The organism is Candidatus Defluviibacterium haderslevense, from assembly GCA_016712225.1.
GTDB lineage: Bacteria > Bacteroidota > Bacteroidia > Chitinophagales > Saprospiraceae > Vicinibacter > Vicinibacter haderslevensis.
This window is the reverse complement of record JADJRL010000003.1, coordinates 2,184,900-2,242,570: the sequence shown is the minus strand read 5'-3', so window position 1 is coordinate 2,242,570 and position 57,671 is coordinate 2,184,900. Positions and strand designations below refer to the sequence as shown.

Annotated in this window: 19 protein-coding genes (2 of these 19 cut by a window edge); 4 read left to right on the top strand and 15 right to left on the bottom strand. The window is 35.8% G+C overall.

Annotated elements, in window-relative coordinates; all coding sequences use genetic code 11:
- Nucleotides 1-758, bottom strand: the 5' portion of a protein-coding gene (locus IPK88_08810) for a T9SS type A sorting domain-containing protein (GenBank protein MBK8243514.1). The gene continues 97 nt to the left of window position 1, outside the view; 758 of the gene's 855 nt are visible here — the first part of the coding sequence; its start codon is at nucleotides 756-758; the stop codon falls past the left edge of the window.
- Nucleotides 759-905: 147 nt separating this feature from the next.
- On the opposite strand from IPK88_08810, the gene IPK88_08805 reads away from it, so the two are divergent.
- Nucleotides 906-2,327, top strand: a complete 1,422-nt coding sequence (locus tag IPK88_08805) for a hypothetical protein (GenBank protein ID MBK8243513.1) — start codon at nucleotides 906-908, stop codon at nucleotides 2,325-2,327.
- 155 nt (nucleotides 2,328-2,482) lie between these two features.
- Here the strand turns inward: IPK88_08805 and IPK88_08800 are convergent, their stop codons facing one another.
- Nucleotides 2,483-3,487: an NAD-dependent epimerase/dehydratase family protein gene (locus IPK88_08800; protein ID MBK8243512.1), complete on the bottom strand. Its 1,005-nt coding sequence runs from the start codon at nucleotides 3,485-3,487 to the stop codon at nucleotides 2,483-2,485.
- A 45-nt stretch (nucleotides 3,488-3,532) separates the two neighbouring features.
- On the bottom strand, nucleotides 3,533-4,294 hold the full coding sequence (locus IPK88_08795; protein MBK8243511.1) for a DUF1295 domain-containing protein: 762 nt from the start codon (nucleotides 4,292-4,294) through the stop codon (nucleotides 3,533-3,535).
- A 638-nt stretch (nucleotides 4,295-4,932) separates the two neighbouring features.
- Here IPK88_08795 and IPK88_08790 point away from each other — a divergent pair.
- Nucleotides 4,933-9,273, top strand: coding sequence for a hypothetical protein (locus tag IPK88_08790; GenBank protein MBK8243510.1), 4,341 nt, complete (start codon nucleotides 4,933-4,935; stop codon nucleotides 9,271-9,273).
- Nucleotides 9,274-9,692: 419 nt separating this feature from the next.
- Here IPK88_08790 and IPK88_08785 read toward each other — a convergent pair whose 3' ends face one another.
- The 9 genes from IPK88_08785 to IPK88_08745 form a co-directional block, all read right to left on the bottom strand.
- On the bottom strand, nucleotides 9,693-11,093 hold the full coding sequence (locus tag IPK88_08785; protein MBK8243509.1) for a T9SS type A sorting domain-containing protein: 1,401 nt from the start codon (nucleotides 11,091-11,093) through the stop codon (nucleotides 9,693-9,695).
- Between the two features lie 510 nt (nucleotides 11,094-11,603).
- Nucleotides 11,604-12,884: a hypothetical protein gene (locus IPK88_08780; protein ID MBK8243508.1), complete on the bottom strand. Its 1,281-nt coding sequence runs from the start codon at nucleotides 12,882-12,884 to the stop codon at nucleotides 11,604-11,606.
- Between the two features lie 62 nt (nucleotides 12,885-12,946).
- Nucleotides 12,947-14,023, bottom strand: coding sequence for a hypothetical protein (locus tag IPK88_08775; protein MBK8243507.1), 1,077 nt, complete (start codon nucleotides 14,021-14,023; stop codon nucleotides 12,947-12,949).
- Between the two features lie 149 nt (nucleotides 14,024-14,172).
- Nucleotides 14,173-17,043: a histidine kinase gene (locus tag IPK88_08770; protein MBK8243506.1), complete on the bottom strand. Its 2,871-nt coding sequence runs from the start codon at nucleotides 17,041-17,043 to the stop codon at nucleotides 14,173-14,175.
- Between the two features lie 5 nt (nucleotides 17,044-17,048).
- Nucleotides 17,049-17,816, bottom strand: a complete 768-nt coding sequence (locus IPK88_08765; protein MBK8243505.1) for a response regulator — start codon at nucleotides 17,814-17,816, stop codon at nucleotides 17,049-17,051.
- Between the two features lie 108 nt (nucleotides 17,817-17,924).
- The gene (locus IPK88_08760) at nucleotides 17,925-19,682 is read right to left on the bottom strand and encodes a DUF885 domain-containing protein (GenBank protein MBK8243504.1); all 1,758 of its coding nucleotides are present in this window, start codon (nucleotides 19,680-19,682) and stop codon (nucleotides 17,925-17,927) included.
- A 128-nt stretch (nucleotides 19,683-19,810) separates the two neighbouring features.
- Entirely contained in the window at nucleotides 19,811-21,253 is a 1,443-nt protein-coding gene (locus tag IPK88_08755) for an SET domain-containing protein-lysine N-methyltransferase (protein ID MBK8243503.1), read from the bottom strand.
- Nucleotides 21,250-22,338 (bottom strand): hypothetical protein, encoded by a 1,089-nt coding sequence (locus IPK88_08750; GenBank protein ID MBK8243502.1) that lies wholly within the window; start codon nucleotides 22,336-22,338, stop codon nucleotides 21,250-21,252. The genes IPK88_08755 and IPK88_08750 overlap by 4 nt, the downstream gene beginning before the upstream one ends.
- On the bottom strand, nucleotides 22,328-22,825 hold the full coding sequence (locus IPK88_08745) for an SET domain-containing protein (GenBank protein MBK8243501.1): 498 nt from the start codon (nucleotides 22,823-22,825) through the stop codon (nucleotides 22,328-22,330). The genes IPK88_08750 and IPK88_08745 overlap by 11 nt, the downstream gene beginning before the upstream one ends.
- A gap of 947 nt (nucleotides 22,826-23,772) precedes the next feature.
- Here IPK88_08745 and mfd point away from each other — a divergent pair.
- Nucleotides 23,773-27,087 carry a transcription-repair coupling factor gene (gene mfd, locus IPK88_08740; protein MBK8243500.1) on the top strand — a complete coding sequence of 1,105 codons (3,315 nt, stop codon included), beginning with the start codon at nucleotides 23,773-23,775 and terminating at the stop codon, nucleotides 27,085-27,087.
- Between the two features lie 84 nt (nucleotides 27,088-27,171).
- Complete coding sequence (locus IPK88_08735) at nucleotides 27,172-27,786, top strand: NifU family protein (protein ID MBK8243499.1); 615 nt, start codon at nucleotides 27,172-27,174, stop codon at nucleotides 27,784-27,786.
- 286 nt (nucleotides 27,787-28,072) lie between these two features.
- Here the strand turns inward: IPK88_08735 and IPK88_08730 are convergent, their stop codons facing one another.
- From IPK88_08730 to IPK88_08720, 3 genes are all read right to left on the bottom strand, one after another.
- Nucleotides 28,073-50,941 carry a T9SS type A sorting domain-containing protein gene (locus IPK88_08730; GenBank protein MBK8243498.1) on the bottom strand — a complete coding sequence of 7,623 codons (22,869 nt, stop codon included), beginning with the start codon at nucleotides 50,939-50,941 and terminating at the stop codon, nucleotides 28,073-28,075.
- A gap of 523 nt (nucleotides 50,942-51,464) precedes the next feature.
- Entirely contained in the window at nucleotides 51,465-54,275 is a 2,811-nt protein-coding gene (locus IPK88_08725; GenBank protein ID MBK8243497.1) for a VCBS repeat-containing protein, read from the bottom strand.
- A 325-nt stretch (nucleotides 54,276-54,600) separates the two neighbouring features.
- On the bottom strand, nucleotides 54,601-57,671 hold the final stretch of the coding sequence (locus IPK88_08720) for a T9SS type A sorting domain-containing protein (protein MBK8243496.1). It continues 3,916 nt past the right edge of the window; only the last 3,071 of its 6,987 coding nucleotides appear in the window; its start codon lies off the right edge, out of view; its stop codon occupies nucleotides 54,601-54,603.

Here is a 57,671-nt window from a genome sequence, read left to right as displayed (position 1 = left end):
AGCTGAACGGATGTGAAATGTTGACCCTTATCTAATGTATTAGACCAAATGATGTGACCCAAAACATCATATAGGTATAAGTTTGTTTTAGTATTCACACTGGGTATCTCAATATTCAATACATCACGAGCCGGATTGGGAAAAACTTTGAAATTGTGATTTCCCCCAATTGAACTTGTTTGATCTAAATGTTGTGATAATAATACAGCATCCATCGATGAAACCGACTTATCCTTATCATTACTTCCATCTGCAATGAGGTGCTGATCCGGATCTGCGTTTTTAATTTGTGAGCCAACATTTGATGTCATTGCATTTAAAGTACCACATCCTTCTAACGTTGCGGTTAGGATAGAATCGCCGGGATGGCCTTTAATTTGACGTAGCATCAATGTTACCTTACTATTTCCATCTAACTCTATGTCAATATGTTTTCCACTTTTTAAAAATACTTCACGATTATACCCGGGAAGAATATCGTCCTCAATAATTCCAAATTGTGTAGGTACTGACATGTCTTCCTCGCCAATATTGGTTATCCGAAATGTTGCTATTCCATCATTACACTTAGCCTTCAATTGAAGACTTGCTCCTATATAGTCATCTGCATCAACATTCAATACTTTCATTGGATTGGAAGTCTTTGCCTGATTGCTCACCCATTTGTGATTTAATGTAGCATCCAAACCTTGAGCAGAAACTCCAAAAATAGTGACTAAATTCACCAGAATTCCTAATATTAAATTTTGATTTATCATTGTTTGTGCTTTATTTCTATGGCAAAGATATTGCAAGTTATTTTTCTCAAGTGTGATAAATATTGTAAATTGTAGCATCATAATTAATAATATTTATTATAATTTATTGTTTATCAAATAATTATAAAATTTTTTGTAGGACACATTATGAAAAATTCTCAGTTTATTGAGCTATATTTAATATTAAATCAACGCCAAAGGAAGGATTTTAGAAATTATTTAGCCTCTCCTCTATTCAATACCAACTCCAAATTAGTGATTTATCAGGAAAAAATTGACCAATTTTTGGATTTAGGTATTGATCAATTGAAATCCCGCTTGTTTAAATACCTTTATCCCAATGAGATCTATAAAGATGTTAAACTTCGACTCCTGTTCTCTGAATTACTCAAACACCTAAAGAATTATATCTATATCGAAGAAAAACAAAACCAAGATCAGGACAGAGAACTGTCATTTATTCGATTCTTAAGAAAGGGCCAAAAAATTAATTTATTCGAAAAACAAGCCAACGCCTTTCGCAAAGAAATATTAAGCAAAAAAAATAATTGGAATCCAGATCATTTCGAATTGAGATATCAGGTGGATTTGGAATTACTATCTTATGAATCTACTAAAAACCGATTTAGCTATTACGATTTCGCTGAAAGTTCAGAGACCATTGAAGTATCATCCATGCTCAAACGTCTCCGAATTTATTTAGAACAACTATCCCATGAATCTATTGGTGCCACAAGTATGGAATATCCCTTTATTCAGCCGTGGGTCGATTACGCAGAAAGCAAAAATTGGTCTAAATATCCAGAAGTCCATATATATTTATTAGCTCTAAAAATGTACAGAGAACCCGAGGAAGAATCACACTTCAATGAATATTTACTGCTCATTCGAAAATATGAAAATGATTTTGACTTCGAACGCGGCCGCGAAATATTCTTGACCGCACTCAACTATTGTATTCGAAAAATAAATAAAAACAATACCCAGTTTTTTAAACAAACGATGGACTTATTTCAACATTGTGTTCGAACTGGTTGGCTTCTAGACTATGGTGTCATGAGTTCGTTAACCTATAAAAATATCATTGCACTGTGCATCAGAATGAAAGACCTTGAATTGGCTATCAAATTATTAAATGAATATAAAAATCTCGTCAACCCAATCGGCAGAACAACCATTTACAATTTCAATCTCGCCAAAATCTATAAAGAACAAGGCAACTTCAATCAAGCGCTTTATTTATTGAATACCAGCGTATTTAAAGATCCACTTATAGAACTTAATGCACGGGTCGAAATGATTAAAATATACTTTGAAATCAAGGAAGAGCGATTAATGCATAATCAGATAATTGCCACCCAAAATTTAATCAAACGATCCAAAAAACTGGGTTACCACAAAGAATATTACAATAACTTCCTGAATGCAGCTCATCGTCTGTATCTAACAAAAAAATTAACTCCTCTGGATAAAGAGGCCTGGTTACAGTCCATTAAAGGCAACAATCATTTAATCGAAAAAGGCTGGTTGTATAGCATGGTAGATAAAATTAAAAGTTCAAAAGAATGAATACTACCGATTCAAAATTCTTTTATAACAAATTAAATTCCCAGACTAAATAATAAGTTGTCAAGGTCAATAGACTCGGCCATAATAGTTAAAATTTATTTTAGCAAATTGCAATGCTTTACATTTTCCCCAGCGCAAGACCTTTTGCAGATATATTATATCATTTCATTTTCCTTATACCACTGATAACAATCTTGCAACGTCTCATTTAATGATCGTGGATGATAATCAAGCTCCAATAAAGCTTTTTGATGCGAAAAATGAACTTCATGATCCAATAAAGTACTTATAGATTCCAGCGTATAAATGGGCGCAGAACCAGAAATTTTAGCCCACATTTTTATGAATGGCAATCCAAATTTAGCCAATGATTTAGAAAATACCAGTCTTGGTTTTCTCTTAATAGAAATCTTACTGCATCGTGTAGCAATGTCAGCTAATGTTGCAAAATGTCCAGACAAAATATACCTCCGACTTAAAATGTTCGTAGTTTTATTTTCATCTAGCTTAAGGATATGCCCAGTAGCTATACATATATCTCTGACATCCACCCAATCAAATCCACCATTTAATAAAGCTGGTAATGTACCAGAAAATAATTTTTTTAGAAAAATTCCACTTAGCGCATTAAAATAATCATGCGGGCCTATGACCCCTGTAGGATGTAAGATGTATGCATCCAAACCATTCCTTATAGCTTCAATAACAAAAGCTTCTCCCGCTGCTTTAGAATGATCATATGCCATACAGGTATTATCAGCAGACGGCATACTTTCATCCATTACACCCCCAATTTGAATATTCAATTTAAATGCATGAATGGAGCTAAAGTGGATGAGCCTTTTAACTTTTTGAAATTTGCATGCATTCACCACATTCATCACTCCTATGGTATTCGTCCTGTGAACCATTCCATCCGGATCACCCGCTATGGATATTATACCGGCCAGGTGAATGACTGCATCTGTATTATGCAATGCTTCTTTAACAAAATCTGCATCAAGGATATCACCTATGTAGTGCTCCAAAGTTAATGAATCAAAGATCCATGATTTATCACTATTTCTATATACAGCGCGAACTTCAAAACCATCCTGCACCAAATGTCTGATCATATTATTTCCAATATGTCCGGTCGCTCCTGTTAATGTAATATGCATTTGGTAAAAAATATTTTATACTAAAAAATTCAAAATAAATTAAACTCACAACAATCCTGGAAATATTGCCTTCCGCTTTTCAGGATAATCACTAAAAGTTTTTCTATACCATTTGTGATGACTCCAAGCCCTTGGGACTAAATTAGCAACAGTCCATACAGCGAATCCCAATGCAGGTAAATTCCAACACATAATGGCAAAACCTATCCATTCTAATATTTCACCAAAATGATTGGGACATGATATATATTCGAAGATCCCTCCCCTTGGAATTAGATATATATTGGGATTGCCATTTCGAAGATGTATTAAATAATTATCTGCAAAAAAATTAATTAGCATTCCCGTAATGAATAATATAATGCCAATAATAAATCTCAAATCAAAAAACCAATCATTCGTATAGGTCTCCAAATATCCCAAATAATATCCATTGGTCCCAGCATTAATAAGATTAAAAAATATAGCAGAAGCAACTATTCCAATGGGAATAAATTTATCTTTAGTTCGGGTCCTGAATGGGAAAATAAAACTTCTATTCACATAATGTAATGCCCACAATCCATAGGCAACCCATGCAAAAATTGATTTCTCTCCCGGAGCGCCAAGAAACAAAATACTCAATCCAATAATGGAAACCGCCTCCATGATAACCCATCCCCAACGATTAGACATGCTCTTACCCCAGGCAGTATTGTAATGCCTCCCATAAGGTGCCGTGATAAAAAATTGAATGGGTAGTATGACTATTGCCAATCCGATCCACGCATACATGAAGGTGTTAAGTTGAACTAAAGAAATATCCATGGATTCAGTATTTGAGGATTAGTGAAAGAATTCTTAAATAAATCAAAACTCAAATGTATAGAAAATATAATAAAATTTCATAAAGAAATAGTAGTTAATATATATATAATTCACAAACTATATTATGTAAACAAAAAGTTATATCTAAATATAATATAGAGTGGGCACTTTATCGATTTAATAATTGAAGTAAGTAAAAATAAATATACCATAAATTCCAATTATTTCATAACAAATAAAATATCTATTAGAAACTTTTATCTCAAATACTCCATTGAAATTAGAATAGTAAAACAAACTCTGTAAATGAGAAATATTATGCAATTAGAATGATAGATTCAAATCATTAAGCACATCTAAAAACAAATTATTAAATTGATTTGATTAATCTAAGAAATTCTAACTATCTATCACAAGAATCCAATGTTTAATGAATACTTGGTTTCTAAAAATTAATCTTTAAAATAATAGTATTCAAAAATATTTGTGTATTTTTGCAATAAACTATTCCAATAAATGAAAACTTTAGTATATCCAAATTCAACAGAATGGAGAATTTAGATATAATTTTAAATAGTTATTTAATCGAAGAGTTCTATTTATATATTCAATTTAGTAAAACAATAAATCGACTAATTATGAAAAAAATATGGGTACATTTTAAATTGCTTTTGGTTCTTTTATTCCTAAGTAGTTTTAGTAAATTAGGATCTCAAATTTGTTTACCAGGAAATACAATATTTGATTCACAAGAAAAAATAGACAATTTTTTAAATTCTAATCCTAATTGTACGATTATTGATGGGGATGTCACAATTGGCCATCCTTACCAAGCAGGATCAACGGTAAATAATCTAAATGGGTTAAAGAATATCATTAAAATCAATGGAGATCTTATTATTCGAGCAAATTATTATTTAACAAATTTGGCAGGCTTAAATAATTTAATGGAAGTTGGCGGTGATTTTAAAATAGAGGGTAACAATACATTATCAAGTATTTCTGAATTTAACCAATTAAAACTAATAAAAGGGAAATATTCAATTAATGACAATCTAGCATTAAATGAAATATCTGGGTTTAATAAACTTGTTACAATTGAAGGGAAATTCAGCATTCATTCAATGTCTAAATTATCGACTATAAGCGGTTTTAATGAACTTCTATCTGTAGAGGGATTGGAGCTATATTCATTAAATAATGTTGTTGAATTAAGTAAAATCGCATCATTGAAAATATCAGATACTTCTAGTGTATTTATAAATTATTGTCCAAAATTGAAGACGTTCATTAACTTAGAAAGTTCTACAAAACGTATGAAATCATTAACAATTACTGATTGTGATAATTTCGAGAATTTAAATTCGATTTCATCAATTCAAGTTGTTAGTGAAAATATAACTTTAGAAAGACTTCCTTTATTTGTAAACTTATCAGGATTAAAAGAAATTATAAGTTGCGGAAATTTAAGGATAGCCAATATTAATAAATTGAAAGATTTAAGCGATTTAAAAAATTTGAAACAAGTGAACGGATTTATAGAAATTATAGGACTTCCTTTGATTTCAAGTTTAGATGGGCTTGAAAATATTAATAAGAATAAGTTACAGGTAAATTCATCCGGATTAAAATTTATTCTTAGAAATAATCCAAAATTGTCTGATTGCACACAAAATTGTGATTTAATATCGTTGCCTGAATCTGAAAAATTGATTGAATTTAATGCTCCAGGTTGTGCAACAAATAGGCAAGCATGGGTTAATTGTAACTTGCACAAATGCAGTTACTCATCCCTAAATTTTAAAACCCAATCGCAAATTGATAGCTTTTTAATTCAAAATAAATTTTGTGAATACTTATTTGGAGACATTTGCATTGGCGCATGTGATTCAGACTATGTAAAAGGTAAAATTCTTAATCTAAAAGGACTTAATAATCTTGATACAATAATTGGTAGTATAACAATAAAGAATATCTCAAATCTAAATCTTGCCGATTTAGGAGGATTACGAGTAGTCAATGGAAATTTTAAAAGTGAGGATAATCAAAATCTGAGTTTCGATAATTTCTTTAGCGGTATTGGAGGAAGTTTTGTAATAAAAAACAGTTCCATTTTGGGTTGGCCATCAACTTTTAAAAACCAAATTGGTATAGGAGGAGATTTCGTAATTGATGGCGTATCCGGGACAATTAATTGGAAAGACTTTGAAAAATTAGAATATATAAATGGTGATTTTATAATTGCAAATAATAATAATCTTGTTGCCAGTCCGAGTTTCTTAAAGCCTGTAAGAGTTTTGGGTTCTTTGATTTTTGAAAATAATTTAAAATTATCAGGAATAAATTATAATATTACCCCAATCAATTATATTGGTATTGATTTTAAGTTTTCAAATAATCCAATAGCTCCATGGATTTATCTAAAAGTTGATTCAATTCATGGAAAATTTGAAATTGATCAAATTGCAAATGGAAGTCAAAATGGATTTTCCTTTCTAAAATATATTGGAGGTGACTTAATTATTAAGAATTATGCTCATAACTTTTCGCAAAACTTCAATTCATTAAGTCAAGTCAATGGAAAACTACATATATCTGGTTGTAGTGGAATTCTCAATTTCGTAGGATTTAATTATTTGGATAAAATAAATGGATCTTTAGAGATTATTGCTAATAGTAATTTAACAAGTCTAGAGGGCCTACATATGATAGAACCCAAATCAATAAAATCTAGAATTTTAGGTGAAAAAGATTTAAACATATCTGACAATCCTAAACTTAATAATTGCGATCTGGAAAATTTATGCAACATAATTCATTCAATAGGGAAAAATATTTATATATCAAATAATAATGGACGATGTAATTCTGTGGATGATTTAAAGACAGATTGTGATACTATTGAATGCCCATTGAACTTAAACATTTTTTCACAATCTGAAATTGACAACTTTGATCGAAAATATTATAATTGCGATTATGTAGAAAAGGATATATCAATACAACAGAATATTACAAATTTATACGGATTAAAAACTATTAAAAGTATTGGAGGTAATTTAAACATAAGTGGGACGTCATGTTTGGATCTAGTTGGTTTAGACAATTTAGAATTTATTGGAGGAAACCTAAGTATTTCTTCAAATGAAAAACTTACGTCACTATTCGGGTTAAAAAGCATTAATAGGCTTAAGAACGTTACATTTATTGATAACAAATCTCTGTTACATTTAAAGGGTATGGATAATCTTAAATTTATTGAACGTATTAATTTTTTAAATGTCTATCTTAATTCGTTTCAAGGGCTAGAAAAAATTGATACAATCTTAAATTTTTCTGCAGCATATAGTAAAAATCTTTATAGTCTTCAAGGCCTCGAGGGTTTGAAGTATTTTAATAATATGGACTTTAATTCTAATGATAATCTAAGTAATATAACAAGTCTTGATAATATTCCATTACAAAATGACACTAGGAAAGTATATATTTCTGGTAACAAAAAACTTAGTATCTGCAATACAAATTTTATTTGCAGAACATTAAGACACCCCATGATAAGTTTAAATATTATAAACAATGGTCCTAATTGCAAATCTGTAAGTGATATAGACTGCAAGAAAAAAACAACTTATATTGAAGTATTTTTAGATGAAAATAGAAATCAAGTACAAGACTTCGGAGAAAAAGGTATTTCAAACGTTCTTTTAAATGTCGAAGGCGACCCTGCTAACTATCTTTCAAACTTAGACGGCAACATAGAAATAATTTGCGAGGAAGATAGGTTTTATAAAATTAAACTACAACAGGATCAGTTGACTTGGAAATTAAGTACGTCTAATCAAGAATATAATTTTCAATTTATATCTGCAAATAGTAGTGATACAATATTTAAATTTGGGCTTTATCCTAATTCCGATTTTCATAAATTAAGTATTCAAGCTCTAGATGAGAGAAACCGTTGTAATGAATTAGGAACCTTTGAAATAATATATAAAAATGAGGGTACATATGAGGAATCAGGAGAAATAAAAATAAAATATGACCCATCATTTAAATATATTGAAAGTTATCCTTTACCTGTTAAAATAGATGAAGTATTTCAGGAAATTTATTATAATTATAATGGAATTTTGGCTCAAGACTACTCCAAAATTAAAATAAAATTCCTAATGCCAGGTCAGAATTCTGTGGCAACTCCTAAAAACTTAGTATCTACAATAAATAATAAGTTAAGTTCAAGTAACCCTATAAGTGCAGTTCACAAATTGGAAACTATTATCCGATGTGCATATGATCCCAACGATAAAGTTGTGAATCCAGTTGGAAATACAGAAAAAAATCTTACTAAAATTGGCTCATTATTAGAATATACAATTCGATTCCAAAATACAGGAAACGATTTTGCTCGAGAGGTTGCAATTCTTGACACATTAAGTCAATATTTAGATGTTTCTACTTTTCGAATTCTCAATTCAAGTCACCATGTTTCGGTTTCATTAAAAGGAAATATTGTTACATTTTATTTTAAAGACATTATATTGCCTGATAGCAATACAAGTAAGATAGAAAGTCAGGGTTTTGTTACTTTCGCTATTAATCACATAAATGGAATATTGGAAGGAAGTGAGGTATTAAACAGTAGTTCAATATATTTTGATCAGAATATTCCTGTTTTGACAAATACGGTTGTAAGTAAATTAATCAAGGAAATAGTCAACAGTGATCAAGAAATTAATAAAAATAAATTTATTATTTATCCAAATCCTAATAATGGAATTTTAAAAATTGAACACCCAACACAAAATATAAAGAACGTAGAGTTATACAATTTATATGGCGTTAAAATTGAAGCAAATATAAAAATAAATAATAATTTTACTGAAATAACTATAATTCCAGGTGCCAATAACACATTTATAGCTAAGGTAATTGATGAAAAAAATAATCAAAATTATTTTAAATTGATTATTCAAAAATAAAAATTAAAGATTTGTCTAATTCCACTACCAGGATATTTAATTTTTGACACCTAACTAAAACAGGTGGGTAAATTTTTTAAGTTTTTAACTGCTTTAAAGAAATTTTGGATTAGCTTTGATATAAAATTATACCATTGTGATTTATACTTTAGTTCAATATATTTAGGTGTAATGCAGACGCTCCCTTGGGAGGTCATCATGCAGATCAAAGCATCCGCATGCAGACGCTTCTTTGGGAGGTCATCATGCAGAACAAAGCATCTGCATGCCGAATGAAAAATAATTTATCTATTAACTTTGGACTAATTTGTTTTTCACTTCGGTATTAATAGTCTCTTATCAACATATTTTACAATTGAAATTATTATGGCTAAATTATTCTAAATTTGAGTAATTTCGATTTTAATAACACTTTTGTTTTATAATTTGACAAACTTAAGATAGGTACTTTTAGTATTAGCAAGCTCTAACTTTAAAAAGTAAATCCCAGTTTGCAGCATTTCTGTATTGATTTTCTTGGATTGACAATTACCTTTAATTACTAACTTCATGTCCTGAGAATAAATGGAGAAGTACGCACAATCAGTATCATCATGAAATTCTAAATATAGTTCAGCATTAACCGGTTGAGGGTATAAATTTATCCCATAGTTGTATTTTGGCTGATTTGTTTGTACAAGATCATCTGGAAGGCAATTTATTTTAGTAGGTCTAGATACGTTTATGTAAGTATTATTTCCTACGGATCCCTCTAAATTGTAACCCCATGCCCATAGGGATAAATCTCTTTTTAATGCCAAAGTATGAATATGCCCTGCTTCTATAAAAATCCAATTGGTGTCAGTTCCTATTTTTGTAGGTACATAAAGAGGGGAAGTAGTGCCATTACCCAATTGACCAAAATCATTTGAACCCCATGCCCATAAAGATCCATCCATTTTTAAAGAAATGCTATGATATACACAAGGTTGAATAAAATTCCAATCTTTTTCATTTCCGATTGGAATTAATGATGATTGATAATTTGTATTTCCATTCCCAAGTTTCGCATTATTATTTGATCCTGCTCCCCATAAATTATTATCAGTATCTATACAAAAAATATGAGTGTATCCTGAAATAATATATTTCCAAATTTTACCATCATTCATTAATGTTGGCTTGGGATAATTTAGGTTACTTTTGTTGCCAAGATAAGATCCTGCACCCCACCCCCATCTTGAGCCATCTGCTTTTAATGCTTGACTATAGTGCCAACCTGCTGAAATACTTTTCCAATTACTATTGGAATCAATAAGAATAGGAAAATTAAAATCTCCAATAATGCCATTTCCAACTTGTCCAAAGAAATTCCCATTTTCCATATTACTTCCCCAGGCCCAAAGCGTGCCATCTTCGCTTATAGCCAAGGTATGATAACCACCTCCAGAAATTTCTTTCCATTTATGATTTTTACCAATTTGAACTGGCCTAGTTTTGTCAGTAAAACTACTATCACCTAACTGACCAAATTTGCTACTTCCCCATGTCCAAAGACTTCCATCAGTCTTTATAGCTATAGAATGAAAACTTCCTGCACTTATTTTGAGCCAATTTGTATCCGTTCCGACCTGGACCGGGTAATTTCTTCTAGTTTTAGTTCCATCTCCCAATTGGCCGGAATTATTATCACCCCATGCCCAAAGGGTACCTTTTATTTTAATAGCTAAACTGTGGCCACCTGATGCTGAAATGTCCTTCCAGCACTGAGAATTTAATATGAATGGTTGGTTAAGCAAAAAGTACAATACAAAGAAGGTTAAGGTAATATTGGATTTCATAATGCTAAAAATTTATTAGATTCTTTTAATTTTGGAGATAAATTTACTAATTTATTTTAGATTCTTGAAAATAATATTTATATAAAACAATATTACCTATATATTTAAATTAAACTAATAGTTTTTAAAAAAAAGAATTTATTTGCCAGCTCGAAATAATATTGATCTCAATAAACTTAGTACAACTAAAATCATTTAATAATCTTAAATACTTTACATTGTATTCCCTCTCTCATAACAAATAGCCAGATGTACATAAAAATTGCTCATTTAAAAAAAGTTGCAAAACCATAAAATTTAACTTATCAATTGTCAATTATAACGATCAAAATAATAACACAGAGAAGAACAACGATAGAATTTACCAAAATATGCAGAAAACTAATAAAGATTAAAAATTAAGCTATTTTTTGAAAAAAATAATTCTTCTTTTTAAAAAAAAACTCATCCCCAAAGATTAAATCATCAGGAATGAGTTTAAAATATTATTAATAAAGTAAAACGCTCTTCTTAGTTAATGATGAAATCAACAACGATCCTTGTACCAATGGATGATGTCGCAACCAATTGATATACCCCATTCTGTGTTTCTTCCAAATCAATTTGTTGAAGACTTCGCGGTCCAGTATAAGGGATGTTTTCTATTCCAAGTATTCGATCACCAGTTATGATATCCACGATTTGTAGATCTGTAATATAATTTTGATCGATTTGATGATCCATTACCACATTAATAATTCCACCAAATTTTATTGGATTGGGATAAACCTGAACATCAATTAGATCACCAGGCAAGGTTGCAGGTTTGCAAAATTTACAAATAACAATATCTTTTGAAATACAAGTACCACAAGCAAAATTGGGAAGTTTTTTAGATTCATCTTGTTTTAAATTTATTTGATTGCAAGGATTGTATTCATCCATTGCAGGGTTTAAAATTGAAGCTGAATAAGCCCATAAAGCCACTTTTATTTTATAGGTTCTGCATATATCCCACGGCGCACCACCTGTCCAACTATAACATTCACCGATCACAGCACCTTCGAAACAAGGATCATTAATTCCATCTTGTAAATAAACGTAACTATTCCAATCCTTGAATGGCTCTTCAATGGACCCATAATCCAAACAATCGTATTCCTGGAGCAATTGCGATATCAATCCTTTTCCAAAATCCCACGTGCCATCCACGATATTATTATAACCATTATGAGCAGGGTCAATAATCCGATAACAACCTATACTTTGATCAGAAAGTGGCCACAACGAATAATTAATCGCATGACCCGTAGTGTATTTAGGTAGTGGGCATGTATTGTATGGTTGAATGGCAATAATCTCCATATCGTATGGCTTGATGTAAACTTGAGAACCGCTATTGATATCCAATGGGGTTAATAAGCCCGGTCCGTAAAATTCAACTTTAAATAAGTTGGATGAATTGAAAGTAAATTTAACCGGAAAAGTATAACCGGACATTGGAAGATAAGGTACATTGAATTGACTCAATACCAGTGTCCAATTACCTGGTGATGTTTCTTCAAAAATTCTAACATCAACATTATTATAAGCCCAAACACCCAATGAATGATTCCAATATACCAGATGTTCCATACCTTTGACGACATTTAAATAATGCGGACCCGCTGAAGTGTTGTACACTTTTTTAATTCCTCCATAACAATACTGTAATGCCAATCCATGAGGATTGGGAGAACCATTTTGATCTTGAGAAACAATTTTCGTAACGCTTAACGAAAACATAAATAGAAAGATTAGTAAATTTTTCATAATAATATATTTTATAAATAATGAATAAAAAGAAAAGTCTTAGAAATGTCCATGAAATAATACTACAGCCAGGTTAAATTATGTGTAGCATAAAAACTCTTAGTCACTACATGATGACCTGCTTGAAGATAATCTCTTTCAATTTTTTTATCATCGCCCCAAAAATTAGCATTATTCTGTAAGTAAGGTGCCCATAAAGTATAATAAGAATATTGATCAACATCATCGGTACAATTTTTTTCTAAAGTCTTTAGTTGTACAGGGATAGAAAGGGTCTGAACATCATGTATCCAACCTAAAACTCTTGATTTATGCCACACTTCCATATTTGTAAATGAATGTGATCCAATGATATCATAATTAAATCCATTTTTCCAGTAATATTTCTTGCGGTCATGATAATTCTCTGTGCCCCAATTCGCACGATTTGTAGTACAGCTTAAATCCAAATTATCGAATGGATCAAAACTATGGTAATGACCATTCTTATCAATTGGAGGCCATTGTTTATCTTTTAATAATTTCAAACCCTTTCTAGCAGAAGTATTATTTAATTCATTATGAAATTCTTCGATATCACCATACATCTCAATACTCGCCACTTCAATATTGTGATTTCTATCATCTACACTTGCATTTAAGTAATGGTACAGTTTATCACCGATCATCATTTCGCCATTTTCATTCAACATTGCTTTCATAATATCATTAATCGCATATTGATTATCTGGATAGGTATCAAAATTATCTGCACCTCGCAATAACCATTCTGAGTTTTCAGCATGAACTTTATTCCACAAAGAGTTATATGATTGATCTTTTGAAAAATCGGACAATGGAGACATTGCTGTTTCAAAGACCTGATTTGGAAGATCGGTATACTCTAATTCATACAGTGTAAATCCATTGGGATATTGTGCATAGGTAGCACGAATTGAAGCAGTTAGTTGTTCTTCCAGATTTGAATATGCTTGGATGAAAGCATTGGGATCAGCATAAGTAGGAATAATATCTTGGGAATTGGTTCTACTTCCAATAGATTTTTCTGCAACCAAGTTAGTACTATCCGGAATTTCCTTATGACATGCAGTAATTAAAATAAAGACTGCACAGTAACAAAACATGTGTAACTTTTTCATAATAATATTTTTTATTTGTGAGTTAATACTAACAAAAATAATGTGGAGTCCAAAGCACCAATGGATGTACTTAATTAAAACACTAAAAATCCTATAAATGAAAAAAATACTTTCCCCAACGGCAGTATTCTTATACGAACGAATTGAAACTATTGTAATATAGTAATCGTAGCTTCAGCACCTTCTATCATTCCTGAAGCATTAATCATGGATTTTAATTCCAAACGAAACACCTTTCCATGTATGAGCTCCAACTGTTTCAATCGGGATTTAATATTACTAATACTCTGTTGAAGGCCTTTATGTGTGGATGACTTGTCTAATCCGACACCATTATCTAAAATACTTATTTTAATGAATTCACCCTGTTCAGAAATATTTATCTTTATGTTACCTGGTTTATTATCATTAGGCAAAATACCATGTTTAATAGCATTCTCCACCAGTGGCTGTATCAATAAGGGGGGAACAAGAATGGAGCTAATATCTACATCATCAGATAATTCTATACTAAAATTTAGCCTTTCTTTAAATCGAAGTTTCTCCAATTGCAAATAATTTTCCACCAAATTCATCTCCTTGTCTAAACTGATCAAATCATTATTAATATTCTCCATGTTCTGTCGAATTAATTTAGAAAACACAGATAAATATTGATTGGCTAAAACTTTGTTGTCATCATTGATCAGATATTGAATATTATTTAAACTATTAAAAATAAAATGTGGATTCATGAGTGCGTTTAATGACTTAAATTCTGAGGTCAAAAATCTAAGTTCCTCCTGATGTTTTAATTCCTTTAATCGAGCATTTCGCTTTAGTAAATATTTACCAACCAGAAAGATTAATACAATCAATAAAAATACCATAGCCATATAAAACAAAACATGATTGTACCATGGTGGTGCTATTACAAAATCAATAACAGCCGGATCACTAAAAGCACTACTATCACTCCTACAACGGATATTCACTTTGTATGTTCCAGGTCTCGGATCAACAAATAAAATTCTATTTTCTTCAACATCAATCCATGGACCCTCATTGATTGAATATTGATAGGAAATTTTTTTTCGATCAAAACCTACACCTGTAAATTCAATAACTATATTACTAGCAGCATTCTTTTTTAATTTAATAGGTAAATTAAAATTAAAGAAATTGCCATCAACCATGAATGATCTAACAATCATTTTTGGAGGATAAGGAATGGACAATACTTCAGCATTATGTATTCGGGTAATGGTATTATCCACAGATAAAAAATAAACATAAGGACTGTCACACACAATCTCCTGCGGAAAACTCGGCAATAATACATTTTCAGATGGTGTTAATGTGGCAGTGTCTTTTGAAATATTGAGTATGTAATAACCTTTATCACTGCGCAATAATACATTACTGTGAAAAATATAATTCATGTCCATCCAGGAGCAATCTTCAAGTATGGTTTGTATCCTAAATTGATTTTCATTTAGTGTTGGGAATCCCACGATTAATTGATAGTCATGCGTAATACCTACCAACACGCCTTGAAAAAACCGGAATTTCCTGAAGGGCGTATTGACAAAAGATTCAACAGGAATCAATGTATCTTGCTCCAATTTATAAACTGTTTTTAATGTAGATATATAAATTTGATTTCCATTTAAGGCTATTGCAAAAATCCGTTGCTGATCACTCGGTGCAAAACTGGTATGGTACGCTTCTTCTTTAAACCGAATAACTTTATTTAATTGTTTGTTATTACTGAAATAAAGGGTATCGGATAAGAATACCAAACTTTTTGCATAAACATGTTTTAGATTTCGAGGAATAACTATCTTAAGTTTCGGATTTAATTCCATTGCATTAAAATAAACTATATTATTACCTCCTAACATAATGGTGGTAGAATCAATATAAATGGGCCTTTTAACCGGACGTATTTTGTAATCTTCTAAAGTACTATATCCTGATATTTGAGTGATTTCACCTGATTGATCTGTCCGCCATAACTTGTTGTCTTCTGTAAATAAGATGGTTTGATCTCCATGAACACTAGTGGTATTAATTTTATTCAATTGCGGGAATGCAGTGAATTTAATGTTTAAAAAACCCTTGGGAAGATAAAATACACCTTTGTTAAGTGTGCTGATCCAGTAATTTCCTTCTATATCCTTGTTAATACTGGAAACAATACAATCTTTAAATAATTGAATAATGGGAACTTCAGAAGTAGCATTGTATATAAATATACCTACTTGGGTGCCTTCAAATAAATCACCATTATCATCCAAAAAATAATTATTCGTATTCAACTGGTGCTTCATGATTCTTCTGACAAACTTGAGTTCCCCGTTTGTAACAACAAACAAACTATCCCCTTGCTTGGTGTAAACTTTGCGAGAATAATACAATCGTGATATAAATTGCTCCTGATCTATATGTGTAAGATTTGTATCTGTAAAAAAAAGTTTAGCCTTTGGGGTGTAACCGATATAATCCGTTGGACTTGTTTTGGAAACGTAAACTAAATTTCCTAGCAATTGATTATTGTAATTAAATGTCTTCCGGCTTAAATGATTATCCTTGATCTCAATAATAGATTTACTATCAAAATATAAAAACAGCAATGAAGAATCCCTTTGAGTTTCTATGATGGAAATAAAGGATAAATGATTATCATTGTTTAATGATGATGTGTTTGTTTGATTATAACATTTTCCCTGAAAGTAATATCCCAAATTCCCATTAAATGATGCAAACCAAATTCTTCCATCCAAATCTTCATAGAAATTAAAGATCTCATTATCCGGCAATCCGTCTTGGGTCGTAAATGTCTTAAATGTAGTTCCGTCAAATTGTAATATACCATTATCGGTACCATACCACATCAATCCTTTACTATCCCTAAATACACTATAGATGTTATCTGTAATAAATCCATTTTTTACAGAATAAGATCGATATGGAACTTGTATATCTTGTGCATTAATAAAATGTGATAAAAAGTAAAATAAAAAAACATATCGTTTCATCAAAGTTATTTCTGCAATTGAGTGATTATATCTGCAACCCTTCGCTTTGAAATGGGAATAGTCTCGCCGGAATGAAGTAATATAGTGTAACCAGGGGATTTCTGAATTTGCTTAATGAATTTTGTATTTATGATAAACGATTTATGTACACGTAGAAATGTTTTCTTAGGGAGTATAGATTCATAATGTGACAATGGATAACTCATTAATATTTTGGTTATTTTGCCTTTAAGTTCAAAAGTGAAATCAGTATAAGATCCATCACCTCTTAAATATATGATATGCTCAAAAGAAACAAATTCAATGGCATCTTTATTTTTTAACACTATTTTAGAATGGTCATTTCCCTCGAAGCTATCACAAAAGTGATCCAATTTCTCTTTGGTTAGTGTCATTCTATAATTACTTTTTAATACATATAGATCGTTAATCCGTTCCAAACAATGTTTCATTTCCTGCTGATCTATCGGCTTCAACAAATAATCGATGGCATTCAGTTTAAAGGCCTGAATCGCAAACTCATTATAGGCCGTTACAAAAACGACTTCGAAATCATAATAATGCAGTCTTTTTAAGAACTCTATTCCAGATTCATTAGGCATTTCTATATCTAAAAATAAAACATCAGGTTTTAACATTCTGATTTTTAATTCAGCATCCTTAGTAGATGTAGCATAACCAATCACTTCAATATTGGGCGCCATATCCTGAAGAATTAATTGCAAATTTTTAATCGCACCAAATTCATCATCTAAAATAAAAGCCTGTATCATGCTTTAAGCATTATCAATATGCTAAGATAATATTTTTACATAAATATAACACATGGATTAATATAAACTCCTTTTAATTGGGCTTCAATCAATCCGTGCAATTATACGTTAATTCAACATTCGCTCCCGTATATATTTAACAGGTGAACTACCAAAACTTAAAAAGGTCTCATGGAAATTTTTCAAACTATATGCCGATCCCAATTTCTTTTTATATTCCGCTCTTAGCGCTTGAATGGCTGTAGAACCACAATAGTAAGAGCACAATTGAACTTGAGAAACAGTAGCTCTATGATACTTTTCCTCTGCTTGTGCTCTAGTCTGAAAACATTCTTTTGTGAGTAAATTCAAAATATATTCCTTGTCTTTACCTAGGCATTGAATATCATAATCTATAAGCACATTAGCTAATTCTCTCAACTTGAGTTTGTCATGTACCAATTCCATTTCCGGACTGTGATTACCCCATCCCTCTTCAATCATCATGCCTTCAGTATAAACTGCCCAGCCTTCTATCATGGCTCCATTCTGAAACACTGCTCTCAAGACATCTTTTGAATTCTTCTTATTATATATTCCCTGCAGACAATGTCCGGGTATTGCTTCATGGATGGACAATAATTGGGACGCATAGTTATTATACTCCTTTAATACACCTTCCGCCCGATCTACAGTATATTTACTTAGGTCATCTATATTATAATAGGTTGATCCTTTATCTTGATAAGGTGGAGCAAATTCAGCACTTGCTACTGTTACACCACGGGCATATTCAGGCATATATCTGACAATCACTGGAGGATTTACAGTGTCAAAATCAAATAGATCTTTCTCTATAATGAATCTTTTCAATTGATAAACCTGACTCGTTAATGAATCGAAAAAATCTTTTGGTTGAGCATGCTGTTGTTGAATTTTGTCAAGCACAAGTTGGATCAATTGTATACTGTCCTTAGGCATGACTTGCTTACCGTAATATTTCGACCATAATTGATTGGCATTATCAAACATCTTTTGATGATATTTGCCTTTATCGTCCAAGGCCTTATCATAAATTTGCTCCGGAGTAAAATCGGTAACCAGATCAAATTTGAACTTTTGGGTAAACAAATCTTTACCAATTCTGTAATCTCTAAATTCAGAATCTTTATTTTGCAATATTGCTTTTAATCCTACAACATAGCTATTAATGGCTTGGATGGTTTTGTTGATATGACTATTTAATGCTTCTCTGTCAGCATCTACCAAATTAGAAACTTTGATGGAATCTTTCAAAGTTGTTTCAAAAAAGGATATTCCGCCTTGATTCTGTAAAATAGCTAATTCTAAATGTTCTTTAGTAGGTTTTTTAAGATTATTCAAAGCTGTTTTATAATAATCATCTGTGTTTGCCAAATGTTGACTCATCAGTTTGAGGCGATCATCCAATGGAGCATAAGGTTGATTCAATATATAATCACATTCTCCACTGACATTATATATAGATGCATCCCATTCATGCTGTTTAAATACCGTACGATACCAGATATCACTTTCCAATTGATTCTTGATCATATTGAAACTGATTTTGTTATTGTCATTCAAGGTATTCATATCAATGGTGTGTAATGAATCCAACCATAATTTTGAAAATATTACATTATTGATAAAAAAAGTACTGTCTGGAATAACTAAGTGATCATAGTATTTACCATACCCATTATATATAGACATCGTAGGATATTCCTTCCAATAGGCATCTAAAAAATTGGTCTCGAAGGATGTAAATACTTCGTCATTATTTATTTTAACTTCGGGTTTAGATGTTTGACAACCAAAATAAAATAGAGTAAGTAAAACTAAAACAGGAGTAATATTTATTTTCATAATTAACTATTTTTAGTACATTTATTTTGCTTCTAAATAGTCTAGTATACAACTAAGCACTCAGTGTAAAATTGATTTTAAACACAGTCACCTAAAATCACTCACACCGAATATCTCAAATCATACTTTTATGTATTTTGAGTATTTGCTTTTTGCTCGCGACTGGTTACTGAATTGTTTTTAACACCTCGAATCATTCCTTTACAATGGACGCTATTACAACGACAATTAAATGCTTCAGCCTGATCATCCAAAAAATCGGAATAATCCAAAGTCAACTCTTCATGGGGTGCTATATCCCGAATCGCAATAACATTTAAGCCATCATATCTTGTGTTGGGTTCACAACTATGATTCTGGGGAGCCCATTCTGTAGGCTCTTCATCCCATAGACAATACACCTCATCACTTAAGGGATAAGCATACTGTCTAAAATATCGTTGGTCACTTTCATTCCAATGTTGATTCACATATCTTTTGGTAACAATTCTTTGCGTACGCTCTTCACCTCTAAAAATAATTTCACCATTGGTATAGGCAGACTTAGCATAAATTCCAAACCCTGAAATGGCATTACCCTGCATTTCATACCGTTTTGTTTTACGCTTATGTCGCGCCATTCCTTCTTCAATAATATGCCTTAGAAAACCGGACTGGCCTATACCATCGAATTTCAAAATATAATCAGCCGACCCTTCATACCCATCTGAATAAAAAACAGAACAGGTAAAATTAATTTCCAAAAAATAAATTTCTCCCTGTGGCGTAACCCTGAAATCCAATCGCCCATAACCAACTCCATTAAACGCTTTAAATATTCGGGAGGCTGCATTCTTCAAAGCTTCATTTAAATAGGAATCTTCACATACTTTATTAGACTCAGGATGTAATTCTGAAGTCTTCAATGCATAGGTTTTAAATTCAAAATGTTCGGGAAATATATACTCCACAGGTTGGTAACAAATACATTCTTTTTCATGATCTGAATTCCCGGCTACCAAGACTGTAAATTCTCTCCCATCAATATACTCTTCAATAAGTATATCATCATATTCTAATAGTAAGGCATTAATTTTATTTTTTAATGCATTCACATCATTTACTTTAGAATGATCGTCTATCCCAAGACTATCACCTGCTTTCAAAGGTTTGACAAACATTGGAAACCTTAAAGTGTCAACTATTTTTTGAATATCTGCCTGACGATTTATTTTCAAATAGGCTGGCGTTTTTATTCCTTCACAATAAGCTACATATTTCATAAGATCTTTGGGTGGATCATACAGCTTGGTGGTAGGTCCTGTAAATGGTAAATCCAATAATTCTAAGCTGTAGATGACGTCAATGGATGGAATATCCCACTCCAAATATCCTTCACACAGGTTGACAAAGATGTCGTACTGTTGATATGACAATTCTTTAAGTTGTCTGTAGCAAGTTAACTTATTTAAAAAAACATGATCAAAATGAGCATCTGGTATTAAACCTGATAAATCTCTTTTTGGGTCAAAATATTGATAATCCACTTTTGAGCTCCCATAATCTGCCTGTAACACACAAATTTTCATCATTGATTTCGTCGTATTGCTTCTTCCATAATATCACAAACTAATGCTGTAAAACTTATATTCGATACACGCAAGATAGCTCCTATAGAGGTAAAGTTTTCATCTTCACTTATCCCACATTGAGCATTTGCTTCTAATACAAAAAAACGCCCACTTGCTGCCTCTCTGCGAAAATCAATCCGGGTATATCCTGTTCCTTTTAGTGCTATGAATGCATCAATACTTAATTTCTTTAAGATAGGAATAAGCTGCTCTTCAGGTTTGACATAATTAAATAAAAACGCGTCTTGTTCGAGTGGCATTTCCTCTTCATAGGTTTCCCACAATCGATCAAATGAAAGAAACTGTTCAGTAACAGGTATTTCCTGATTAAATACTCTTTCTATTGGTGTATAAAAAATAATTTCTTCAGGTTTAAGATAAGATCCAACTAAAAATGTGGTGAACTCCTGACCTATTATAAATTTTTCTGCAAATACTCCTCCACTATCGAGTTTCCACCCTCGATATCCATTTTGAATACGCAATAATTGTTCTCTACAATCATCCTCATTATCAACCACATTTTTAATACCCAATCCTATACTTCCTCCTGATACTGCAGGTTTAATAATTAAAGGTCTACCCAATCGATCAAATATTCTAGGAATATTTTTTCCATCAGAATCTATGACCTCCCAAGCAGCATTAGGAATTTGAGCTAAATCAAATTGATGTTTCATTGGTATTTTAGAAGTCGTGATTTTGTAAAAATAATCTTGGGCTCCTGTATAAATTAATCCATACTTTTCTAATTCATAAATAACATCAATTCCAGGAACTTCATTGGTATCATCACCATCACATAAATTAATGACCAAGGGAATTTTATTTGAATCGGACTGAACGATTAGCTGGATCGTAGCAATGATTGTGTTATGATAAACAGTGATCCACTCCCATTCCAGATTCAAATCATTAAATACTTTGGTATATTCTGCTATACTTTGACTAAAATCATAATAATAGGCTAAGTTTTCATCTTCTGTCTCTAATCCTGGTGCAAGAACCCAAATTTTATATGAATCAAATTTTATATTATAATTCACCTAATTTATTTTTAATAAATGGATTCAACTTATACTCTTTTAAAATATTTTTATCTAAACCAGCTGCTCCGGAAATAAATTTTTGACACTTCTCTGCACCACAATTGCAAACAAAACTTTGATTCATGTCCCATTCTGTGGATGGATAAAAGAAAGTTAATTCGGTTCCAGCCACTAAATGATCAAGGCTGATTAACTCCATACGCTCCGTATCAAAAAAAACAGTAGGTGCACAACTGTGATTTATGTATTGCAGATGTTCAGGAAACAGTAGGATATGACGCTGATCATCCAATTGAACAGTTAAATAATTTGGAGTTTGAACCACTTCTCTTGCTGAAAAAGAACAGATCTTTTCATTGGGTTTAAAATCTATACTTGCAAATAAACCCAAGCCACCAGTCTCCTTAGCTTTTCTCAATTCCAAATGTTCGAAATAGCCGATGTGCTCCCAGTTTAAATCAGCGGTTAGTATGAATTCTTTCATTTCCAAAATTTCACGTAAAGATGAACATATTTACGTATTAAAAAAATATTTATAGGCATTTATTGAAATGATCCAAGATCCACGTCTGTTGGGCATTCTGAATAGGTATGAGCTGAGGCTATAAGTTCTTCATTCCTAGTCATAACTTATAGTCCATTACATATATATAAAGCTGTGTTTAAAGGCCTTATTTTAATCCAGTTGGGCTATTGTAAATCCTTGTAACCCGTTCAATTCTATTTTCAAAAATTATACTAGACTTGATGATCATTCCATGATGGAAGACAAATCAATTTGGTTAAAACATTTGAAAATCATCAGAACTACTTTCCCAGTTCAAGTATAACGCGACATCTGTTGGGCTTGTTCGCAAACTAAATTCTAGTAATATGTGATGTAAATGAGTTGTAATAGAAATTTGGACCGGCCTTAAGGGGTAAGCCGTTAAAAAATGATGGAATGAAACCGTTAAAAATTCAAAACTGTATGAGCTCAACAGAATGTAAAGAATGGAACATAAATGCGAGCTGAGCTAGTGTAATGCCAAGAAATTTATAAAATGCCTAAGGCGAGTTTTTTGAATTTAGGTTTTATGGAATCATTTTAGGCTTAGACCTTACAGCCTAGAATTTTTGGTTCTTTTTTTTCATGAAAAAAGAACAAAAAGTTACCCATTTAAATAAGTTTTATAACTTTGAAAGAATGCCAAAGAACCCAAATGACTTTTTTATTACTTATTCATTTTGCGTTTGACAAGAAGTACCGAATATAGCCTTGATATTTAACTTTATCCATTTTAAGCCATAATACACCTCAAAGTATTCACCAATCCTAAAAATTATAACCATTTATTGCCTTGCTTACTTTAATTTTGCAGTCCCGTGAACGACATATTACCATTAGATTCCTTCTTCTTAAAAGATTCACAAGCCCGTGAATTGAATCGAATGGTTCATGAATTAAACAAGAATCGAATTTGGATTCAGGGATTGTCAGGTTCACGAGACGCTTTTTTAGCAATGGGATGCTTAGCTCAACATGCTCAAAGAATCTTGATCATTGCCAATGACAAAGAAGATGCTGCATACTTTTTAAATGACTTGGAGCAGTTTTTACCCAAAACCAATCTTAGTTTTTTTCCAGATTCTTTTAAACGTCCACTGTTTTTTGAAGAAATAGATCCGTTTCAAGTCCAGCAAAGAATTGAATCAATAGATAAGTTGTTTTCTGAAACCAAACATATCGTCGTAAGCTATCCCGAAGCTTTATTTGAAAAAATGGTTTCCAACAAGGAACTTGATATTGCCCGAATAGAATTCGTCACGGGTGAAGTCATCGACATGGATCACACCATAGACAAACTCGTTCAATATGGATTTGAACGTGTAGATTTTGTTTATGAACCTGGACAATTTTCATTACGAGGTGGCATCGTAGATCTTTTTTCATTCGCCAGTGATTTGCCCTACCGAATTGAATTGGATGACATCGTGGTAGAAACCATCCGAACGTTTGACACACAATCTCAATTATCAATACAAAAAATCGGTAAATTCACGATAATACCTAATGTCAATTCAGATTATGAAAATAACGAAAAACTGAGTTTGTTTGAATTGCTTTCTGAAGATACCGTCATCTGGATCAAAGATGATCTAAATCTATTGGATAGACTTCAAATAAGTTTCGAATCTGCGGAAAAGTTTGGCGAAAAAATGTTGCATTATGAAGAAGATCGCCTCGTGAGCATGATACGTGATCGGGCTTTCGTATATCCTCAAACTATTATAAGTGAATTAAAAAAATTTTCGCAAGTTTATTTTGGAACAAAACCAACGATACAAGAACCACTTCATCACCTTCAAGTCAACAGCAAACCACAGCCCAGTATTAATAAAAATTTTAACTTGCTCATTGAATCATTAAATGATTTTGACTCTAAAGGTTTCACAAACTACATTTGTACGAGCAATTCAAAACAGATAGAGCGGTTTTATAATATTTTTGAAGATCTAAAAGCTGATGTTCATTTTCAATCCGCTATTGTATCTTTGAGAGAAGGATTTATCGATGAAGATCTAAAATTAGCTTGCTTTACAGACCACCAGATATTTGCCCGATTTCATGGATACAAAATCAAGCAGGGCTTGAATTCCAACCAAGCCGTGTCCCTAAAAATACTGCGCGAATTACAACCCGGAGATTATGTTACACACTTGGATCATGGCATAGGACGATTTGCAGGATTGGAAAAAATAAATGTTAATGATCAGCTGCAGGAAGCGGTCCGACTCATTTATAGAAATGATGATATTTTATATGTTAGTATTCACTCATTACACAAAATTTCTAAATACGTAGGTCAGGAAGGAACAGAACCCGCAGTGCATAAATTAGGTTCCGACACCTGGAAAGTACTCAAGGCTAGAACCAAACAAAAAGTCAAGGATATTGCCAAAGAATTAATCAAACTTTATGCTGCTAGAAAAGCTTCTAAAGGTTTTGCTTTTTCGCCGGATAATTATCTTCAAGCAGAACTTGAGGCATCCTTCATTTATGAAGACACCCCCGATCAATATAAGGCTACACAAGATGTCAAAGCGGATATGGAAAAAGAATATCCCATGGATCGTCTCATCTGTGGTGATGTAGGATTTGGAAAAACTGAGGTAGCCATTCGCGCTGCATTCAAATGTGTTCAGGACGGAAAACAAGTTGCAATACTTGTACCTACTACCATATTGGCAATGCAACACTATCGCACTTTATCAGACAGGCTTAAAGAATTTCCGATCGATATCGATTATGTCTCAAGATTTAGAACAGCAAAAGAAAAAACGTTAATTCTTAAAAAACTTGAAGCTGGTTCTCTAGAAATTATCATTGGCACACATTCCTTATTAAATAAAAAAACTGCCTTTAAAGATCTTGGATTATTAATCATTGATGAAGAACAAAAATTTGGGGTCGCCTCCAAAGAACGATTGCGACAATTTAAAGTTAACGTGGATACACTTACACTTACTGCTACACCGATTCCAAGAACATTACAGTTTTCATTAATGGCTGCTCGCGATCTGAGTGTTATCAACACACCACCACCGAATCGTCAACCCATACATACCGAACGAAGAGTATTCAATGATGAATTAATTAAAGACGCCATATTAAATGAAGTATATAGAGGTGGTCAGGTATTTTTTGTACACAATAGAGTAAAAAACCTTGGCGAAATAACAGAAATGATCCGAAGACTTTGTCCTGATGTCGAAGTGGCATCAGCACATGGCCAGATGGAAGCCAATAATTTAGAACAAGTGCTCATGGGATTTATTGAACACAAGTTTGATGTTCTCGTGTGTACGAATATTATTGAGACGGGATTGGATATTCCAAATGCCAATACCATCATCATTAATAATGCTCAGAACTTCGGACTAAGTGATCTACATCAGTTAAGAGGTCGTGTCGGCAGGTCGAATAGAAAAGCTTATTGTTATTTATTCGCACCACCATCATCCACCTTAACTGTTGAAGCTCGTAAAAGATTAAAAACCCTAGAAGAATTTACTGACCTGGGAAGTGGGTTTAATATTTCTATGCGTGATCTGGATATACGAGGTGCTGGTAATTTATTGGGAGGCGAACAAAGCGGATTCATTACAGACATAGGTTACGAAACATACCAACGAATACTTGAAGACACCATTCAGGAATTAAAAGAAACAGATTTTGCAGAATTATTTGATGAAGACAAAAAGAAAGTCAAAGTTTTTGTCAGAGATGTCACCATAGACTCAGATGCAGATATGTATATTCCTGATTCTTATGTGAGCAATATTCAGGAGCGATTGAATCTGTATCAACAATTGGATAAAATAGATCAGGAATCGGGAATTGAAAAATTTTCTACCGAATTATTAGATCGGTTCGGACCTATTCCTAGTTCTGTATTCGAACTCTTTGAAGGATTGCGTGTGCGGTGGATCGCCAAAGAAATGGGCTTCGAACGGGTCGTCATCAAGAAGAAAAAACTTCAGGCCTTTTTTATATCCATTCCCAATTCACCCTATTTTGAATCCCCATATTTCCAACATCTTTTAAAGGTAATTGGCTCTGATAAAACAGAATTTCCATTTGTTTTGAAACAATCCACTAACAATTTAATATTGATCAAAGAACATATTAAATCCCTCCTAAGAGCCAAAACTTTACTTGCAGACATCCACCAACAAGTGATCCAATCCCTTGAAAATAAATAATTTAGGATCGTTTGTTCCATTTATATTTTCATGGAAACATGAACAAAATGAAATTAAAATTGTCTACCAATAAATGATTTAGCCATGGAATCGACTACGGAATCTAAACCTCACGTTTTGCTTTATACAGAACAAACTCCCAATCCGGAGACTTTGAAATTTGTCTCTAATAGAATGCTCTACCGAGGGATTGCAGAATTTAAGAATGTGGCGGAGGCAGAAAACTGGTCATTATTAGCTACAGAATTGTTCCATTTAGAATTTGTACAAGGCATATATATCTCCAATAATTTTGTCACCATTACCAAAAAACCGGATTTTGACTGGCAAGAAATCATGGTACAAACGAAGGATTTTATTAAAAAATATCTTGAAACCGACCGCGAAATTGTAAAAGATACTTACGAAGCTTTTGTGGAACAAAAACGCGAAGCATCCTCAGATATAACCTATTCAGATTCCGATGCAGAATTGGTAAAACGTATCAAAGAAATCATCATTCATTACGTCCGCCCTGCAGTTGAAATGGACGGCGGTAATATTGAATTCAAATCTTATCAAAACGGCGTTGTTACCGTAATGATGCAAGGCTCTTGCAGCGGCTGCCCATCATCCACAGTTACCTTAAAAGCCGGTATCGAAGGTCTTCTTAAACGAATGGTCCCTGAAGTTACCGAGGTCGTAGCAGAAGCGCAATAAACTATTCTATGAATCAATAATTTGGGCGTGCCCTCTCGGGTACTCGAGGTCGGGCTATTCGTTGCAAGACTTCTTCCCTAGCATATACCTTAACTTCAGAAGTCTTTCCTCTACTATCCCTCACGCGGATGTAGATACTTATCTAATTTATTTTACATTTTATAAATGAGTTAATCATTTTTAGGCGGTCTTTAAATTGTCAGATTATTTCAATAAATAAATTAGAAATAATAAAAAACCCCCTTGTTTTCACAAGAGGGCTTTTATCATTTTTATAACCAAATGCTTAACGAGTAATCATGATTTTTTCTGTTAAAATATTATCCTTAATATTCATTTTCAATAAGTAAATACCGGTAGGTATATTCCTAATATCTATTTGTAAATCATGATTGAGATCAGTGGATTTAAAAGTATGTTCGTGATTTAAAATGATCTTGCCATCTAAATCCACAATGCTAAACTGTACATCTCCCTTATCCAATCCGTTCAAATTAATATTAATAACTTCTCTTGTTGGATTTGGATAAACCGTCATTGATGTATTTGCTGATTTTGAATTTACAACTACAGAAACCACATTACTGTAAGTGAAAGATCCATCCTTGTCTAACATTTTCAATCTATAGTAATACACACCCGAAAGTTTGATATCATAATCTAAGAAATCATATGATTTAGCTACGGTGGAATTCCCTTGAGCTTTTACTGTTCCAATAGATTTGAAACTAGATTGACTTGCATGCTTTCTTTCGATGATAAATCGATCCGTATTTTCTTCCACAGCTGTAATCCAATTCAAGGCTGTATGATCTTTCTCCAAATATCCATTAAATGATATTAATGTAAGAGGAAGTATACTCTGAGGATATATACCAGCATCATAAGTAAGATTATCCACTGCACCCACAACAAACACTTGAGTTGTTCCAGACATGTATGGAGATACCTTAACCTGAGCAGTAACATCACTATCAAATATGTCATCCAGATTAGCATTGTAATTTGGAGTTGTGAAATTAAATGTATCTGCTACTAAGAACTGAAGTGTATAACTTCCACTATTAGGTGCAACATAGAAATAATATTCACCTAAATTATCGGTTGTAGTGGTTTGTAAAGTTACACCAGATACATTTTTCAAATTTACGATAGCTCCCGGTACAGGCCTTTCTCCAGGATCCTGAACCCCATTAAAGGCTTCAGGTCCTTTTCCATCATTGCCTAAGCCCGTATCTTTCCAGACAAAGTTTCCAATCTTAACTGCCTTAAATAAACCTGCATCAACAGTTAGATTATTGGTATTTGCATTGATGGTGTAATTACCAGTAGTACCAATGCCATTGGTATTGTCTAAGTCAGAGTCTATTGCATCTCCAACTTGATTCGGTGAAGTAACTAAGTAACCCACAGGCACTGTAAATTTCACATAGTAAGTTCCTGTAGCTAAGTTATCAAATAGGTACCAACCCGGCAATCCTGTTGATGGATTAGTGGTGGTGTTTTTTTGGCTAACCATTACATTAGTAATTGAATTAAATAACATCACATTAATACCATTTATCCCTTGTTCATTAGCATCTTGGGCACCATTACGATCTGAATCTTCCCAAACATAATCTCCCAATGAATTATTCAAATAATATCCGGCATCAAGATCAGGATAATTTTGACCCGATGCCAGTGGAACATTATCTGAAGTATTTGCACCATGTAATCCACTAATATCAGAATCAGCAATTTCATTACCCACATTAGGAATTGTACTGATCCACCCCTGATTAGCTATTGGCGTAACACTGATGTAATAAGTATCCGGTACTAAATTGATAAACTCATACCATCCAGGTAATCCTGTATTTGGATTATTGGCAGTTAATTTCTGGCCTCTTTGAACTCCGTTAATATCGAATAAAGTCACTGTAAAACCATTCAATCCTGGTTCATTTGCATCTTGACGACCATCCTTATCTAAATCATGCCAAACGAAATCACCTAAACTTGAAGTTCTGTAAAGACCTGCATCAATAGTTTGATTACTTTCACCAGATACCAAGGTTACAACAGGTGCATTTCCAGTTGTTGGATCTGCATCACTATCATTCGTATCATTACTTCCAGATGCATCTTTCTTGGTTAAATCGTAACCACTCGGTCTCACAAACATTACAATATAAGAACCTGGAGCTAAGTTTGTAAATTGATAATATCCTGGCAAATTATTTGGTCCGCCCGTCGCTGTAATAGTACTGGTTATCGGAACCCCAAATACATCTTTTAATATCACATTTACACCATTTAAACCAACTTCTATACCATCTTGAATTCCATTACCATTTGCGTCTATCCAAACATAATCTCCTAGTCGGGCTGGTAAATAAAATCCTGCATCCAAATTGAAATCTTGTTGACCAGGAGTTAATGTTATCAAATCAGTATTTCCAGTTGTTGTATTAGGATCAGAATCTGTTGTATTATTACCACAAGATTTTCGCTTAGTAAATACATGATTCGCACTTGGCTTACTAAAGTTTACATAATAAGTTCCAGCACAAACTTCAAATTCATAATACCCCGGCATACCAGTACTATTATTAGTTGTAACTTTTGTATCTATTAATACATTTGAAGCATCAAATAACCTAACTGTCACTCCATTTATTCCTAATTCAGCAAAATCTTGGCATCCATCTCCATTAGAATCCAACCACACAAAATCACCAATTTTTATCTTTGGATCTACCGTTAATGTTCGGCTTGCAGTTCCTGTACATCCGTTCGCATCCGTTACTGTAACACTATATGTTCCTGCTGTACTTACATTAATGCTTTGTGTCGTCGCAGTCGTTGACCATAAATAGGTAAACGGTGCTGTTCCTACACTTGCATTCGCTGTAAATGTACTGCTCGTTCCTGCACATATTTTGTTGTCTCCTGTTATCGTAACTACTGGATTTGGATCTACCGTTAATGTTCTACTTGCAGTTCCTGTACATCCGTTTGCATCCGTTACAGTGACACTATAGGTTCCTGCTGTACTTACATTAATACTTTGTGTCGTCGCAGTCGTTGACCATAAGTACGTAAACGGTGCTGTTCCTACATTTGCATTCGCTGTAAATGTACTGCTCGTTCCTGCACATATTTTATTGCCTCCTGTTATCGTAACTACTGGATTTGGATCTACCGTTAATGTTCGGCTTGCAGTTCCTGTACATCCGTTTGCATCCGTTACAGTTACACTATAGGTTCCTGCTGTACTTACATTAATACTTTGTGTTGTTGCAGTCGTTGACCATAAGTAGGTAAACGGCGCTGTTCCTACACTTGCATTCGCTGTAAATGTACTGCTCGTTCCTGCACATATTTTGTTGTCTCCTGTTATCGTAACTACTGGATTTGGATCTACCGTTAATGTTCTACTTGCAGTTCCTGTACACCCGTTTGCATCCGTTACAGTTACACTATAGGTTCCTGCTGTACTTACATTAATACTTTGTGTTGTTGCAGTCGTTGACCATAAGTAGGTAAACGGCGCTGTTCCTACACTTGCATTCGCTGTAAATGTACTGCTCGTTCCTGCACATGTTTTGTTGTCACCTGTTATCGTAACTACTGGATTTGGATCTACCGTTAATGTTCTACTTGCAGTTCCTGTACATCCGTTCGCATCCGTTACAGTTACACTATAGGTTCCTGCTGTACTTACATTAATGCTTTGTGTTGTCGCAGTCGTTGACCATAAATAGGTAAACGGTGCTGTTCCTACACTTGCATTCGCTGTAAATGTACTGCTCGTTCCTGTACATGTTTTGTTGTCACCTGTTATCGTAACTACTGGATTTGGATCTACTGTTAATATTCGGCTTGCTGTTCCTGTACACCCGTTCGCATCCGTTACAGTGACACTATAGGTTCCTGCTGTATTTACATTGATACTCTGTGTCGTCGCAGTCGTTGACCATAAATAGGTAAACGGTGCAGTTCCTACACTTGCATTCGCTGTAAATGTACTGCTCGTTCCTGCGCATATTTTATTGCCTCCTGTTATCGTAACTACTGGATTTGGATCTACCGTTAATGTTCTACTTGCAGTTCCTGTACATCCGTTCGCATCCGTTACAGTCACACTGTAGGTTCCTGCTGAACTTACATTGATACTTTGTGTTGTTGCAGTCGTTGACCATAAGTAGGTAAACGGTGCTGTTCCTACACTTGCATTCGCTGTAAATGTGCTGCTCGTTCCTGAGCATATTTTATTGCCTCCTGTTATCGTAACTACTGGATTTGGATCTACCGTTAATGTTCTACTTGCAGTTCCTGTACACCCGTTCGCATCCGTTACAGTTACACTATAGGTTCCTGCTGTACTTACATTAATACTTTGTGTTGTTGCAGTCGTTGACCATAAGTAGGTAAACGGTGCTGTTCCTACACTTGCATTCGCTGTAAATGTACTGCTCGTTCCTGCACATATTTTGTTGTCTCCTGTTATCGTAACTACTGGATTTGGATCTACCGTTAATGTTCTACTTGCAGTTCCTGTACACCCGTTCGCATCCGTTACAGTTACACTATAGGTTCCTGCTGTACTTACATTAATACTTTGTGTCGTCGCAGTCGTTGACCATAAGTAGGTAAACGGTGCTGTTCCTACATTTGCATTCGCTGTAAATGTACTGCTCGTTCCTGCACATATTTTATTGCCTCCTGTTATCGTAACTACTGGATTTGGATCTACCGTTAATGTTCGGCTTGCAGTTCCTGTACATCCGTTTGCATCCGTTACAGTTACACTATAGGTTCCTGCTGTACTTACATTAATACTTTGTGTTGTTGCAGTCGTTGACCATAAGTAGGTAAACGGCGCTGTTCCTACACTTGCATTCGCTGTAAATGTACTGCTCGTTCCTGCACATATTTTGTTGTCTCCTGTTATCGTAACTACTGGATTTGGATCTACCGTTAATGTTCTACTTGCAGTTCCTGTACACCCGTTTGCATCCGTTACAGTTACACTATAGGTTCCTGCTGTACTTACATTAATACTTTGTGTTGTTGCAGTCGTTGACCATAAGTAGGTAAACGGCGCTGTTCCTACACTTGCATTCGCTGTAAATGTACTGCTCGTTCCTGCACATATTTTGTTGTCTCCTGTTATCGTAACTACTGGATTTGGATCTACCGTTAATGTTCTACTTGCAGTTCCTGTACATCCGTTCGCATCCGTTACAGTTACACTATAGGTTCCTGCTGTACTTACATTAATGCTTTGTGTTGTCGCAGTCGTTGACCATAAATAGGTAAACGGTGCTGTTCCTACACTTGCATTCGCTGTAAATGTACTGCTCGTTCCTGTACATGTTTTGTTGTCACCTGTTATCGTAACTACTGGATTTGGATCTACTGTTAATATTCGGCTTGCTGTTCCTGTACACCCGTTCGCATCCGTTACAGTGACACTATAGGTTCCTGCTGTATTTACATTGATACTCTGTGTCGTCGCAGTCGTTGACCATAAATAGGTAAACGGTGCAGTTCCTACACTTGCATTCGCTGTAAATGTACTGCTCGTTCCTGCGCATATTTTATTGCCTCCTGTTATCGTAACTACTGGATTTGGATCTACCGTTAATGTTCTACTTGCAGTTCCTGTACATCCGTTCGCATCTGTTACAGTCACACTGTAGGTTCCTGCTGAACTTACATTGATACTTTGTGTTGTTGCAGTCGTTGACCATAAGTAGGTAAACGGTGCTGTTCCTACACTTGCATTCGCTGTAAATGTGCTGCTCGTTCCTGAGCATATTTTATTGCCTCCTGTTATCGTAACTACTGGATTTGGATCTACCGTTAATGTTCTACTTGCAGTTCCTGTACACCCGTTCGCATCCGTTACAGTTACACTATAGGTTCCTGCTGTACTTACATTAATACTTTGTGTTGTTGCAGTCGTTGACCATAAGTAGGTAAACGGTGCTGTTCCTACACTTGCATTCGCTGTAAATGTACTGCTCGTTCCTGCACATATTTTGTTGTCTCCTGTTATCGTAACTACTGGATTTGGATCTACCGTTAATGTTCGGCTTGCAGTTCCTGTACATCCGTTCGCATCCGTTACAGTTACACTATAGGTTCCTGCTGTACTTACATTGATACTTTGTGTCGTCGCTGTCGTTGACCATAAGTAGGTAAACGGTGCAGTTCCTACACTTGCATTCGCTGTAAATGTACTGCTCGTTCCTGCGCATATTTTGTTACCACCAGTAATTGTAACTACTGGATTTGGATCTACTGTTAATGTTCTACTTGCAGTTCCTGTACATCCGTTTACATCCGTTACAGTGACACTATACGTTCCTGCTGTACTTACATTAATACTTTGTGTTGTCGCAGTCGTTGACCATAAATAAGTAAACGGTGCTGTTCCTACACTTGCATTAGCTGTAAATGTACTGCTCGTTCCTGCGCATATTTTGTTGTCTCCTGTTATTGTAACTACTGGATTTGGATCAACGGTTAATGTTCGACTTGCAGTTCCTGTACATCCGTTCGCATCCGTTACTGTAACACTATATGTTCCTGCTGTACTTACATTGATACTTTGTGTTGTTGCAGTCGTTGACCATAAGTAGGTAAACGGTGCTGTTCCTACACTTGCATTCGCTGTAAATGTACTGCTCGTTCCTGCGCATATTTTGTTGCCACCTGTTATTGTAACTACAGGATTTGGTACTACAGTCAATGTTATACAATTAGAATTTGCACTACATGTTACGCCGTTTAATGTTGAGGTTGCTACTCGTCTGTAATTTGTTGTAACCGTCAAGCCTGATGGTACATCATAAGTCGCTAATGTAGCTCCTGCGATATTACTAAATGTTCCATTACATCCTGTAGTACTAGACTGCCATTGGTAAGTTATCGTTCCACTTCCTGTGGCCGCTACACTGGTAAATCCTGCTGGATCACCTCCACTGCATATCGTTTGATCAGCAGCTATACTTCCTGGGGTTAAATCATTCACAGTAACGGTAATACAATTGGAATTGGCGCTACATGATACACCGTTTAAGGTTGAGGTAGCTACTCGTCTGTAACTTGTTGTTACCGTCAAGCCGGATGGTACATCATAAGTCGCTAATGTAGCTCCTACGATATTGCTAAATGTTCCATTACATCCTGTCGTGCTGGACTGCCATTGGTAAGTTATTGTTCCACTTCCTGTAGCCGCTACACTGGTAAATGCTGCTGGATCGCCGCCACTGCATATCGTTTGATCAGCAGCTATACTTCCAGGGGTTAAATTATTTATAGTAACGGTAATACAATTCGAGTTTGCACTACATGCTACTCCGTTTAAGGTTGAGGTTGCTACTCGTCTGTAACTTGTTGTAACCGTCAAGCCTGATGGTACATCATAAGTCGCTAATGTTGCTCCAGCGATATTGCTGAATGTTCCATTACATCCTGTCGTGCTCGACTGCCATTGGTAGGTTATCGTTCCACTTCCTGTAGCCGGTACACTGGTAAATCCTGCTGGATCACCGCCACTGCATATCGTTTGATCGGCAGCTATACTTCCAGGAGTTAAATTATTTACAGTAACTGTTATACAATTAGAATTGGCACTACATGTCACTCCGTTTAGGGTTGAGGTTGCTACTCTTCTGTAACTTGTTGTTACCGTCAAGCCTGATGGTACATCATAAGTTGCTGATGTTGCTCCTGCAATATTGCTAAATGTTCCATTACATCCTGTCGTGCTGGACTGCCATTGGTAGGTTATCGTTCCACTTCCTGTGGCTGCTACACTGGTAAATCCTGCTGGATCTCCTCCACTGCATATCGTTTGATCCGCAGCTATACTTCCTGGGGTTAAATTATTTATAGTAACTGTTATACAATTCGAATTAGCACTACATGCTACTCCGTTTAGAGTTGAGGTTGCTACTCGTCTGTAACTTGTTGTTACCGTCAAGCCGGATGGTACATCATAAGTCGCTAATGTAGCTCCTGCTATATTGCTGAATGTTCCATTACATCCTGTCGTGCTCGACTGCCATTGGTAGCTTATCGTTCCACTTCCTGTAGCTGCTACACTGGTAAATCCTACTGGATCTCCTCCACTGCATATCGTTTGATCGGCAGCTATACTTCCAGGAGTTAAATCATTTACAGTAACCGTTATACAATTGGAATTAGCACTACATGCTACTCCGTTTAATGTACTTGTTGCTACTCGTCTGTAACTTGTTGTTACCGTCAATCCTGATGGTACATCATAAGTCGCTAATGTAGCTCCTGCTATATTGCTGAATGTTCCATTACATCCAGTCGTGCTGGACTGCCATTGGTAGGTTATCGTTCCACTTCCTGTCGCCGCTACACTGGTAAATCCTGCTGGATCACCTCCACTGCATATCGTTTGATCGGCAGCTATACTTCCAGGAGTTAAATTATTTACAGTAACTGTTATACAATTAGAATTGGCACTACATGCTATTCCGTTTAATGTTGAGGTTGCTACTCGTCTGTAACTTGTCGTTACCGTCAAGCCGGATGGTACATCATAAGTCGCTAATGTAGCTCCTGCTATATTGCTGAATGTTCCATTACATCCTGTCGTGCTCGACTGCCATTGGTAGCTTATCGTTCCACTTCCTGTAGCTGCTACACTGGTAAATCCTACTGGATCTCCTCCACTGCATATAGTTTGATCGGCAGCTATACTTCCAGGAGTTAAATCATTTACAGTAACAGTAATACAATTCGAGTTTGCACTACATGCTACTCCGTTTAATGTACTTGTTGCTACTCGTCTGTAACTTGTTGTTACTGTCAAGCCTGATGGTACATCATAAGTCGCTAAAGTTGCTCCTGCGATATTGCTGAATGTTCCATTACATCCTGTCGTGCTAGACTGCCATTGGTAAGTTATCGTTCCACTTCCTGTCGCTGCTACACTGGTAAATCCTGCTGGATCTCCTCCACTGCATATCGTTTGATCGGCAGCTATACTTCCTGGGGTTAAATCATTTACAGTAACGGTAATACAATTCGAGTTTGCACTACATGCAACGCCGTTTAATGTTGAGGTGGCTACTCTTCTATAACTTGTTGTAACCGTCAATCCTGATGGTACATCATAAGTCGCTAATGTAGCTCCTGCTATATTGCTGAATGTTCCATTACATCCTGTCGTGCTAGACTGCCATTGGTAAGTTATCGTTCCACTTCCTGTGGCTGCTACACTGGTAAATCCTGCTGGATCTCCTCCACTGCATATCGTTTGATCGGAAGCTATACTTCCTGGAGTTAAATCATTTACGGTAACTGTTATACAATTCGAATTAGCACTACATGCTACTCCGTTTAAAGTACTTGTAGCTACTCTTCTGTAACTTGTTGTAACCGTCAAGCCTGATGGTACATCATAAGTCGCTAATGTAGCTCCAGCGATATTGCTAAATGTTCCATTACATCCTGTAGTGCTGGACTGCCATTGGTAAGTTATTGTTCCACTTCCTGTAGCCGCTACACTGGTAAATGCTGCTGGATCGCCGCCACTGCATATCGTTTGATCAGCAGCTATACTTCCAGGGGTTAAATCATTCACAGTAACGGTAATACAATTCGAGTTTGCACTACATGCTACTCCGTTTAAGGTTGAGGTTGCTACTCGTCTGTAACTTGTTGTAACCGTCAAGCCTGATGGTACATCATAAGTCGCTAATGTTGCTCCAGCGATATTGCTGAATGTTCCATTACATCCTGTCGTGCTCGACTGCCATTGGTAGGTTATCGTTCCACTTCCTGTAGCCGCTACACTGGTAAATCCTGCTGGATCACCTCCACTGCATATCGTTTGATCGGCAGCTATACTTCCAGGAGTTAAATTATTTACAGTAACTGTTATACAATTAGAATTGGCACTACATGTCACTCCGTTTAGGGTTGAGGTTGCTACTCTTCTGTAACTTGTTGTTACCGTCAAGCCTGATGGTACATCATAAGTTGCTGATGTTGCTCCTGCAATATTGCTAAATGTTCCATTACATCCTGTCGTGCTGGACTGCCATTGGTAGGTTATCGTTCCACTTCCTGTGGCTGCTACACTGGTAAATCCTGCTGGATCTCCTCCACTGCATATCGTTTGATCCGCAGCTATACTTCCTGGGGTTAAATTATTTATAGTAACTGTTATACAATTCGAATTAGCACTACATGCTACTCCGTTTAGAGTTGAGGTTGCTACTCGTCTGTAACTTGTTGTTACCGTCAAGCCGGATGGTACATCATAAGTCGCTAATGTAGCTCCTGCTATATTGCTGAATGTTCCATTACATCCTGTCGTGCTCGACTGCCATTGGTAGCTTATCGTTCCACTTCCTGTAGCTGCTACACTGGTAAATCCTACTGGATCTCCTCCACTGCATATCGTTTGATCGGCAGCTATACTTCCAGGAGTTAAATCATTTACAGTAACCGTTATACAATTGGAGTTTGCACTACATGCTACTCCGTTTAATGTACTTGTTGCTACTCGTCTGTAACTTGTCGTTACCGTCAAGCCTGATGGTACATCATAAGTTGCTAATGTAGCTCCTGCGATATTGCTGAATGTTCCATTACATCCTGTCGTGCTGGACTGCCATTGGTAGGTTATTGTTCCACTTCCTGTAGCCGCTACACTGGTAAATCCTGCTGGATCCCCTCCACTACATATCGTTTGATCAGCAGCTATACTTCCTGGAGTTAAATCATTTACAGTAACCGTTATACAATTCGAGTTTGCACTACATGCTACTCCGTTTAATGTACTTGTTGCTACTCTTCTGTAACTTGTCGTTACCGTCAAGCCTGATGGTACATCATAAGTCGCTAATGTAGCTCCTGCTATATTACTAAATGTTCCATTACATCCTGTCGTGCTCGACTGCCATTGGTAAGTTATCGTTCCACTTCCTGTGGCTGCTACACTGGTAAATGCTGCTGGATCTCCTCCACTGCATATCGTTTGATCAGCAGCTATACTTCCTGGAGTTAAATCATTTACAGTAACCGTTATACAATTAGAATTGGCACTACATGCTACTCCGTTTAATGTACTTGTTGCTACTCGTCTGTAACTTGTTGTTACCGTCAAGCCGGATGGTACATCATAAGTCGCTAATGTAGCTCCTGCTATATTACTGAATGTTCCATTACATCCTGTAGTGCTCGACTGCCATTGATAAGTTATCGTTCCACTTCCTGTGGCTGCAACACTCGTAAATGCTGCAGGATCACCGCCACTGCATATTGTTTGATCAGCAGCTATACTTCCTGGGGTTAAATCATTCACAGTAACCGTTATACAATTGGAGTTTGCACTACATGCTACTCCGTTTAATGTACTTGTTGCTACTCGTCTATAATTTGTCGTTACCGTCAAGCCTGATGGTACATCATAAGTCGCTAATGTAGCTCCTGCTATATTGCTGAATGTTCCATTACATCCTGTCGTGCTGGACTGCCATTGGTATGTTATCGTTCCGCTTCCTGTGGCTGCTACACTGGTAAATCCTGCTGGATCTCCTCCACTGCATATCGTTTGATCAGCAGCTATACTTCCAGGGGTTAAATTATTTACAGTAACCGTTATACAATTCGAGTTTGCACTACATGCTACTCCGTTTAATGTACTTGTTGCTACTCGTCTGTAACTTGTTGTTACTGTCAAGCCGGATGGTACATCATAGGTTGCTAATGTAGCTCCTGCGATATTGCTAAATGTTCCATTACATCCTGTAGTGCTAGACTGCCATTGGTAGGTTATCGTTCCACTTCCTGTGGCCGCTACACTGGTAAATCCTGCTGGATCGCCTCCACTGCATATCGTTTGATCAGCAGCTATACTTCCCGGAGTTAAATCATTTACGGTAACTGTTATACAATTGGAGTTTGCACTACATGCTACTCCGTTTAATGTACTTGTTGCTACTCTTCTGTAACTTGTCGTGACCGTCAATCCTGATGGTACATCATAAGTCGCTAATGTAGCTCCTGCTATATTGCTGAATGTTCCATTACATCCTGTCGTGCTCGACTGCCATTGGTAGCTTATCGTTCCACTTCCTGTGGCCGCTACACTGGTAAATCCTGCTGGATCTCCTCCACTGCATATCGTTTGATCAGCAGCTATACTTCCAGGAGTTAAATCATTTACAGTAACCGTTATACAATTGGAGTTTGCACTACATGCTACGCCGTTTAATGTACTTGTTGCTACTCTTCTGTAACTTGTTGTTACCGTCAAGCCGGATGGTACATCATAGGTTGCTAAAGTTGCTCCTGCTATATTGCTGAATGTTCCATTACATCCTGTCGTGCTGGACTGCCATTGGTAGCTTATCGTTCCACTTCCTGTGGCTGCTACACTGGTAAATCCTGCTGGATCCCCTCCACTACATATCGTTTGATCAGCAGCTATACTTCCTGGAGTTAAATCATTTACAGTAACCGTTATACAATTCGAGTTTGCACTACATGCTACTCCGTTTAATGTACTTGTTGCTACTCTTCTGTAACTTGTCGTTACCGTCAAGCCTGATGGTACATCATAAGTCGCTAATGTAGCTCCTGCGATATTACTAAATGTTCCATTACATCCTGTAGTGCTAGACTGCCATTGGTAGCTTATCGTTCCACTTCCTGTGGCTGCTACACTGGTAAATCCTGCTGGATCTCCTCCACTGCATATCGTTTGATCAGCAGCTATACTTCCAGGAGTTAAATCATTCACAGTAACTGTTATACAATTCGAATTGGCACTACATGCTACTCCGTTTAATGTACTTGTAGCTACTCGTCTGTAACTTGTCGTTACCGTCAAGCCTGATGGTACATCATAAGTCGCTAATGTAGCTCCTGCGATATTGCTGAATGTTCCATTACATCCTGTCGTGCTGGACTGCCATTGGTAGCTTATCGTTCCACTTCCTGTGGCTGCTACACTGGTAAATCCTGCTGGATCACCTCCACTGCAAATTGTTTGATCAGCAGCTATACTTCCAGGAGTTAAATCATTTACAGTAACGGTAATACAATTGGAGTTTGCACTACATGTTACTCCGTTTAATGTACTTGTTGCTACTCTTCTGTAACTTGTTGTTACCGTCAATCCTGATGGAACATCATAAGTCGCTAATGTAGCTCCTGCTATATTACTGAATGTTCCATTACATCCTGTAGTACTGGACTGCCATTGGTAGGTTATCGTTCCACTTCCTGTGGCTGCTACATTGGTAAATCCTGCTGGATCTCCTCCACTGCATATCGTTTGATCGGCAGCTATACTTCCTGGGGTTAAATCATTCACAGTAACGGTTATACAATTGGAATTGGCACTACATGTTACGCCGTTTAATGTTGAGGTTGCTACTCGTCTGTAACTTGTCGTTACCGTCAAGCCGGATGGTACATCATAGGTTGCTAAAGTTGCTCCTGCTATATTGCTGAATGTTCCATTACATCCTGTCGTGCTGGACTGCCATTGGTAGCTTATCGTTCCACTTCCTGTGGCTGCTACACTGGTAAATCCTGCTGGATCACCTCCACTGCATATCGTTTGATCCGCAGCTATACTTCCAGGAGTTAAATCATTTACGGTAACTGTTATACAATTGGAGTTTGCACTACATGCTACTCCGTTTAATGTACTTGTTGCTACTCTTCTGTAACTTGTCGTTACCGTCAAGCCGGATGGTACATCATAAGTCGCTAATGTAGCTCCTGCTATATTGCTGAATGTTCCATTACATCCTGTCGTGCTCGACTGCCATTGGTAGCTTATCGTTCCACTTCCTGTAGCTGCTACACTGGTAAATCCTGCCGGATCTCCGCCACTACATATCGTTTGATCAGCAGCTATACTTCCAGGGGTTAAATTATTCACAGTAACCGTTATACAATTGGAATTAGCACTACATGCTACTCCGTTTAATGTACTTGTTGCTACTCGTCTGTAACTTGTTGTTACCGTCAATCCTGATGGTACATCATAAGTCGCTAATGTAGCTCCTGCTATATTACTAAATGTTCCATTACATCCTGTCGTGCTGGACTGCCATTGGTAGGTTATCGTTCCACTTCCTGTGGCTGCTACACTGGTAAATCCTGCTGGATCACCTCCACTGCATATCGTTTGATCGGCAGCTATACTTCCAGGAGTTAAATTATTTACAGTAACTGTTATACAATTAGAATTGGCACTACATGCTATTCCGTTTAATGTTGAGGTTGCTACTCGTCTGTAACTTGTCGTTACCGTCAAGCCGGATGGTACATCATAAGTCGCTAATGTAGCTCCTGCTATATTGCTGAATGTTCCATTACATCCTGTCGTGCTCGACTGCCATTGGTAGCTTATCGTTCCACTTCCTGTAGCTGCTACACTGGTAAATCCTACTGGATCTCCTCCACTGCATATCGTTTGATCGGCAGCTATACTTCCAGGAGTTAAATCATTTACAGTAACGGTAATACAATTCGAGTTTGCACTACATGCTACTCCGTTTAATGTACTTGTTGCTACTCGTCTGTAACTTGTTGTTACTGTCAAGCCTGATGGTACATCATAAGTCGCTAAAGTTGCTCCTGCGATATTGCTGAATGTTCCATTACATCCTGTTGTACTGGACTGCCATTGATAGGTTATCGTTCCACTTCCTGTGGCTGCTACACTGGTAAATCCTGCTGGATCTCCTCCACTGCATATCGTTTGATCAGCAGCTATACTTCCAGGGGTTAAATTATTTACAGTAACTGTTATACAATTCGAATTAGCACTACATGTCACTCCGTTTAAGGTTGAGGTAGCTACTCGTCTGTAACTTGTCGTTACCGTCAAGCCGGATGGTACATCATAAGTCGCTAATGTAGCTCCTGCTATATTACTGAATGTTCCATTACATCCTGTTGTGCTGGATTGCCATTGGTAGGTTATCGTTCCACTTCCTGTAGCTGCTACACTGGTAAATCCTGCTGGATTGCCTCCATTGCATATCGTTTGATCAGCAGCTATACTTCCCGGAGTTAAATCATTTACGGTAACCGTTATACAATTCGAGTTTGCACTACATGCTACTCCGTTTAAGGTTGAGGTTGCTACTCGTCTGTAACTTGTTGTAACCGTCAAGCCTGATGGTACATCATAAGTCGCTAAAGTAGCTCCAGCGATATTACTGAATGTTCCATTACATCCTGTTGTGCTGGACTGCCATTGGTAGGTTATCGTTCCGCTTCCTGTAGCTGCTACACTGGTAAATCCTGCTGGATCACCTCCACTGCATATCGTTTGATCAGCAGCTATACTTCCTGGGGTTAAATTATTTACGGTAACTGTTATACAATTCGAATTAGCACTACATGTCACTCCGTTTAAGGTTGAGGTAGCTACTCGTCTGTAACTTGTCGTTACCGTCAATCCTGATGGTACATCATAAGTCGCTAATGTTGCTCCTGCGATATTACTGAATGTTCCATTACATCCTGTCGTACTGGACTGCCATTGGTAGCTTATCGTTCCACTTCCTGTGGCTGCTACACTGGTAAATCCTGCTGGATCTCCTCCACTGCATATCGTTTGATCGGCAGCTATACTTCCAGGGGTTAAATTATTTACAGTAATTGTTATACAATTGGAATTTGCACTACATGTTACGCCGTTTAATGTTGAGGTAGCTACTCTTCTGTAACTTGTTGTTACCGTCAAGCCTGATGGTACATCATAAGTCGCTGATGTAGCTCCTGCAATATTGCTGAATGTTCCATTACATCCTGTCGTGCTGGACTGCCATTGGTAGGTTATCGTTCCGCTTCCTGTAGCTGCTACACTGGTAAATCCTGCTGGATCTCCGCCACTGCATATCGTTTGATCCGCAGCTATACTTCCAGGAGTTAAATCATTTACAGTAACCGTTATACAATTGGAGTTTGCACTACATGCTACGCCGTTTAATGTACTTGTTGCTACTCTTCTGTAACTTGTCGTTACCGTCAAGCCTGATGGTACATCATAAGTCGCTAATGTAGCTCCTGCGATATTGCTGAATGTTCCATTACATCCTGTCGTGCTGGACTGCCATTGGTAGGTTATCGTTCCACTTCCTGTAGCTGCTACACTGGTAAATCCTACCGGATCGCCGCCACTACATATCGTTTGATCAGCAGCTATACTTCCTGGGGTTAAATTATTTACAGTAACCGTTATACAATTCGAGTTTGCACTACATGCTACGCCGTTTAATGTACTTGTTGCTACTCTTCTGTAACTTGTCGTTACCGTCAAGCCGGATGGTACATCATAAGTCGCTAATGTAGCTCCTGCTATATTGCTGAATGTTCCATTACATCCTGTAGTACTCGACTGCCATTGGTAGGTTATCGTTCCACTTCCTGTCGCCGCTACACTGGTAAATCCTGCTGGATCGCCGCCACTGCATATCGTTTGATCAGCAGCTATACTTCCAGGAGTTAAATTATTTACGGTAACTGTTATACAATTCGAATTAGCACTACATGTCACTCCGTTTAGGGTTGAGGTTGCTACTCGTCTGTAATTTGTCGTTACCGTCAAGCCGGATGGTACATCATAAGTCACTAATGTTGCTCCTGCGATATTGCTAAATGTTCCATTACATCCTGTAGTGCTGGACTGCCATTGGTATGTTATCGTTCCACTTCCTGTCGCTGCTACACTGGTAAATCCTGCTGGATCGCCGCCACTGCATATCGTTTGATCAGCAGCTATACTTCCAGGAGTTAAATCATTTACAGTAACCGTTATACAATTGGAATTAGCACTACATGCTACTCCGTTTAATGTACTTGTTGCTACTCGTCTGTAACTTGTTGTTACCGTCAATCCTGATGGTACATCATAAGTCGCTAATGTAGCTCCTGCTATATTGCTGAATGTTCCATTACATCCTGTCGTGCTGGACTGCCATTGGTAGCTTATCGTTCCACTTCCTGTGGCTGCTACACTGGTAAATCCTGCTGGATCGCCTCCACTGCATATCGTTTGATCGGCAGCTATACTTCCAGGGGTTAAATTATTTACAGTAATTGTTATACAATTGGAATTTGCACTACATGTTACGCCGTTTAATGTTGAGGTAGCTACTCTTCTGTAACTTGTTGTTACCGTCAAGCCTGATGGTACATCATAAGTCGCTGATGTAGCTCCTGCAATATTGCTGAATGTTCCATTACATCCTGTCGTGCTGGACTGCCATTGGTAGGTTATCGTTCCGCTTCCTGTAGCTGCTACACTGGTAAATCCTGCTGGATCTCCGCCACTGCATATCGTTTGATCAGCAGCTATACTTCCAGGAGTTAAATCATTTACAGTAACCGTTATACAATTGGAGTTTGCACTACATGCTACGCCGTTTAATGTACTTGTTGCTACTCTTCTGTAACTTGTCGTTACCGTCAAGCCTGATGGTACATCATAAGTCGCTAATGTAGCTCCTGCGATATTGCTGAATGTTCCATTACATCCTGTCGTGCTGGACTGCCATTGGTAGGTTATCGTTCCACTTCCTGTAGCTGCTACACTGGTAAATCCTACCGGATCGCCGCCACTACATATCGTTTGATCAGCAGCTATACTTCCTGGGGTTAAATTATTTACAGTAACCGTTATACAATTCGAGTTTGCACTACATGCTACGCCGTTTAATGTACTTGTTGCTACTCTTCTGTAACTTGTCGTTACCGTCAAGCCGGATGGTACATCATAAGTCGCTAATGTAGCTCCTGCTATATTGCTGAATGTTCCATTACATCCTGTAGTACTCGACTGCCATTGGTAGGTTATCGTTCCACTTCCTGTCGCCGCTACACTGGTAAATCCTGCTGGATCGCCGCCACTGCATATCGTTTGATCAGCAGCTATACTTCCAGGAGTTAAATTATTTACGGTAACTGTTATACAATTCGAATTAGCACTACATGTCACTCCGTTTAGGGTTGAGGTTGCTACTCGTCTGTAATTTGTCGTTACCGTCAAGCCGGATGGTACATCATAAGTCACTAATGTTGCTCCTGCGATATTGCTAAATGTTCCATTACATCCTGTAGTGCTGGACTGCCATTGGTATGTTATCGTTCCACTTCCTGTCGCTGCTACACTGGTAAATCCTGCTGGATCGCCGCCACTGCATATCGTTTGATCAGCAGCTATACTTCCAGGAGTTAAATCATTTACAGTAACCGTTATACAATTGGAATTAGCACTACATGCTACTCCGTTTAATGTACTTGTTGCTACTCGTCTGTAACTTGTTGTTACCGTCAATCCTGATGGTACATCATAAGTCGCTAATGTAGCTCCTGCTATATTGCTGAATGTTCCATTACATCCTGTCGTGCTCGACTGCCATTGGTAGCTTATCGTTCCACTTCCTGTAGCTGCTACACTGGTAAATCCTACTGGATCTCCTCCACTGCATATCGTTTGATCGGCAGCTATACTTCCAGGAGTTAAATCATTTACAGTAACGGTAATACAATTCGAGTTTGCACTACATGCTACTCCGTTTAATGTACTTGTTGCTACTCGTCTGTAACTTGTTGTTACTGTCAAGCCTGATGGTACATCATAAGTCGCTAAAGTTGCTCCTGCGATATTGCTGAATGTTCCATTACATCCTGTTGTACTGGACTGCCATTGATAGGTTATCGTTCCACTTCCTGTGGCTGCTACACTGGTAAATCCTGCTGGATCTCCTCCACTGCATATCGTTTGATCAGCAGCTATACTTCCAGGGGTTAAATTATTTACAGTAACTGTTATACAATTCGAATTAGCACTACATGTCACTCCGTTTAAGGTTGAGGTAGCTACTCGTCTGTAACTTGTCGTTACCGTCAAGCCGGATGGTACATCATAAGTCGCTAATGTAGCTCCTGCTATATTACTGAATGTTCCATTACATCCTGTTGTGCTGGATTGCCATTGGTAGGTTATCGTTCCACTTCCTGTAGCTGCTACACTGGTAAATCCTGCTGGATTGCCTCCATTGCATATCGTTTGATCAGCAGCTATACTTCCCGGAGTTAAATCATTTACGGTAACCGTTATACAATTCGAGTTTGCACTACATGCTACTCCGTTTAAGGTTGAGGTTGCTACTCGTCTGTAACTTGTTGTAACCGTCAAGCCTGATGGTACATCATAAGTCGCTAAAGTAGCTCCAGCGATATTACTGAATGTTCCATTACATCCTGTTGTGCTGGACTGCCATTGGTAGGTTATCGTTCCGCTTCCTGTAGCTGCTACACTGGTAAATCCTGCTGGATCACCTCCACTGCATATCGTTTGATCAGCAGCTATACTTCCTGGGGTTAAATTATTTACGGTAACTGTTATACAATTCGAATTAGCACTACATGTCACTCCGTTTAAGGTTGAGGTAGCTACTCGTCTGTAACTTGTCGTTACCGTCAATCCTGATGGTACATCATAAGTCGCTAATGTTGCTCCTGCGATATTACTGAATGTTCCATTACATCCTGTCGTACTGGACTGCCATTGGTAGCTTATCGTTCCACTTCCTGTGGCTGCTACACTGGTAAATCCTGCTGGATCTCCTCCACTGCATATCGTTTGATCGGCAGCTATACTTCCAGGGGTTAAATTATTTACAGTAATTGTTATACAATTGGAATTTGCACTACATGTTACGCCGTTTAATGTTGAGGTAGCTACTCTTCTGTAACTTGTTGTTACCGTCAAGCCTGATGGTACATCATAAGTCGCTGATGTAGCTCCTGCAATATTGCTGAATGTTCCATTACATCCTGTCGTGCTGGACTGCCATTGGTAGGTTATCGTTCCGCTTCCTGTAGCTGCTACACTGGTAAATCCTGCTGGATCTCCGCCACTGCATATCGTTTGATCCGCAGCTATACTTCCAGGAGTTATTGTATTAATTGTAAGTGTGATATTAGCTGATCCGGTACAACCATTTAAATCAGTAACAGTCACAAAATAATTTCCTGCTGAACTTACAGTAATACTTTGAGTTGTTGCTGAATTAGACCATAAATAACTATAGGGGCTAGTTCCACCACTCGCATTTGCAGTAAAAACGGTATTAGTACCGGTACAAATAACATTAGTTCCTGAAATAGTCACTGTAGGTTTAGGATTTACAGTTAAAACTCTTGAAGCTGTAGCTGTACATCCTTTAGAATCCGTAACTGTAACAACATATGTTCCGGCTGTATTGATAGTAATACTTTGTGTTGTAGCGGAATTACTCCATAAATATGTATACGGGCTTGTACCCCCACTTGGATTTGCAGTAAAAACTGATGAACTACCTAAACAAATAATTTGATTTCCAACTATTTGTACCGTTGGTTTAGGGTTTACCGTTACAGTTTTAGAAGCTGATGCTGTACACCCTTTGGTATCTGTTACCGTTACAGAATAGGTTCCTGATGTGCTAACAGTTATAAATGTTGAAGTTGAACCTGTACTCCACAAATAGGTATATCCTGGTGTACCACCACTAACCGCGGTGGTAAGTTGACTCGTGTTGCCTTCACAAAATGTAGTAGTTCCATTGATTATTACGGATGGTGAAGGGTTCACCGTCAATGCCCTGCTGGCTGTTGCTGTACATCCTTTAGTATCAGTAACTGTTACAAAATAGGTTCCAGTTGTTGAAACTGTTGTACTTTGAGTTGTTGCTGAATTACTCCATAAATACGTATAACCAGGAGTTCCACCACTTGGATTTGCAGTAAAGACTGTACTGTTTCCACTACAAATAATATTAGTACCAGATATTGTGGTAGACGGTATTGGGTTCACGGTTAAAGTACGAGAAGCGGTACCTGTACATCCATTTAAATCGGTTACAGTAACAGAATAAGTTCCAGCTGTTCCAATTACAATAAAATCTGTTGTGGCACCAGTACTCCACAAATAAGTGTATGGTGGTGTTCCTGAAGAAGCATATGCAGTAAATGTAACAGTGCTACCCTGACAAACATTTGTGAGTCCATCAATTTTAGCTAGAGGTTTTGGTTTTTGAGTTAATGTGACAGAAGCGCTACCAGTACACCCGTTAAAATCCGTAACTGTTACGGTATAAGTGCCTAATGTGCTTACCGTTATCATTTGAGTAGTTGCTCCAGTACTCCATAAATAAGTATAAGGTGCTGTACCCCCTGAAGGGTTTGCTGTAAAAGTTGTGGGCTGGCCCGCACAAGGATTATTATTTCCAGTTATTGTAACTGTGGGTTTAGGTTTTACTGTTAATGTTCGTGATGATGTACCAGTGCATCCATTAGCATCAGTAACGGTAACTATATAGTTTCCTGCTGTAGTAATTGTAATACTTTGAGTAGTAGCTGAGTTGCTCCATAAATAAGTGTAGGGTGTTGTTCCATTACTAGGACTCGCGGTGAATACAGTTGACCCACCCGCACAAATAATATTATTTCCATCAATCTTGACCACTGGTTTAGCATTAACCGTTAAAATCCTACTAGCAGTAGCTGTACATCCTTTAGAGTCTGTGACAGTTACAGAATAGGTACCGGCTGTACTGATTGCAATTGCAGCCGATGTGGAACCATTACTCCATAAGTAACTATATGGAGTCGTTCCTCCAGATGGATTCGCTGTAAAAGTTGTATTAGACCCATTACAAATAATTTGGTTTCCCGTGATGGTTACGACAGGTTTTGGATTTACTGTTACAGTATGAGAAGCAGTTGCTGTGCAATTATTTGCATCCGTAGCTGTAATCGTATAAGTTGTTGTTATTGAAGGTGATACAGTTTTAGTTGACCCTGTACCCAACCCATTACTCCATAAATAGCTTATAGGTAAGGCCCCATTTACAGAAGAAGCAGTTAATGTAACTGAAGTACCATTGCAAAGCGTTGTGGATGTACCGTTGGATGCATTCAACAATGCAGAGGTCATACTGCATAAAGAATAAGAAATACAAACACTTGATGGCACTACTGAATTAGGGCCATTTGCACAAGAAGCATCATTACCCACTGACCAGTGTTCGATAAATATTTGATCTGCACCATTAGGTAAAAATCCGGTTCCTAATGAACCTCTCCAATAGGCTTGACTTTTAAAATCAGGAACATCATTTGTGTAATTTGATGAATATACTACTGAACCACTTTTCTTAAAAACCAACCTCCATCTTTCGTTGGGTTGAGTAACAACATCCCTTCCTATATATCCATCCCAGCCAACAGCATCCGGAATTGCAACAGAAACAGGTCCACTGAATGCCGGTGGATAGGGACCCGGAATTAAATAGGATAGCGTTCCCCCACAAAATAATCTTACTGCTGAAGGGTTACCATTTATTGCATCTATGATTTGTGACCATTTAAAGGTATTACCCGTACAAGCTGCGGGAGTTGGCGTACAAAAAGGAGGAGCATTGGCATTATCTGGATTACAAGCTGTTACTTGTAAGCACATTTCATCCACTTTTAAAAAGTTTCCGTTTGTTAGCCCTTGAATAACAACTTTTGTGGCATTTGTTGGGACTATTCCATTTATTGTGTACAATGCCATATTTGGTAAAATAGCATCCACCTGTTGAGTTAATTGACTAATAAAAACATTATTAACATCATAAAATAATAAACCCACTGTGGCATCAAAAGTATTAACATGCACACCACCATATGTTTTAAATGTAAAAGAGGACCCTCCAGAAATTGTTGTAATGGTTTGATTGAAACCTCCATAGGCTGGAGGAATACCGTTATATGCAAATTCACCGTGACCAATTGTAGCACATTGAGGAAAAGCCGTGTTACGATAAAAATTACCATTAAAAAAATTCCATCCACTTACATTGACTTCAAAATCACCATTAATAATAATATTATTTGCACAAGGGCATGTACCTAAAAGCGCCAATTTAGCTTCACTTGGGTTGATATCCACTATGCCTTCTGGTTTAAAAACGATTCTTTCCAGAGAGATTTCAGAATTTAATATTTTCTTATTTGGACTTGGAGGTACTTTATCCAGATTTTGTGAAAAACCAAATAACCACATGCTTAGAAAAACGAATACAAGAATGCCATTTCGATTCTTAAACATTCTGAAACATTTGGAGACATTTAGATTGGACATATGCATATTGAACTTAAGTTTTATAAAAGCCAACTAATGATCTATTTTGTAATCAATAAATCAATCGCTAATTAATTCATAATCAGTAAAATAGCTACCATTTTAACAAATAGCAAAGCCGTCTTCCCTAATCCAATGGGAGCTATTTACACAACTAAGACAATACTTTAGAGCTATACCCCTATTAAAAAGGGATTAAAAGAAACATTGACACTTTTGGAAGATTAAACCAAGTTTTGGGGCACTTTCAATTATTTCCTAATTTATTATGGTAAGTAGTTAGGTCTTTATTGGATCAGAAGTTTAGATTTACGCTAATGCCCTCAAAATTTAAAATACAGCAGATTGAATTGTATGAATTTAATGCTTATGATATTTTCAAAATTAAAATAAATTCTTATTATTAATTTATAGATTGCATCAATTAATAATTACAAATTATTCATCATCTATCACATAATAAAATACTTAAAATCGATTTCAATTTATTTTACAACTTGACCCATTTTATGAACCAAGATTGTCCACCTTGGGTTATTTTAATATTATAGATACCTGTTTGGATATTGGATACATCGATATTGATCTTGTTATGATCAATATTAGTTGTGCTGATTAATTTACCGTCTAAATTATAAACTGCCATTTTTCCTGGTGAAGTCAAAGCAGAATGTATAGATAACACATCCGATTTTGAAGGGTTTGGATAAATATAAATCAGATCATTGTTAATTAATTCTGAGGTCTGTGTAACAAATGAAATTTTAGCTTCTATTCGCTCGCTGGAACATATTAAATCCGGTTCTCGTATCTCCCAATTAAAAAAATAATCATAGGCATTAATACCTCTTGAAGATCCACTAATTCTTAGAAATTTTGAAATATTGTATGGATATAACACTTCTTTATTGCTACTAACTAATTTTGGACTTTCACCTCCGAGATTAATATGATTGATCACAGGATTAGTTGAAATTGAATAACTACCCTTGACCAAATTAAAAAATAATGGAATTTGACTTTCATAACTGGTAATATTAATTTGAACAGAATCTATTACTTTTCCTTGGTCATTTATTAATTGAAATTCCCTTAATCCTTTAATATCTGAAAAAACAGTTATAGAATTTAAAATACATGGTTCAAAAACATCAAAAGAAATTTTTGCATTGATATCGTCTGAATGATATTTTTCGATGTCATTAAATTTAGGATATATTTCACCCCCATAAATTGATTTGAAAATATGAATGGAATTGGATTCAACCCAAAAAGAAGTATCATGACGAATCGTATCTGTTATGAATGCATTACCATCATAAAACGGATTAATATCATTTTGATGTAAATACCATCTAATATGGTCCCCCATAGCAGATAAATTCACTACATCTGGTTTACTCAATTTAAACTCTGAAATATTCGGTTTAGAAGGATTCAATAATTGCTTAAAATCAAGTGTATCTGTATAAAAAAATTGACATAATCCAGAAACTTTAGCAAAATATAAACCACTGTTATTTACGATTATGTTTGGGGTAGTTTCAAGGGTAGACCAGGTTAATTCTTTAAATCCATTGACTTTTAACTCAATTTGCTGTATTCCACAAAAAGCCTTTTCTCCATTGATATTCAATTTTGGATGTTCTACAGGATTTACTTCTATTGAAACACTTTCACTGATTACAGGGCAACCATCATCATCATTAGCTTTATAAAATAAAAACTGATCACTTGTTAAGGTTCTTATCGAATCAGTATTGTTGTCATTCCAAACTACATTTTTTAAATTAGGCTCACTCGATAGTATCACAGAATCACCATTGCAAAATTGAGTTGTTCCAATAATTGAAATTTTATTTTGAAGTTTTATACAATTGTTTTCTGTAACCAGATATCTATGATCAGCATTAAGACTCTGAAACAAACTTCTTTTTCCATTAGGCCATTGGATGATCAAACTATCAATCAAAGTGTCATTGGACAAACCAAAGTGTAAGCTGTGTGAATTCTGAATACCATAACTTTCTCCTGCAGATAATTGTCGCATTTGTAGTTTATCTTTAACAAATATCCATGCTTTTGCCCCAATGGCATTTGGATTAGATTGTTCTCCTTTGAGCACTAAATCAATATAATGATTTTGATTTTGATTATTTAACCACAATGTATTTGAAGTAACTCTTGGGTCATTCAACAATTCAGGATAAGCTGAATAAATATCAAGAAATCCATCACTATTAAGATCTCCAACTGCAAATGATGCAAAACCAATTTCACCAAATAATTGATTCTTTTTTATAAATTTATTATTTCCCAAATTTTCGAAAATAATCGCTTCAGATCCTGATATCAAAATATCCAGATCACTATCATTATCAAAATCTCTAAATAGTGCTTGTATAGGTGTTCCACCGATTTCAAAACCTGATGAACCATTGATATTTACAAATTTTTTGTTGCCGATATTTTCCATCAAAAAACTTGAAGATCCATGATTTAATATTATTGCATCCAGATCACCATCATTATCTATATCCCCAAAATCTGTTGTCCAACTTTGACTTCCATCATCCAAATTAAATTCCTTGGCATTCTCAATAAAATTTCCATCTTGATTAATATACAACCTGTTAACGCGTCTTAGATCCTTTGGATCAGTTGCTATTCCTCTGCATTTAGATAAATAAACATCTTGATCATTATCACCGTCTATATCGATAATGGCAACACTATAGTTGCCAGCTTCATCTAACACAGGATTAATTGAAAAATCTATTAGACTTGTATCCCTTACAAACACCCTGCTCATTTGATTTTTAAATATTCTTGGTTTAGCATTATCATCACAAATAATGATATCAAGGTATCCATCATTATTTAAATCTGAAAGCGTACTACCCTGAGTAAAAAATATAGATTCAGGAACGACGCTTTTTGTAAAACCCGAATTTTCTTGATAAAAGATGATGATGCCCTCATAATCTCCACCAATGATAATATCATTTAGACCATTTCGATCCATGTCACCAACGCACAAAGACCAACTCGGTTGGGTTAGTACTCTGCCTAAACTTTTCCAAATCCATCTTTTGGTGTCTGTCTGATATCCAATCCATAAATCTTTACCCTGATCGAAAGCAATAATATCATCAAACAAATCACCATTAATATCTGCTATGCCCATTGACAAACCGTTTTCAATAGGGCTATCTATAGGATTTGGTCTTGATGAATTAAATTGTATTTGGCTATTTGCATCATTACATACCAATAAAAAAAGCAAAAGTAACTGTTTCATTTAAGTCAATTGATTTTACAAATATAAATTAAAATATTTAAACTTTCATAATATCAATTTTCAAGTTTACATTATGCTCTTTAGATATAAGAGATTAGGTAATTAGTCTTACGCTTTCCTAAATATATCTATAATCTTAATTTTAAAAAATATCTATTGATTTGGGGATTTAAAATTTACTTTGAAACATTACACGTTTTTTACCTGTTCGAAAAAAATCAAAACTACATCTTATACGATTAATGGATATTTATCAGGCCTTGCTTTCAATAAAAAAAGGCTTGCCCTGAATTACAAGACAAGCCTTTTGATTATATTCATTGGATTAATTTCGATTAACTGTAAATGTTTTATTTAAGATTGAATTTTTAGAAATGATTTGTATATTATATTGACCGGAAGGTAAATAACTAGTATTTATTATTTCTTTATAATTTCCAGCTTTTCTATAACCACCAAATGGATTGGTTAATACATTTTTTCCAGATTGATCAAATACTCGCACTTCTAAATCTGTTTCATCACCTAATGTTATATTAACTTTCAAAAAGTCATCCGCTGGATTTGGATAAATAGTTATATCCATTTCTGATTTTTGATGGATTCGAATAGAAATTATTTTACTGTATGTGTATGTTCCATCTTTATCTATCTGCTTCAACCTATAGTAGTAGATTCCTGATTGATTTACGTTTACATCGTTATAATTATAATTTTGTTCTGAAACTGCAGTATTCGGATTGGATTTTAATTGTCCAATCATTGTGAAACCGGATTCAGTTTCGTGACGTCTTTCAATTTCAAAATGGTCATTATTAATTTCAACTCCTGTTTGCCAATTTAATTCAGTGTATTTTCCATTCCATTGACCATCGAATCCTAACCATTCTAAAGGCAACACTTGATAAACCAAACCAGCATCAATGGTTGGCATAGCATCTCCAGTTTTGATTCTATAGACTCTTGTTGTCCCATAACCATTTGATCCATCTACATCATTATCAACCGGATCTACTCCACTGTGTGCATAGGTAAAACTTAAATTAGATGGAGGTATGAATTTTACATAATAATCACCTTGACCAATTCCGTCCAACATATAATGTCCGTCATTTGCTGAAACAGCTTCGCTCACCATGTTTCCAGTAGTTTTACAGTAGGCTTTAATTTGGACACCAGCCACTGGTTCTTCGCCAGCATCTTGCAGTCCGTTATAATTTCTATCCAACCAAATATAATCTCCAACAGTTGCTTTGTTTTGGAATCCAGCACCAACATTTAAATACTTTTCTCCGCCTGTTAAGAGGAACATTCTTGTTGTATTGATTCCATTTTCATGACCTATATCAGAATCCTTATCTGTGTTTCCTCCCTGAAATACAACTGAAGATGCTAAAAATCCTGGTCGTTCAAATTGGATATAATACGTGCCTGGTTTTATACAGGAGAACATATAAAAACCATCATCAGAAGGAGTAGCTGGATTAACGGCAGTCAATACTTTACTGATTATTTTTCCAGTCGTTGCATCAACAAGATACACTTCTAAACCATTGATTCCATTTTCATTATAATCAAATATACCGTTGGCATTAACATCAAAGAACACTCTTCCTGAAATCATACTGCAGACAGGAATTGAAGTACATGCTGTATCACATTCAACCAATATGTTGTTGTAAGATAACAAAGATTTATTAAATAAGGCTTCACCGGCAGATGGTATTCCCAATCTGTCTCCACAATCACTTAAATTATGATTTCCCGGACCTTGATTGGACAAATCCAATTTCACGTTTATAGAAATAACATAAAACTGATTATCACCAACATCTATATTTTGATTACGAGCTAAAGCCCATGGTCCACTACCATTTAATGTATTATAAAAAACTCCAAATACTGTTGAAGCAAAAGAATAACTTGCATTTAATATAATGATATCGTCATCAAATGCTGGTGCATCATCTAAATCATAAGTCCCTCTTCTACCACCAATATTTCGTACATCAATTTTATATTCCACACGATAATTTCCATTTCCAAGATCGGTAACGCCACCAAATAATGATTTTTGATGAACGACATAAGGAACATCTCCACAAGCTGTATCACGTTGGTCAATACTTCCATCACTCTTAATATCTAATCTGGATTCATTAAATAAGCCTTCACCTGGTATAGGATATGTTGTATTTTGTTTTCCACAACGGCTGTATTTGTTATCACCAACACCATCTTCAAGATTAATCGAAACATTAACTCGTAAGGTATATGTCTGCACTCCTCCGCCCGATATTACCTGATTATTTGCCAATGTCCATGGACCTAAGCCAACCAAATTTAATGGACCAGGATTAGCGCCATTGCCCATTGCATTGCTAGAATAATTGGCACTAGTAATAATAATATCATTATCAAATTCCGGACGATCAGTTAGTGTATATTTATCACTCGCTCCTCCCAAATTCTTTACAATGATATTGTATGTTACTTCAAAACTTCGACTTCCTGTCTGTACTTGATTAACCAGAATTTTTTCATGAACAATATATGGTAGATCAGCGCATGCTGTATCCCGTTCATCAACTCTTCCATCATTATTATAATCTAATTGAGATTCATTAAACAATGCTTCATAAGCTGATGGTTTATTATTTAATGCCTTTCCACATTGATAATAGATATTGTTTCCAGTTGAAGTTAAACTTAAATCAATTTTCACATTAAAAGTCAATGTATATAAGTGACTTGCATTAGCATTTATGACTTGATCATCCGCCAATATCCAAGGTCCATTGCCATTTAAAGCTCCTCCAAAATTACCTGGTGCGTTTGTTGTAAATGATGCACTCGTTGTAGCAATATCATCATCAAACAAAGCATTATCTTTAAGGTCATATGCACCTTGATATCCTATATTTTTAACCAAAATACTATACACAACAGTGTAGGTGTTTAATCCAATATTTGTTACAGAAACTAGATTTTTTTCGTGGGTAATTTTTGGACTACAATCTATAACACTAATTTTAACTTTATCTGTTGCAGTACATGAATTAGCATCTGTTACTGTGACTGTATATGTCGTTGTAGTGGTTGGGCTAACTAATTTCGATTGACCTGATCCCAAACCATTATCCCACATATAACTGTAATTCGCGGTTCCCCCAGTTGCAATTGCACTTATGGTTGCATTGTTGCCACTGCAAATTTCCTGATCAATTCCAGCATCTACTGATGGACCATTTATTTTATTAATCGTACTCATTGCTGTAGCAGTACAACCCTTAGAATCTGTAACAGTAACATTATAAGTTCCTGAAGATAAATTACTAATCATTTGAGTTGTTGAACCATTGGACCATATATATGTATATGAAGCTGTTCCTCCAG

Excerpts from the sequence above, each read along its gene's own strand:
- IPK88_08805 (MBK8243513.1), top strand. The coding sequence starts at position 906 with ATGAAAAATTCTCAGTTTATTGAGCTATATTTAATATTAAATCAACGC.
- IPK88_08800 (MBK8243512.1), bottom strand. The coding sequence starts at position 3,487 with ATGCATATTACATTAACAGGAGCGACCGGACATATTGGAAATAATATG.
- IPK88_08795 (MBK8243511.1), bottom strand. The coding sequence starts at position 4,294 with ATGGATATTTCTTTAGTTCAACTTAACACCTTCATGTATGCGTGGATC.
- IPK88_08790 (MBK8243510.1), top strand. The coding sequence starts at position 4,933 with ATGAAAAAAATATGGGTACATTTTAAATTGCTTTTGGTTCTTTTATTC.
- IPK88_08785 (MBK8243509.1), bottom strand. The coding sequence starts at position 11,093 with ATGAAATCCAATATTACCTTAACCTTCTTTGTATTGTACTTTTTGCTT.
- IPK88_08780 (MBK8243508.1), bottom strand. The coding sequence starts at position 12,884 with ATGAAAAATTTACTAATCTTTCTATTTATGTTTTCGTTAAGCGTTACG.
- IPK88_08775 (MBK8243507.1), bottom strand. The coding sequence starts at position 14,023 with ATGAAAAAGTTACACATGTTTTGTTACTGTGCAGTCTTTATTTTAATT.
- IPK88_08770 (MBK8243506.1), bottom strand. The coding sequence starts at position 17,043 with ATGAAACGATATGTTTTTTTATTTTACTTTTTATCACATTTTATTAAT.
- IPK88_08765 (MBK8243505.1), bottom strand. The coding sequence starts at position 17,816 with ATGATACAGGCTTTTATTTTAGATGATGAATTTGGTGCGATTAAAAAT.
- IPK88_08760 (MBK8243504.1), bottom strand. The coding sequence starts at position 19,682 with ATGAAAATAAATATTACTCCTGTTTTAGTTTTACTTACTCTATTTTAT.
- IPK88_08755 (MBK8243503.1), bottom strand. The coding sequence starts at position 21,253 with ATGATGAAAATTTGTGTGTTACAGGCAGATTATGGGAGCTCAAAAGTG.
- IPK88_08745 (MBK8243501.1), bottom strand. The coding sequence starts at position 22,825 with ATGAAAGAATTCATACTAACCGCTGATTTAAACTGGGAGCACATCGGC.
- mfd (MBK8243500.1), top strand. The coding sequence starts at position 23,773 with ATGGTTCATGAATTAAACAAGAATCGAATTTGGATTCAGGGATTGTCA.
- IPK88_08735 (MBK8243499.1), top strand. The coding sequence starts at position 27,172 with ATGGAATCGACTACGGAATCTAAACCTCACGTTTTGCTTTATACAGAA.
- IPK88_08730 (MBK8243498.1), bottom strand. The coding sequence starts at position 50,941 with ATGTTTAAGAATCGAAATGGCATTCTTGTATTCGTTTTTCTAAGCATG.
- IPK88_08725 (MBK8243497.1), bottom strand. The coding sequence starts at position 54,275 with ATGAAACAGTTACTTTTGCTTTTTTTATTGGTATGTAATGATGCAAAT.